Annotated in this window: 43 protein-coding genes (2 of these 43 running past the window's edge); 21 read left to right on the top strand and 22 right to left on the bottom strand. The window is 47.6% G+C overall.

Annotated features, from left to right (window positions below):
- Positions 1–507, top strand: partial view of a hypothetical protein gene (locus L3Q72_RS09175; RefSeq protein WP_275129648.1) — the 3' portion only. Its footprint begins 414 nt before the window's first position; 507 of the gene's 921 nt are visible here — the last part of the coding sequence; its start codon lies off the left edge, out of view; the stop codon is at positions 505–507.
- Positions 508–821: 314 nt separating this feature from the next.
- Entirely contained in the window at positions 822–1541 is a 720-nt protein-coding gene (locus L3Q72_RS09170; RefSeq protein WP_275129647.1) for a phosphotransferase, read from the top strand.
- Here L3Q72_RS09170 and L3Q72_RS09165 read toward each other — a convergent pair.
- From L3Q72_RS09165 to L3Q72_RS09150, 4 genes are read right to left on the bottom strand one after another with little or no spacing between them, the layout of a single operon-like run.
- A complete protein-coding gene (locus L3Q72_RS09165; RefSeq protein ID WP_275129646.1) occupies positions 1538–2083 on the bottom strand; it encodes a GNAT family protein in 546 nt (181 codons plus the stop codon). The genes L3Q72_RS09170 and L3Q72_RS09165 overlap by 4 nt on opposite strands.
- Before the next feature lie 56 nt (positions 2084–2139).
- A complete protein-coding gene (locus tag L3Q72_RS09160) occupies positions 2140–2961 on the bottom strand; it encodes a peptidoglycan binding protein CsiV (RefSeq protein ID WP_275129645.1) in 822 nt (273 codons plus the stop codon).
- Between the two features lie 36 nt (positions 2962–2997).
- Positions 2998–6456, bottom strand: coding sequence for a transcription-repair coupling factor (mfd, locus tag L3Q72_RS09155; protein WP_275129644.1), 3459 nt, complete (start codon positions 6454–6456; stop codon positions 2998–3000).
- 5 nt (positions 6457–6461) lie between these two features.
- Entirely contained in the window at positions 6462–7031 is a 570-nt protein-coding gene (locus L3Q72_RS09150; RefSeq protein WP_275129643.1) for a PilZ domain-containing protein, read from the bottom strand.
- 187 nt (positions 7032–7218) lie between these two features.
- Here L3Q72_RS09150 and lolC point away from each other — a divergent pair, with 187 nt between their 5' ends.
- From lolC to lolE, 3 genes are read left to right on the top strand one after another with little or no spacing between them, the layout of a single operon-like run.
- Positions 7219–8427, top strand: a complete 1209-nt coding sequence (gene lolC / locus L3Q72_RS09145; RefSeq protein WP_275129642.1) for a lipoprotein-releasing ABC transporter permease subunit LolC — start codon at positions 7219–7221, stop codon at positions 8425–8427.
- Complete coding sequence (gene lolD / locus L3Q72_RS09140) at positions 8420–9115, top strand: lipoprotein-releasing ABC transporter ATP-binding protein LolD (RefSeq protein ID WP_275129641.1); 696 nt, start codon at positions 8420–8422, stop codon at positions 9113–9115. The genes lolC and lolD overlap by 8 nt, the downstream gene beginning before the upstream one ends.
- Before the next feature lies 1 nt (position 9116).
- Positions 9117–10364, top strand: coding sequence for a lipoprotein-releasing ABC transporter permease subunit LolE (gene lolE / locus L3Q72_RS09135; protein ID WP_275129640.1), 1248 nt, complete (start codon positions 9117–9119; stop codon positions 10362–10364).
- A gap of 80 nt (positions 10365–10444) precedes the next feature.
- Here the strand turns inward: lolE and L3Q72_RS09130 are convergent, their stop codons facing one another.
- Positions 10445–10954, bottom strand: coding sequence for a DUF2062 domain-containing protein (locus L3Q72_RS09130; protein ID WP_275129639.1), 510 nt, complete (start codon positions 10952–10954; stop codon positions 10445–10447).
- A gap of 8 nt (positions 10955–10962) precedes the next feature.
- Here L3Q72_RS09130 and L3Q72_RS09125 point away from each other — a divergent pair, with 8 nt between their 5' ends.
- From L3Q72_RS09125 to kdsB, 5 genes are read left to right on the top strand one after another with little or no spacing between them, the layout of a single operon-like run.
- Positions 10963–13206 carry a DNA internalization-related competence protein ComEC/Rec2 gene (locus tag L3Q72_RS09125; protein WP_275129638.1) on the top strand — a complete coding sequence of 748 codons (2244 nt, stop codon included), beginning with the start codon at positions 10963–10965 and terminating at the stop codon, positions 13204–13206.
- Positions 13207–13236: 30 nt separating this feature from the next.
- Positions 13237–14988, top strand: coding sequence for a lipid A ABC transporter ATP-binding protein/permease MsbA (msbA, locus tag L3Q72_RS09120; RefSeq protein WP_275129637.1), 1752 nt, complete (start codon positions 13237–13239; stop codon positions 14986–14988).
- 5 nt (positions 14989–14993) lie between these two features.
- A complete protein-coding gene (lpxK, locus tag L3Q72_RS09115) occupies positions 14994–16007 on the top strand; it encodes a tetraacyldisaccharide 4'-kinase (RefSeq protein WP_275129636.1) in 1014 nt (337 codons plus the stop codon).
- A complete protein-coding gene (locus L3Q72_RS09110; RefSeq protein ID WP_275129635.1) occupies positions 15988–16167 on the top strand; it encodes a Trm112 family protein in 180 nt (59 codons plus the stop codon). Before lpxK ends, L3Q72_RS09110 begins: the two co-directional genes overlap by 20 nt.
- Complete coding sequence (gene kdsB / locus L3Q72_RS09105; RefSeq protein WP_275129634.1) at positions 16167–16925, top strand: 3-deoxy-manno-octulosonate cytidylyltransferase; 759 nt, start codon at positions 16167–16169, stop codon at positions 16923–16925. The genes L3Q72_RS09110 and kdsB overlap by 1 nt, the downstream gene beginning before the upstream one ends.
- A gap of 454 nt (positions 16926–17379) precedes the next feature.
- Here kdsB and L3Q72_RS09100 read toward each other — a convergent pair whose 3' ends face one another.
- The 3 genes from L3Q72_RS09100 to L3Q72_RS09090 form a co-directional block, all read right to left on the bottom strand.
- The gene (locus tag L3Q72_RS09100; RefSeq protein WP_275129633.1) at positions 17380–17874 is read right to left on the bottom strand and encodes a glycine zipper 2TM domain-containing protein; all 495 of its coding nucleotides are present in this window, start codon (positions 17872–17874) and stop codon (positions 17380–17382) included.
- 48 nt (positions 17875–17922) lie between these two features.
- On the bottom strand, positions 17923–19113 hold the full coding sequence (locus L3Q72_RS09095) for an EAL domain-containing response regulator (protein WP_275129632.1): 1191 nt from the start codon (positions 19111–19113) through the stop codon (positions 17923–17925).
- Positions 19114–19194: 81 nt separating this feature from the next.
- Positions 19195–19659, bottom strand: coding sequence for a histidine kinase dimerization/phospho-acceptor domain-containing protein (locus L3Q72_RS09090; protein WP_275129631.1), 465 nt, complete (start codon positions 19657–19659; stop codon positions 19195–19197).
- A 78-nt stretch (positions 19660–19737) separates the two neighbouring features.
- Between L3Q72_RS09090 and L3Q72_RS09085 the strand changes: the two genes are divergently transcribed.
- Together L3Q72_RS09085 and L3Q72_RS09080 are read left to right on the top strand one after the other, a co-directional pair.
- Entirely contained in the window at positions 19738–22467 is a 2730-nt protein-coding gene (locus L3Q72_RS09085) for a response regulator (RefSeq protein WP_275129630.1), read from the top strand.
- A gap of 138 nt (positions 22468–22605) precedes the next feature.
- Positions 22606–24702, top strand: coding sequence for a TonB-dependent receptor plug domain-containing protein (locus L3Q72_RS09080; RefSeq protein WP_275129629.1), 2097 nt, complete (start codon positions 22606–22608; stop codon positions 24700–24702).
- On the opposite strand, the gene L3Q72_RS09075 is transcribed toward L3Q72_RS09080, so the two are convergent.
- The 9 genes from L3Q72_RS09075 to L3Q72_RS09035 form a co-directional block, all read right to left on the bottom strand.
- Entirely contained in the window at positions 24699–25145 is a 447-nt protein-coding gene (locus L3Q72_RS09075) for a response regulator (protein ID WP_275129628.1), read from the bottom strand. The genes L3Q72_RS09080 and L3Q72_RS09075 overlap by 4 nt on opposite strands.
- Before the next feature lie 16 nt (positions 25146–25161).
- Complete coding sequence (locus tag L3Q72_RS09070; protein WP_275129627.1) at positions 25162–27921, bottom strand: YfiR/HmsC family protein; 2760 nt, start codon at positions 27919–27921, stop codon at positions 25162–25164.
- A 94-nt stretch (positions 27922–28015) separates the two neighbouring features.
- Complete coding sequence (locus L3Q72_RS09065) at positions 28016–29542, bottom strand: SpoVR family protein (protein WP_275129626.1); 1527 nt, start codon at positions 29540–29542, stop codon at positions 28016–28018.
- Between the two features lie 10 nt (positions 29543–29552).
- A complete protein-coding gene (locus L3Q72_RS09060) occupies positions 29553–30827 on the bottom strand; it encodes a YeaH/YhbH family protein (protein ID WP_275129625.1) in 1275 nt (424 codons plus the stop codon).
- A gap of 88 nt (positions 30828–30915) precedes the next feature.
- Positions 30916–32850 (bottom strand): PrkA family serine protein kinase, encoded by a 1935-nt coding sequence (locus tag L3Q72_RS09055; RefSeq protein WP_275129624.1) that lies wholly within the window; start codon positions 32848–32850, stop codon positions 30916–30918.
- A gap of 216 nt (positions 32851–33066) precedes the next feature.
- Positions 33067–33567 carry a YfbU family protein gene (locus L3Q72_RS09050; protein ID WP_275129623.1) on the bottom strand — a complete coding sequence of 167 codons (501 nt, stop codon included), beginning with the start codon at positions 33565–33567 and terminating at the stop codon, positions 33067–33069.
- Between the two features lie 270 nt (positions 33568–33837).
- The gene (gene pflA / locus L3Q72_RS09045) at positions 33838–34578 is read right to left on the bottom strand and encodes a pyruvate formate lyase 1-activating protein (protein WP_275129622.1); all 741 of its coding nucleotides are present in this window, start codon (positions 34576–34578) and stop codon (positions 33838–33840) included.
- Positions 34579–34715: 137 nt separating this feature from the next.
- On the bottom strand, positions 34716–36992 hold the full coding sequence (gene pflB, locus L3Q72_RS09040) for a formate C-acetyltransferase (RefSeq protein ID WP_275129621.1): 2277 nt from the start codon (positions 36990–36992) through the stop codon (positions 34716–34718).
- Between the two features lie 261 nt (positions 36993–37253).
- A complete protein-coding gene (locus L3Q72_RS09035) occupies positions 37254–38798 on the bottom strand; it encodes a DUF3360 family protein (RefSeq protein WP_275129620.1) in 1545 nt (514 codons plus the stop codon).
- Positions 38799–39672: 874 nt separating this feature from the next.
- On the opposite strand from L3Q72_RS09035, the gene L3Q72_RS09030 reads away from it, so the two are divergent.
- The 4 genes from L3Q72_RS09030 (at position 39673) to L3Q72_RS09015 (ending at position 42926) form a co-directional block, all read left to right on the top strand.
- A complete protein-coding gene (locus L3Q72_RS09030) occupies positions 39673–40443 on the top strand; it encodes an ABC transporter ATP-binding protein (RefSeq protein WP_275129619.1) in 771 nt (256 codons plus the stop codon).
- A gap of 220 nt (positions 40444–40663) precedes the next feature.
- Complete coding sequence (locus L3Q72_RS09025) at positions 40664–41440, top strand: ABC transporter substrate-binding protein (protein ID WP_342752123.1); 777 nt, start codon at positions 40664–40666, stop codon at positions 41438–41440.
- Positions 41441–41505: 65 nt separating this feature from the next.
- A complete protein-coding gene (locus L3Q72_RS09020; RefSeq protein WP_275129617.1) occupies positions 41506–42246 on the top strand; it encodes an ABC transporter permease in 741 nt (246 codons plus the stop codon).
- Positions 42247–42248: 2 nt separating this feature from the next.
- The gene (locus tag L3Q72_RS09015) at positions 42249–42926 is read left to right on the top strand and encodes an ABC transporter permease (protein ID WP_275129615.1); all 678 of its coding nucleotides are present in this window, start codon (positions 42249–42251) and stop codon (positions 42924–42926) included.
- 39 nt (positions 42927–42965) lie between these two features.
- On the opposite strand, the gene L3Q72_RS09010 is transcribed toward L3Q72_RS09015, so the two are convergent.
- Together L3Q72_RS09010 and xthA are read right to left on the bottom strand one after the other, a co-directional pair.
- On the bottom strand, positions 42966–44930 hold the full coding sequence (locus tag L3Q72_RS09010; RefSeq protein WP_275129614.1) for a methyl-accepting chemotaxis protein: 1965 nt from the start codon (positions 44928–44930) through the stop codon (positions 42966–42968).
- 371 nt (positions 44931–45301) lie between these two features.
- Positions 45302–46108, bottom strand: a complete 807-nt coding sequence (gene xthA / locus L3Q72_RS09005; RefSeq protein ID WP_275132092.1) for an exodeoxyribonuclease III — start codon at positions 46106–46108, stop codon at positions 45302–45304.
- Between the two features lie 295 nt (positions 46109–46403).
- On the opposite strand from xthA, the gene L3Q72_RS09000 reads away from it, so the two are divergent.
- The 4 genes from L3Q72_RS09000 to L3Q72_RS08985 all read left to right on the top strand — a co-directional run bounded on the left by L3Q72_RS09000 (position 46404) and on the right by L3Q72_RS08985 (position 52995).
- Positions 46404–48521: a methyl-accepting chemotaxis protein gene (locus tag L3Q72_RS09000; RefSeq protein WP_275129613.1), complete on the top strand. Its 2118-nt coding sequence runs from the start codon at positions 46404–46406 to the stop codon at positions 48519–48521.
- 66 nt (positions 48522–48587) lie between these two features.
- Positions 48588–49787 carry an MFS transporter gene (locus L3Q72_RS08995; RefSeq protein ID WP_275129612.1) on the top strand — a complete coding sequence of 400 codons (1200 nt, stop codon included), beginning with the start codon at positions 48588–48590 and terminating at the stop codon, positions 49785–49787.
- A 114-nt stretch (positions 49788–49901) separates the two neighbouring features.
- Positions 49902–51134, top strand: a complete 1233-nt coding sequence (locus tag L3Q72_RS08990) for an ABC transporter substrate-binding protein (RefSeq protein ID WP_275129611.1) — start codon at positions 49902–49904, stop codon at positions 51132–51134.
- A gap of 22 nt (positions 51135–51156) precedes the next feature.
- The gene (locus tag L3Q72_RS08985; RefSeq protein WP_275129610.1) at positions 51157–52995 is read left to right on the top strand and encodes an ATP-binding protein; all 1839 of its coding nucleotides are present in this window, start codon (positions 51157–51159) and stop codon (positions 52993–52995) included.
- Positions 52996–53007: 12 nt separating this feature from the next.
- Here L3Q72_RS08985 and L3Q72_RS08980 read toward each other — a convergent pair whose 3' ends face one another.
- The 3 genes from L3Q72_RS08980 to L3Q72_RS08970 form a co-directional block, all read right to left on the bottom strand.
- The gene (locus L3Q72_RS08980) at positions 53008–54324 is read right to left on the bottom strand and encodes an HD domain-containing phosphohydrolase (RefSeq protein ID WP_275129609.1); all 1317 of its coding nucleotides are present in this window, start codon (positions 54322–54324) and stop codon (positions 53008–53010) included.
- Between the two features lie 12 nt (positions 54325–54336).
- The gene (locus L3Q72_RS08975; RefSeq protein WP_275129608.1) at positions 54337–55599 is read right to left on the bottom strand and encodes an ATP-binding protein; all 1263 of its coding nucleotides are present in this window, start codon (positions 55597–55599) and stop codon (positions 54337–54339) included.
- A 323-nt stretch (positions 55600–55922) separates the two neighbouring features.
- Positions 55923–56600, bottom strand: a complete 678-nt coding sequence (locus tag L3Q72_RS08970) for a pseudouridine synthase (protein ID WP_275129607.1) — start codon at positions 56598–56600, stop codon at positions 55923–55925.
- A 340-nt stretch (positions 56601–56940) separates the two neighbouring features.
- Between L3Q72_RS08970 and L3Q72_RS08965 the strand changes: the two genes are divergently transcribed.
- On the top strand, positions 56941–57671 hold the start of the coding sequence (locus tag L3Q72_RS08965; protein WP_275129606.1) for an NADP-dependent isocitrate dehydrogenase. The gene runs 1498 nt beyond the window's last position; only the first 731 of its 2229 coding nucleotides appear in the window; its start codon is at positions 56941–56943; its stop codon lies off the right edge, out of view.

Here is a 57671-nt window from a genome sequence, read left to right as displayed (position 1 = left end):
ATGGCTTACCTAGGCAATAGTAAGTACCTGATTGCGGATGCTATCAATGGAAAAATCTACCAGTTCGACATGAAAACCAACCAATTGACGACCTGGCTTGATAACGTGATATTGCAACCGGAGCAGGATCGTCCCGGGTTGCCAGGTGTTAATGGTATTCAGCTATATAAGGGATCGCTCTATTTCACGAATTCTGCGAAACAGTTACTCGGGAAAGTAAACCTGCAGGATCAAAAAGCAGGTGCTATCGAGATTATAGAATCCGGTATTCAGGCTGATGATTTTGTTATCGATGGTGACGGTACCTGGTTTATTACCACCCATCATCACGAAATCATTAAATTGACCGCTGGAAAAGAGAAATCTGTGGTGTTGAATCATGGTATTGCGGGCAATACCGCTATCCAGATGAGCAGAAAAGAAGCCGGGATCTTTTATATCACTAACGATGGTGGCCTGCTGTTTGGTGGCAAGGACAATGCAGGCTTGCACAAAGTGAAATTTTAATGTTCTTTGATGGCGAAATATCTACGCCTTACGTTCACCTCATCGGCCAAATCCAATTGGTGTCGCGGTGTTACCAATGGACAAGTTGTCGTTAAACTTCTGTTGCTCTATTTCTGCCTGACAAAATGTGAAGTCACTCGAATTAATAGTTTGGCCTTATTAACAGTTTGCATACTTTTGACATGATTTTTTTGCTTGTTGGCAAGGTTAATGCACATAAATCAGTATGCAAAGTCTTTGAGGCAAAGGTAATCATGGAAATAAGTAATAGAAGAATTTCTATTAACAGGGAGCTCAAAAGAGTGGACAGGCCTATGGAAAAATGGTCAGAATCAGTGCACCTGTTGCTTAACTATATTGAACAGAAGGGATTTATTGGTGCCCCTAAGTTAATAGGTACGGACAACAACCGGGAGCAGTTGAGCTATGTCGAGGGTGAGACCTATGACTCCCATCTGATTGGGGCCATTGCTTCAGAGGAGGCGCTTACCTCGGCTGCTGCTTTACTGCGCCAATACCATGACGCAACGGAAGGCTTTCTTGACGCCAACAAAGGCAAAAAGCTGCACTGGATGCTGGCATCGCGTGGCCCCGAGGAAGTGATTTGCCACGGTGACTTTGCTCCCTATAACGTTGCGCTTGATGGCAATAAAGTGGTCGGCGTATACGACTTTGATGCAGCGCACCCGGCTCCGCGTATGTGGGATATCGCTTACTCTGTGTATTGCTGGGCACCGTTAAAAGCCTGTAATTATGAGTCTCACGGCAGCCTTCCGGTTCAGGTCAGCCGCGCTAAGCTATTTTGCGAGTCCTATGGGGTGGATGCACGAAACTATACTCATTTGGTCGACTGGGTAATTCTCAGAATTCAGGCTCTGGTCTATTTTATGGTGTCCCAGGCGGATCAGGGGGAGCCAAAATACAAGCAGGACATTCAGGAAGGCCATCACCTGAGTTATTTGAGAGATATTGAGTATCTTAAGCAGAATAAAGATGAAATTACGGGCATTCTGCTGGAGTCTATGCACCATTAAACGCTTTCCGGTACAACAGAAAAAACCAGTCCGTCTTTGGGCTTTCCGTTATAAATAAAGCGGTTCCTGACCAGGCCTTCTTCTACAGCGCCACACTTTAACGCAATAATGTGGCCCGGAATATTTTCCGGGTCACAAACAATTTCCAGGCGTGTCAGTTCAAGCTTGGCGAAACAGAATTCTATCAGGGCGTTGAGGGCTTCAATTCCGAACCCTTTGCGCTGATATCTGTCCCCAATCCAGTAGCCTACCTGGGCCATGTTAGAGGTTCGCTGAAACTCTGTGATTGCCACCATGCCAATCATCTCCCCCGATGCCTTGAGGTAGACGCCAAACCCGTAGGAGGAGCCTTTTGCCCAGTTTAAGCGGTTGGCGAGAATAAACTCTTCAGCTTCAGCCTGATTAAAATCTTTATGGGTCCAGTCCATCCAGCGGTGAAGAGAGTAGGATTGTGCAACCAGAGAGGCGAACGAGTTTAGCTCGGAAGTATTGGTAAGCCTGAGTATCAGCTTTTGGGTAACTATGGTGAAGTCGGTATGCATAAACGGCAGGGGCCTGAATGTATCCCCCTCCGACGGAAGGGGATACCGGTATAGGCTTAAGATGCTGGCGGTACAGGCGCTTTACGAACCTGAATAATGATGCCCATCAGAGGATGGTCAAGATAGTGGATCTCACCACTTCTCATCCTGCGTTTTTGCGACAGGCGGTAGCTTCTGAGGAACTCCTCCACTTTTACAACCGGCTTGATTGCCTCCATACGCCCGATCTCCACTGTGCTGGACTCCTCGATAAACAGTGGTTCGTTGTTGAAGTCAGTCTCTACAGCCATTGCGTCTTCTGTTGCAACAGGCTGGCTGGATTCAATCATGATCTCCCTTTTACCCGGTGATCTCAGGTCCAGATCAGACTCCAGGAACAGGTAGTGCTGAACATAGACCTGGAACTTGCCTTCCAGCTCGTAGATAGGCTGGTCTATGCTGGTTTCCTGAGTGATATCGTCGGCGACAACCGGCTGTTCAATCTTTACGCTACCGTCGGAGTTAAAGGATTTAGAGAAGTCACGGCCTGCGCGGATATGGAAAACCGGTGAGCTGCCTTTTGGCTGATCGCCCTGACGCCATGCTTTATGCATCAGCACGGTAAAGCCAGCATGTTTATCCAGTTTCTGTTTCTGGTTGGTAAGCTGGTAATCTTCGTACGGCAGCATCTCTACGCCTTTTTTCTCCAGATAGAGGCTGTTGTTTAGCGTAGCGGCTTTGGTCAGGTCGATGGCAGGTAGCTGATCAGGCCAGGACTCACTGACATTTTCAGGGCTTACCGCTCTTTTAAATAAAATGACTTCAACGTCGAACTCACGCTCTGCTGCGAAGGTGCAGAAGGTTGCCAGCGAGAGCAGAAGAGTTATCAGCTTTTTCATTTTTACTCCAGTTGTTAGTAAATCTTTAACTGCCTTTTAAGGCATCTTGTTATTATGGAACTTCTCAATCAGTTCAGAGACAAATCGGACTCTTTCTCTTCTATCGGCCAGTGGCAGCATAAACTTCAGCTTAGTCGGGCCATCCATCCCATATTTTTTTGGTTCGCCTTGTAATAGTTTAACCAAAAATGCCGGATTTATATCTGCATTTGGTGAAAATTCGATATAGCCGCCTTTATCATGCGCTTCAATCTTAGTAGCACTCACCTTAGCAGCGTTGAGTTTCACTTCGCTGACAGATAAAAGGTTTTTCGTCGCGTCAGGAAGCGGGCCAAAGCGGTCAATCAGTTCCACCTTCATTTCTGCCAGCTCATTTTCATTTTTTACACTGGCGACTCTTTTGTACATAGAAAGCCGGGTGTTGATATCCGGGATATAGTCATCCGGCAGCAGTGCAGGCAGTCTTAGCTCAACTTCCGTCTGCTCCCTTAGTAGTTCATCAAGGGAAGGCTCTTTGCCTTCCTTAAGTGCTTCTACAGCCTGCTCAAGCATCTCCATATAAAGTGTAAAGCCAACGGACTGAATTTGCCCGCTCTGCTCGTCACCCAGCAGTTCACCGGCACCGCGAATCTCAAGGTCATGGGTGGCCAGGGTAAAGCCGGCACCAAGATCTTCCAGTGACGCTATTGCATCAAGACGCTTAATGGCATCTTTAGTCATGGCTTTCGGATGCGGTGTCAGAAGATACGCATACGCCTGGTGGTGCGAACGTCCCACACGTCCTCGTAACTGGTGCAGTTGGGCCAGACCCAGATTATCAGCCCTGTCCATGATAATGGTGTTTGCAGTTGGAACATCAATACCGGTTTCTATAATGGTGGTACACACCAGCAGATTAAAGCGCTGATGATAGAAATCGTTCATGATGCGTTCCAGTTCACGTTCACGCATCTGACCATGGGCAACCGTCACCCTGGCTTCAGGGATCAGTTTTTCCAGCTCGGCAGCCACTTTTTCTATGGTTTCAACCTGATTGTGCAGGAAGTAGACCTGACCACCACGCATAATTTCACGCAGAACCGCTTCGCGGACTACGGCATCATCGCTCTGGCGGACAAAGGTTTTTATCGCCAGTCGTCTTGCCGGTGGGGTGGCAATAATAGAAAGATCGCGCATGCCGCTCATGGCCATATTCAGGGTTCGCGGTATTGGCGTTGCGGTGAGCGTCAGGATGTCTACATCGGCACGCATGGCCTTCACTTTTTCTTTCTGGCGAACACCAAACCTGTGCTCTTCATCCACAATCAGCAGGCCAAGGTCTTTAAATTTTATGTCGCTCTGCAGCAGTTTGTGGGTGCCGACCACAATGTCTACCTTGCCGTCGGCCACATCAGCCAGTACCTGCTTTTGCTCTTTGGCCGATTTAAAGCGTGACAGAACCTCTACCCGGATAGGCAGGTTCGCGAATCTGTCTCTGAAGTTTTCAAAGTGCTGCTGAGCAAGCAGGGTAGTGGGAACCAGAACCGCAACCTGTTTGCCATTATCGGTGGAAACAAAGGAGGCGCGCATCGCCACTTCGGTCTTACCAAAGCCCACATCACCACAGACAAGCCGGTCCATCGCCTTTGGCTGGCACATATCGGAAAGCACCGCATTGATAGCCATGGCCTGATCGTCGGTTTCCTCAAATGGGAAGCCTGATTTAAATGTGGCGTACTGGCCCCGGTCCAGTTCAAACTTATAGCCAGGTTTGAGCTCACGCTTGGCATAAACATCCAGAAGCTCTGCTGCCACATCGCGGACTTTTTCCGCCGCTCTGCGCCTTGCTTTCGTCCAGGCTTCACCGCCCAGTTTGTGTATTGGAGCCGAATCTTCAGCGCCGCCGGAGTAACGACTGATCAGGTTTAATGACGAAACCGGAACATAAAGTTTGGCGCCGTCCTGATATTCTAAAGTGACATATTCCGTTGTCAGGCCACCGGCTTCCAGCGTCTGCAGGCCGATATAGCGCCCGATACCGTGGTCAAGGTGCACCACAGGCTGGCCCGGTTTAAGTTCGGCCAGATGGCGGATAACCGTATCGCTGTTAACCGCGCGTTTGTCTTTTTTCCTGCGCTGAATAACACGGTCACCCAGCAAATCGCTTTCGCAGATCAGGGCAAAATCCGGCGCGTTATGGATAAAGCCGTGTTCGGCAGAACCAAGGATCAGCGCGTGTTTTAAATTGCTTTCGATAGCTTCGTGCAGAGAACCGATTTCGCTCGGCTTTAATTTGATGCCTTGCAGCAGTTCAAGCAGGGCTTCACGACGGCCTTCGGATTCCACAGAGAAAATAATCTTACCGGTAAAGTTTTCGGTGAAGCGTCTTAGTTCTGCCAGAGGTTCTTTTGACTGAGCTTTTGTATCCAGCGCCGGAAGCGCTTCAATAGCCGGATTGACACGTCCGGCTTTTTCAGCAACCGGTTCAATGGACAATTGAACCTGAGGATAATTTTTCAGGTTGGAGTAGAGTTCATCCTTTCTCTGCCACAGGGTTTCCGGTGCCAGCAGCGGTCTTAGCGGATCGACTTTTCTCTGCTCGTAGCGGTAATCCACATCGCCCAGGAAATGATCTATGGAAGCTTCAATATCACCGACAGTCAGAATCTGAGTACTTTCAGACAGGTAATCAAACAGGGTTTCGGTTGTGTCAAAAAACAGCGGCTGCCAGTATTCAATACCCGCAGGCCAGGTGCCTTTAGTGACCTGCATATAGACAGATTCAGGCTCACGTCTGGCTTCAAACTGCTGTCTCCAGCGCGAGCGGAACTCTTCGATAGCCTCTTTGCTGGTCGGGAACTCATGAGCCGGCAGCAGGCGGATCTCTTTAATTTCTTCAATGGTGCGCTGACTTTCCGGATCAAAGGTGCGGATAGAGTCTATCTCATCATCGAAGAAATCGATTCGGAACGGATCAGAGCTGCCCATTGGGTAAAGGTCGATAATCGAGCCACGGCTGGCATATTCACCCGGACCGAAGACCTGATCCACATGGCGGTAACCCGACTTTTCCAGCTGGTTTCGCAGGCTTTCGATTGAGTACAGATCGCCGGATTTCACCATCAGGGTATGCTGCATCAGGTAGTCACGCGGTGACTGTCTTTGCAGTAAAGTGCCTATCGGAACTATGGTGATGCCGGTGGTCTGCGTTGGAAGCTGATACAATTTAGCGATACGCTCGGAAATAATATCCTGATGGGGCGAAAAGTTATCGTAGGGAAGTGTTTCCCAGTCCGGAAACAGACTGACTTCCGCAGTGGTAAATTGTTCAGCTTCACTTTGCAGTTTTAATGCTACCTGAGGATCGGGCACAACCAGCAGGGTATGGCCTTTATGCTGCTCAGACAGTTCTGCAATAGCAAGGGGCAGTGCGGCTCCCTTTAGGTTACCGGCGTATTTTTTGTCTCCCGCTTTGGAAGGGGAGACTAAAGAGAAAATGGATGAGAGTTTAGACATCTTACTTATTTTTGTTCACGTTCCTTAGAACGTTGTCGTAACAGTTTTTGTTGCTGGTATAGAGCGGCCTTGATAAGCAGATCCTGATCCACTTCGCGCAATCGCTGATAGGCCATCACGACCTCATGGCCCAGCTCATGTTCTTTGCTTTCAGCAACTTTGGCGTAACAGTAGATTGCTGCCGGAGGATGATCAAGGAAAAGCTTCACTCTTGCAAGCGTTCCGGGGATCATTTCCTTATCCGAGATATAGGAAAACTGACTGGCACCGAAGCTGGTGGTGTATTTGCGAAAAGACTCTTCATCCTGCTGTGCCAGCATAAAAGTCAGCAGCAGATTCAGCTTACCGTTCTGGTGGTCGATCAGGTGCACCAGATTTTTGAAATCGCTGTTTTTCAGCTCAGCCATAGCGCCGTCCATCAGGCTGTCTAGCTGGCTGAACTCGCTGGCGACAATAAAAGGTGCCGGAATCTCAGAGGTAAACAGAGTTTCATCAGGCAGGGTATAACCGTCTTCAAGAGGTTCTATGTTCACGGTCAGCTTGTGATTTACGGTAAAAAATTCTTGTTGGTCCATACCTTTGGCCTTATATTGCGTCTTCAGCGTTAACCCTTTGATTATCGCTAACTAAGCCAACTAATCAAGGAATGTTAATGTTTCATTATCCGTTTCGTAAGATTTTCTGGAAAACTGATAAATAAACCTACAATCACAGCGCATTAACCGTTACATTACTCTCATAATTTACCTTGGTTTTTCTACTATGTTTCATCCCGTTTCGGCTTATATTGGACTTCGTTATCTGAGAGGACGCTCAGGTGACCGCTTTAGCCGGTTTGTTTCCTATATGTCCACCGCCGGAATTACCATAGGTGTTCTGTCTCTTGTTACCGTTATTTCGGTGATGAATGGCTTTGAGGCTCAACTGAAGGGCAGGATACTGGGCGTATTACCTCAGGCTGTTGTCCATCAGGACAGAGAAAAAACAGAACTCAGCTCTGAGCCTCCCGCATTTATTTCCGCTATAAACAAGGTAGAGAAAGTCACGCCACTGGTTCGCAGTGAAGCCGTTATTCAGAGCTCAAGCCAGTTAACGGCCGGGTTAATGATTGGCATTGAGCCGGAAAGTGATGAGCCGGTAGCGAATTATCTGATTTCCGGTCGCCTGTCTAATCTTGAAGCAGGTAAATACAGAGTCTTCCTTGGACATACGCTGGCACGTACCCTTAAGGTGAACCTGGGCGATAAAGTGCGCCTGCTGGTAACCAGTGCCAGTCAGTTTACCCCGCTGGGCCGGATCCCGAGCCAGAGAAATTTTACGGTTGCCGGGATATTTAACACTGGCTCAGATATTGATGCGCAACTGATGGTGACCAATATTACCGATGCCGGGAAGTTACTAAAGCTGAAGAACGGCCAGATATCCGGCTGGCGTCTTTTCTTTGATGACCCATTTGTTGTTGCCGATATCGATAAATCACAACTTTCTGAAGGCTGGCACTGGAGTGACTGGCGCGAGCAGCGTGGTGAGCTGTTCCAGGCGGTAAGCATGGAGAAGAACATGATGGCGCTGATGCTTGGTCTGATTGTCGGTGTTGCGGCATTTAACATTATTTCCGCGCTTATTATGGTGGTAATGGAAAAGCAGTCAGAAGTGGCTATCTTAAAAACCCAGGGCATGGCCAGTAGCCAGATCCTGACCATCTTTATGGTGCAGGGAGCCAGCAGCGGCGTAATAGGCGCAGTGCTTGGCGGCGCACTTGGTGTCCTGATTGCCTCCAACCTGAATCAAATTATGGAAGCTATGGGCGTTTCACTGCTTGGCGTTGGCGGCAGACTGCCCGTGGTTATTGAACCTGCTCAGATAGCCATGGTCATTGTGCTGGCTATACTGCTTAGCCTGTTGGCGACACTTTATCCTTCTTACCGTGCATCTTCTGTTAATCCTGCTGAGGCTTTGAGATATGAATAACCTTTTACAATGTCGTTCTGTTTGTAAAACATACCGCGAAGGCTCCATGGAGACCGAGGTGCTAAAAGGGGTCAGCTTTGATCTGGAAAAGGGCGAGCTGGTTTCTATTATCGGCAGCTCTGGTTCCGGTAAGAGTACTCTGTTGCATATTCTTGGAGCGCTTGATGATGCATCAGTGGGGGACGTGGAGTTTCTGGGTGAGAACTTAACGGCTTTGTCTTCAAATAAGCAGGCGAAGATCCGCAATCGTCACATCGGGTTTGTTTATCAGTTTCACCATCTTCTGTCGGATTTTTCTGCGCTGGAAAATGTGGCAATGCCCTTGCTGATTGGAGGTGAAAATACCGCTTCTGCTAAACAGCGAGCGGCGGCTCTGCTGGAGAAAGTGGGCCTTAGCCATCGTATGGAGCACAGACCATCGGAGCTTTCCGGAGGCGAAAGGCAGCGGGTTGCCATTGCCCGAGCTCTGGTTAACCAGCCTGACCTGGTTCTGGCCGATGAACCCACAGGTAACCTTGACCATAAAACCGCTCTGGCGATTTACGACCTGATGCGTGAGCTGAATCAGCAGTACGGCACGGCTTTTCTTGTGGTAACGCACGATGGTGAACTTGCCGCGAAAATGGACAGGCAGATGCATATGCAAGATGGTTTGCTGACGGACTCTTCTGCGGAAAAGGAAGGGTAAGGTGTTTTCTTCATTATCATTTTTTATCGGTAGCCGTTTTAGCCGGGGCAAACAGAGAAACAAGATGGTTTCTTTTATCTCCATCTCTTCCACCATAGGAATTGCGGTTGGTGTTGCGGTGATCATTATCGGCCTTTCTGCCATGAACGGCTTTGAGCGTGAGTTGCAAAGCAGGGTGCTGTCAGTGATTCCTCACGGAGAGTTTGAGGCAGTGAACGGGAAACTGGAACAGTGGCAGCAGGTTATTTCGGCTGTGGAGGCCGATGAGAAGGTCGTTGCTGCTGCGCCCTATGTTCGCTTTACCGCGCTCGCAGAGCGGGGAACGCAACTCAAAGCCATTGAGGTTCGGGGAATTGATTCTGATTATGAGAAAAAGGTATCCACCCTGCCAGAATTTATTAAAGGATTTGACTGGGACAGTTTTGAGCCAGGACAGAAGCAGGCGATTCTTGGTAAAGGCATTGCTGATAGTCTGGGAGTTACCCTGGGTGACAATGTCACGCTAATGATTCCAACCACCAATTCAGGTGTGAATAAGGTACAGGCGCCAAGGCGGGTTCGTGTGACGGTTAAGGCTCTGATAGAGCTGGGCGGGCAACTGGACCATTCTCTGGCACTGATCCCGCTTGAAGATGCTCAGTCTTATGCCCGTATGGGAGAAGCCATATCCGGTGTTTCAATTAAGACTAGTGATGTGCTCAATGCGCAGTTTATTGTGCGCAGTCTGGGAAAAAGTATCCCTGCTTACGTTTATCTGAGGAGCTGGAAACAGAAATACGGCTTTTTATACCGGGATATTCAGATGGTACGAACCATTATGTATCTGGTTATGGTTCTGGTGATCGGTGTGGCCTGCTTTAATATCGTATCTACTCTGATGATGGCGGTAAAAGACAGGGCGTCTGAGATTGCGATTTTACGAACCATGGGCGCAACGGACGGTTTGATCCGGCGGGTATTTATCTGGCTTGGTGTATTGTCAGGCGTGCTGGGAAGTATTGCCGGAAGTATCATTGGGGTGCTGATTGCGCTTAATCTTACTCCTCTGATTAAGGGCCTTGAAGGTATGCTGGGACACCAGTTCTTGTCCGGTGATATTTACTTTGTCGATTTTCTGCCTTCACAGGTAAGCCTGTTTGACGTGGCTTTAGTTTCCGGCACCGCGATTATTCTGAGCCTGCTGGCGACCTGGTACCCGGCAACAAAAGCGAGCCAGATGAATCCGGCAACCGTGTTAAGTTCTAAGTAAAAGAATGAAATTTAGACTGATTTAGTCAGAGACAGTACGAGTGATAAAAACCGGCCAGATGTTTATCTGGCCGGTTTTTTTTATCTTGTCTGGCGTTTTTGCCAACTGCGGACGACGGAATAGCGCCACAGGCCCCGGATACCAAAATAGCCGAAAGCCGCGCAAGCAGTGCCGCACAGAAAGCAGCCCAGAAGGAATGGAGGCCCGATAGTACTCATCTGCTCAGTAATAAAGCTCCAGGAGAGCTCAAAATGAAATGACTGAGAAGGGGTGCTCATAACCCAGGCACCTATTTTATAGGCACCGTAGAACATAATAGGCATGGTAACAGGATTGCTGATCCAGACCAGAGCGACAGAAAGAGGCAGGTTAACGCTGAAAAGGATTGCAAGCCCGGCAGCCATAATCATCTGACTTGGCAGCGGAACAAATGCCATAAATAACCCCAGAGCAAAAGCACCTGAGGCCGATTTCCGGTTAAGGATCCACAGGTTAGGGTTATAAAGTACGTTGCCAAAAATTTTTAACGCTTTCTGACGCTTTATCAGATCGTGGTCGGGCATAAAACGCTGTATAAACTTTTTGGGCATAGCTGAATATGACTCTCTTATGTTACTGCTGGAATCTGGTTGTTTTTATTCTTGTAAGCGTTTCCGTCCAGTTTTGGCCTGCTATTCCGAACTGCTACTGGTTGGTAGTCTTACTCCTGTTATCCGTTGTTATCTTCCGATTAACCACTTATAGATGGTTGATTGGTGCGCTCCTTGCCCTGGTCTCTGCTTTTGTACATTTACAAGCATATCAGCAGAAAGTTGAAGCATTATTTCATGCCGGTGCGAATATTACCATAACCGGACGAATTGAGAGTTTTTTTAAGCAAATTAGTCATGGTTATGAGTACTCGTTCAAAGTCGGTGAAATTAACGGAAAAGCAGTGGGTTATCTTCTCCATCCAACGGTTCGTCTGATTGTCGCCGAAGGGGAGGTGATGCATCCGGGAACAAAGTGGCAATACAGCGTAAAACTAAAGCCTGTTTACGGAAGGCTGAACGAAGCCGGGTTTGACTTAGAACGTTATTACGCGAGTCAGGGCTGGGCGGGCAGAGCTGTGGCAACGGATGCAGGTAAAATGCTCAGTTCAACCCAGTCTCTGCGCAGTAGAATTTACAACCGGGTAGAAGCTACGGCTGGTAGCTTGGAATACTACGGCATCATTAAGGCACTGAGTTTTGGTATTCGTCATGACATTTCTTCCACGCAGTGGCAGCTTTTTAAAAATAGCGGCTTAAGCCATCTTATCGCGATTTCCGGGTTACATATCGGTATCGCCTTTTCTCTGGGCTGGATGAGCGGGCGGGGTCTTCGTCTGGTGTTTTTCAGGCTAACTGCCTTGCCCGTTTTCTGTGGCCTGGCACTGGCCTTCACTTATGCCTATTTAGCCGGATTTAGTGTGACGACGCAGCGTGCTTTTTTAATGTGTCTGTTGCTTGCGGTTATGGAACTGAGCCGGATAAACCAGAGTCACTGGCTAAAGCTGTTAACCGCTCTGGCTGGCTTGCTTCTGTTTGATCCCATGTCGGCAATGACATCCAGTTTCTGGCTCTCTTTTAGCGCGGTCGCAGCGGTATATCTGATTATGTTCCATCCCCGGATAGCAGAGTTGCCTGTGCTGCTTAAAATTGTGGTGATTCAGATTGCGCTGAATATCCTGATGCTGCCGGTATCGTTACTGGTGTTTGGTGGCTTTAGCGCTATGTCTCCGCTGTTTAATATCTGGTGCGTGCCTTATTTTAGTCTGGTGGTGATCCCGGCTATTTTTCTGTCTCTGTTTGTCACCCTGATAATGCCCGGCCCGGCAGAGTTACTCTGGGCTGGAGTGAACCTGAGTCTGAAGCCAGTGCTCCACGCTATAGGTTATTCGGTCAGTGGCTGGGTCTCATTGCCTGATGGTTTTTACATCACGATTATCGCTTTGCTTCTCACCGTTATTTTAAGGCCTTTGCTGCGCTCTTCTCAGATCTGGCTTATCTGGGTTTTGAGTATTGTCTGGCTGATGTCACAGGAAAAGAGACATATCTGGCAGCTTGATGTACTGGATGTTGGTCAGGGGTTGGCAATACTTATCAGTAAAGATGAAAAGGCCATCTTGTATGACACGGGAAACCGCTGGGAAACGGGGAGTATGGCTCAGTCTATTATTGCCCCGGTTTTGCGGCGCAGAGGGATCGGTCAATTGGATGGGTTGATTTTAAGTCATATGGACTCAGACCATGCCGGCGGAAAGGCATTTATAGAGTCTGAGTTTACTCCGGGGCTGAAGTGGTCCAGCCAGATAACAGAGGGTTATCTGCCTTGTGTTGAAGGGATAAAGTGGCACTGGAATGATCTGAAGTTTCATGTTCTCTGGCCTCCTCAGCTAGTTGAGCGTTCTTATAATCCTCACTCATGCGTGATCCGGATTTCGGACCCTTTTAACTCTGTGTTGCTCACCGGAGATATCGAAAAGGTGAGTGAGTATTTACTGATAAAGCGGCAAGCCGGTCTTGAGTCTGATCTGATGTTAGCTCCGCATCACGGTAGTAACAGTTCATCATCAGAAAGTTTTATTCAACAGGTAAAACCAGAGCTTGCGATAGCGTCTCTGGCAAAGGGTAATCAGTGGAATATGCCGGACGGGCGCGTTGTTCAACGATACCGGGATGCAGGCAGTGCCTGGCTAGATACCGGAAATAGTGGTCAGATTTCAGTCTATTTCAGTGCAAAAGGGTGGCGGATTAAGAAAATGAGACAAAATCAAACCGATGCATGGTATAGGCAGATGCTGCGTAAGACGGTAGAATAGAAAGATTAAATTACTCAATATTGCATTTCTATGTCTACAAATCATGACGACGCCTCAACCTGGCAATCATTTCAGCGACTCTGGCAAATTATCCGTCTGTACAAAAGCGGATTAATTGTCGCTATCATTGCGCTGGTCATCAACGCAGCATCCGATACCTATATGATTTCCCTGCTTAAACCGCTTCTTGATGAAGGATTTGGCAGTGTGGATTCTGACTTTCTTAAATATCTGCCAGTGATCATTTTTGTCATGATGCTTATCCGTGGGATCAGTGGCTTTATTTCAACCTACTGCCTGAGCTGGGTTTCGGGTCAGGTTGTTATGATAATGCGACGCCGGATTTTTGCTCATTTTATGCATATGCCGGTGGCGTTTTTTGACAAAGAGTCAACGGGCGCACTCTTGTCCCGTATCACCTACGACTCTGAGCAGGTGGCTTCTGCAACCAGTGGTGCCTTGGTTAGCATAGTAAGAGAAGGCGCCAGTATTATTGGTCTTCTTATTCTGATGTTCTGGAACAGCTGGCAGCTCTCTCTGGTTCTGTTTGCTGTTGCTCCGGTTGTTGCCTGGGGTATCACCTTTGTCTCTAAGCGTTTCAGAAAAATCTCGAAAAACATGCAGACAGCAATGGGAAGCGTATCTTCTTCTGCTGAGCAGATGCTGAAAGGGCACAAAGTCGTGCTCAGTTACGGCGGTCAGGAAGTGGAACGCGAAAGGTTCGACAACGTCAGTAACCGTATGCGTCAGCAGTCCATGAAGCTGGTTTCAGCGCAGGCTGCAGCTAACCCTATTATTCAGCTGATTGCCTCTATTGCGATTGTTGTTGTGCTTTATCTTGCCAGCATTGATTCCATCCGAAGTGAACTGACTCCGGGGACATTTACCGTAGTATTCTCTGCTATGTTTGGTCTGATGCGCCCACTGCGTGCTCTGACAAACGTGACTTCTCAGTTCCAGAGAGGTATGGCTGCAAGCCAGACTCTGTTCTCACTAATGGATCTGGAGACAGAAGAGAACAAGGGAACATACTCAGCCGAACGTGCTAAGGGTGAAATTAAGGTTCAGGATGTCACCTTTACTTATCAGGGCAAAGACAAACCCGCTCTGAACGAGGTGAGCTTTGATATTCCGGTTGGCAAGACGGTTGCTCTGGTTGGACGCTCCGGCTCTGGTAAAAGTACCATCGCCAACCTGTTTACCCGTTTCTATGATGTGGACAGCGGTTCAATTTGCCTGGACGGGCACGATATTAAAGAGTACCAGTTGGAGAATCTGCGAACGCATTTCGCTCTGGTTTCGCAAAACGTTCATCTGTTTAATGACACTATCGCGAATAATATTGCCTATGCCGCAACAGAAGATTACAGCCGAGAACAGATAGAAGAGGCTGCACGCCTTGCCTACGCCATGGACTTTATTGAAAACATGGATGACGGGCTTGATACCATCATCGGCGAAAATGGCGCGAATCTTTCTGGTGGTCAGAGACAGCGTATCGCGATTGCTCGTGCGCTGCTGCGTGATGCGCCGGTACTTATTCTGGATGAGGCTACATCGGCTCTGGATACTGAATCGGAAAGAGCGATTCAGGCGGCTCTGGACGAGTTGCAGAAAGATAAAACCGTGCTTGTTATCGCGCACCGTCTGTCAACGATTGAGCAGGCTGATCAAATCCTTGTGGTGGATGAGGGCGAAATCATCGAACGTGGCTCCCATAAAGAGCTGATTGAAAGAGATGGCGCTTATGCACAGCTGCACAGAATCCAGTTTGGTGAATAGTCTGAATGGTTGAGAAAATCTGGTTTCAGAACCATATTCTTGGAAAACTTATGTGGCCACTGTTGTGGCCGCTCAGTCTTATCTATAAGTCCGTTAGCCGGTCAAAGCGCAGTAAATATCTGAGCGGGGACAAGAAGAGCTACCGGGCTCCGGTTCCCGTTATTGTCGTTGGCAATATTACCGCAGGCGGCAATGGAAAAACTCCGGTAGTTATCTGGCTGGTGGAGAAGCTGCAGCAGATGGGCTACAAGCCCGGAGTCGTTTCACGCGGTTACGGTGGTAAAGCAGAGAGCTATCCGCTGGTTCTTGATTCCGATACCTCAGTAAAACAGTGTGGTGATGAACCAAAGCTGATTTTCCTCCGGACCAATGCGCCGGTTGCGGTGGATCCCGTTCGCTCAAATGCGGTGAAAGCCTTGCTTGATGCTGATGTCGGTGTGGATATTATTGTGACTGACGACGGACTTCAGCATTATGCCCTGCAAAGGGATATAGAGTTTATCGTTGTGGATGGCCAGAGACGTTTTGGCAATCAGAGTTATATTCCCCTTGGGCCTTTAAGAGAAGGGCTTGAGCGTTTAAACCAGGTGGACTTTATTATTACCAATGGCGGTGAAGCGCACCAGGGAGAGTTCCCGATGCGGCTTGAACCGGCAATGGCGGTTAATCTGCTTACGGGTGAAAAAAAGCTGGTGACTGAGCTGGGAAGAGTGGTTGCTTTTGCAGGAATTGGTCACCCGCCTCGTTTTTTCAAAACACTGGAGTCACTGGGTGCCGATCTGGTTAAAACTCAGGGATTTGCCGACCACAAAGATTTTAATCAGGCTGAGCTTGAGCAATTGCAAAAGCTTGGCGACAACGTCATTATGACGGAAAAGGATGCGGTGAAGTGCGACAGGTTTGCGGAAGAAAACTGGTGGCACTTACCTGTCACTGCCTGCTTTAATCCAGAGGATGAGCAGCAGATTATCAAAAGAATAAATGAAGTTAGGAAAGATTATGGATCACCGTCTGCTTGAAATCGTAGCTTGTCCTGTCTGTAAGGGAAAGCTTACTTATGACAGAGAGAAACAGGAACTTATCTGTAAACTGGATCGACTGGCGTATCCTATCCGCGAGGGGATTCCTGTACTGCTGGAGTCAGAGGCCAGAAGCATATCAATGGATGAGGGAAGATAATGTCATTTACCGTTGTAATACCAGCCCGTTATCAGTCAACCCGTCTGCCTGCAAAACCTCTGGCGATGATTGGTGATAAGCCGATGATTCAGTGGGTTTACGAGCAGTCACTGAAATCAGGCGCTGATCAGGTGATTGTCGCGACTGATGATGAAAGAGTGGAGCAGGCTGTACTTGCCTTTGGCGGCGAAGTTTGCATGACTTCGCCAGACCACCAGTCAGGCACTGAGCGTCTGGCTGAAGTGGTTGAAAAGCTTGGTCTGTCCGATGAACATATTATTGTCAATGTTCAGGGTGACGAGCCTTTGATCCCGCCGTCGATTATCCGCCAGGTAGCTGACAATATTGCAAACAGCAGCGCGCCAATGGCGACACTGGCGGTTGAGATTCACGACGAAGCAGAAGCCTTTAACCCGAATGCGGTTAAGGTGGTTACCGATAAAGATGGTTACGCGCTTTACTTTAGCCGTGCCACGATTCCATGGGATCGCGACAACTTTGCAGCGGAAGAGAAAACCATCGCACAGCCACTGATGCGTCATATCGGCATCTATGCATACCGCGCCGGTTTTATCAATACCTATGTAAACTGGCAGCCTAGCGTGCTGGAAAAAATTGAGTCTTTAGAGCAGCTACGCGTGCTTTGGTATGGCGAGAAAATCCATGTCGAAGTAGCAAAAGAAGCCCCGGCAGCTGGCGTGGATACACCGGAAGATCTGGAGCTGGTGCGTAAGGTTGTTGCTGACAAAGGGCTTTAACTTTATACACAAGTTTAATGGGACAAAGAATACCCCTCCCCTTAACCTCATAAGGTCGGATTTGTGAGGAAGCAACATCGAAGGGGAGGCAGGGAGGGTTTCTACCTTTCCCCAAATAGCAAAATGGCGCCACTTTAAGTGATGCCGTTCGTGAACGAAAGTGGACAAAGCGAGCGTTACCATTTGAAATAATATGCTTTCTTTATGCAATAAAAACGTCAAATTACTCACCACACCCTCGTTCCCATGCTCCAGCGTGGGAATGCATACCGCGGCTGAATATGTCCACGCAATATACTAAAAGCAAAGAAAATAAGTTCTGAGAAAGTTTATACCCGGCTGGTGATTTTGAGTCTGATATGCATTCCCACGGAGGACCATGGGAACGAGAGTTTTGCGTAATTATTCAGGTGTGCGATAAGTCTGGGAAAAAATATCTTTCAGTCCTGAAGCATTACATAGCAATATCCACACGAACATACCCGGTTGCCAGGTATACAACACGCACCTCATCACCCGCAGTTAAAGGCATACGTGGGTCAATATCCTGAAGGACCATTATCTGGCTGCCATCATTTAAATTGATCAGCATTTCAATAAGCTGGTATTGCTGAATGTGTGTTGAGTTCCCGTGTTTACTGGCTGCGGCACCACCCAGTAAAGCTCCAAGGACGGTTGCGATATCCTGACCAGAACCTCCGCCAAACTGATGTCCGATAACGCCTCCCGCAACGGCACCACCAAAGGTTTTCCAGCCCCTATTTCGGTCTTCTATCAACTGCTTCCGGGTTATATACCGGATGGACTCTACCTGGCCATAGACGACCTTTTCTACCGGGACGGCTTTGTTTCGTTCATAGGCCGCAACCGTTGAAAAACTGGTCATCAAGAAGAGTAGTGACAGTAGTCCGCTAACAAATTTAGTTAAATATCGGGTAGACGCAAACATGAGTTACTTCCTTTGGTCTTGCGTGGTATTTGTTAAGTATACACTGATTCACCGTTGTTTAAGCCAGCTGGTGATATCTTCGGCTGAGGCTGGTCTGGCAATAAAATACCCCTGAACTAAATCACATCCGGTTGAGGCCACATGGTCCCAGTCTGCCTGATCTTCTACACCTTCCGCTACCGTGGTCATATTCAGCTTTTTAGCCAGTTGAATACTGGTTTCTAAAATGGCGCTGGTCGCCGGGTTATCCGCCGCCTTATGAACAAATTCCCGGTCAATTTTCAGTTCAGTAAAAGGAATATTGTTGAGCTGAGCCATATTCGAGTAGTGAGTGCCGAAATCATCGATGGAGAGTTTAAAGCCCTTCAGGCGTAACCGGGTCAGAACATCTAACGATGTGATCTGACTATGAATTACCCGTCCTTCGGTGATCTCCAGCACCAGAGATTCACAGGGCACCTCGTGTTCTTCGCACATTGCGGCGATTTTTTCAGGAAGGTCCATTATATCCAGGCTGTCCGCCGACAGGTTCATTCCCATTGTGAAATCATAACCCGCTTTTCGCCACTGGCTGTATACCGCAAGCGCCTGCTTTAATACCTGTTCGGTTAGCAGATCAATAATGCCGTGCTCTTCGGCAATAGGAATAAAAATTCCCGGAGGAACCAGGCCGGATTCCGGATGCATCCAGCGGGCAAGAATTTCCACCGATGCAACGGATTTATCTGAGACTCTGACCTGGGGCTGAAAGTAAGGAATAATTTCCTGCTGCTCCAGACCTATGCTCAGTTCGTCATAGGTATCGGGGAAATCGGTTTTTCTGCTGGAGAATGTTTGTGGAGGCCGGTACGCCTTAAGCTGGTTTTGCAACGATTCAAGACAGAGTGGTTTGGCGATGGCTCCGATGACTTTGAGTTTATGCGCATTGGCCAGATTCTGGGCAGTACGCAGAATGCGTTCATCCTCCCCGCTAAGCAGAATAATTGCGCCGGAGTAATCCCTTTCGGCCAGGTTTCTTAACACTTCGATGCCATCCATAACCGGCATGTTCAGATCAATGATGGCGATATCGAAAGTCATTTCTGAATCAATATGACTTAGAGCCTGCTCGCCGTCTATGCACCCGGTTACCTCTTTAATCCCGAGCTGTTTCAGAATAACGGCGGTCTGCTGCAAGATAAAATCATCGTCATCAATGACGATAGCTGTCAGAGGTAGCTGAGCTATGTTGTCTGGCATTCTGTATCTCCTTGTACTAAAACAAGGCCAACTTCCGTTTTTATTAGAGTGTAGCAGTACACGCTTTGCTTAACTTAGTTTTTATTTGAACAGCTCCAGAAGCCTGGCTTGATCGTACTGTTCGGCCAGTGTGTTAAGGGTGTGTGCTATTTGCTGATGTTTGGTATCCAGCTGATCAATTAATGTCCGGAGATGAGAGAAATCCCCGATGACGATGGCCTCGTGAATTTCCTTGCGTATGTCTGAAGGTATTTCTGATACTGAGTCTGTAGGGGGCTGAATTACGTCGCTATTGTCAGAGGTGCCTTCCTGCAGGGGGGCTTCATTACTGCCCTTGCCTGCTAGTTGGTCGATTAGCTTGAGCAGATTATTACCGGCCAACTGAATGGCCTCAAGGTGGCGAAGTTTCTCGTCATCCTGTTCTTTTAGCATCAGCATCTGAGAAAAGCCGAGGATAGTATTCAGCGGATTACGTAAATCATGCGCCGTTTTTCTGGTTAACCGGCTGGTATCCTGAGCCATTTCTTTGGGGTGTTCAGATTTCATAGCAAGCCTGCACATTTCAGGTTGGACCTTGGGTTAATTATAGACGTCTATAATTAAGCAAAAGGCATGGAGGCGAAGATGTTAATTGAACATGACCTCAGAGGTGCGTCGATTCTGGCGGCGGATGATGACCCCTCTAACTTAAAGGTGCTGGAGTCAATGCTACAAGAACTTGGCTGTGAAGTCCGGCTGGCAAGGGATGGCGAAATGCTGCTGCAGAGTGTAGCACTCAAACTTCCAGACCTTATTCTTCTTGATGTGCATATGCCGGGCATTGATGGCTACCAGGCCTGTGAGCGTCTTAAATCCAGCGATAAATCCAAAGATATTCCGGTGATTTTCCTCTCTGCTATGAATGAACAGTTCAGTAAGGTGAAAGCCTTTGAACTGGGCGCGGTGGATTACATTACCAAGCCATTTCAGCTGGAAGAGTTAAAAGCGCGTATCGGTGTTCACCTTAAGCTGGCCCATCAGGCAAGAGAGCTGCGTAATTTGCAGGCTGCTGTGGAGCAGAGCCGTACCTCAATCTTTACTACCGATCTGGACGGGTATATTCAGTATGCCAACCAGTCCACCGCGGAAGTCAGCGGCTATCCCATGCTGGAGATTATCGGCGAAAGGCCGAGCCTGTTTAAAAGTGGTGAGCATCAGAATGAATTCTATGCTGAACTCTGGCAGACAATCAGCTCGGGAAATGTCTGGCGGGGTGAGCTTTGTAACAAGAAAAAGAACGGGGAGCTTTACTGGGTGCTGGCGGTTATCTCTCCGGTAAGGGGAACAGAAGGCGCATTTACCCGTTATGTTGCCATTGAAGAAGATGTCACCGAGCAGCGTAAGCTCCGCGAGCAGCTAATCAAAGCGAAGGAGCAGGCAGAATCGGCAAACAAAGCCAAATCATCATTTCTTGCCATGATGAGTCATGAGATCAGAACGCCGATGAACGGGGTAGTGGGCATTATTGATCTTCTTAATCAGACCAATCTGGATCGCGAACAGGTAAGGCTGGCGCATATTGCCAAAATGTCTTCTATGTCTCTGCTAAATATCATCAATGACATCTTGGATTTTTCTAAGATAGAAGCCGGACGGATGAAACTGGAATCCATCCCGGTAGCCTGGCGCAGTGTCATTGATGGTGCGGCAGAGATGGTTTCCGGCGAATTGAAAAGCCGGGATCTCAGGCTCTATTGTCTGGTCGACCCGGCGGTTCCGGAGCGGGTGCATGGTGACCAGGAAAGACTTCGCCAGCTTTTGCTTAATTTACTCAGCAATGCGATTAAATTTACTGAATCAACCGGTGAGAAGGAAGGCGTAATTGTTATCCGCCTTAACTTTAAAGCCGACAGTCTGCGGCAACTGGTTTTGGAGGTGGAAGACAATGGCATTGGGATCAGTCCGGAGCAGTTAAAAACGCTGTTCCAGCCGTTTGTACAGGCTGACAGCAGCACCCACAGACGCTACGGGGGAACCGGATTAGGGCTTTCTATCTGTGTGCGCCTTATCGGGATGATGGGCGGTGAAATAAGTTGTGTCAGTGAAGAGGGAAGTGGCTCCCGGTTTATTGTTAATCTTCCCTGTGAACAGGTGGCTTACTTGCCGGATACCGAACTGTTGCTGGATGGCTGTAACCTGCTGCTGGATAGTACAGATTTGAACCTGAAAGATTTCTTAGCTGATGATCTCAGCGCGCTGGGAGCCAGAGTGATTTTCGCAGATGATTTGCCGGAAAACGTTGAAGATCCAGAGCAGGCTATTGAGCTGGTTCTAATTACTGATTACCGGAGCACGGATGAAAAAATTGTCTTAGTGAAAAAATATCAGACGCGCTATCCCGCCAGCCGGTGTGTGGTTTTAGCTTCGGCAGCGGAGCAGATGGATAAGGAAAAATTCCCTGCCTGCGTTCTGGTGGATGCAAATCCGTTCAGGCCAGAGGAGCTTCATAAAGCACTGGCCATTGCAACCGGACGAATCGCTTCGGCCACTGAGAAAGAAAAACTGCTGATTGATCCGACGCGGACGATTCCGGAAATCAGCCAAGCGGAATCCGAAGGCTGCCTGATCCTGATTGCAGAAGACAATCTGGTTAATCAGGAAGTGATCAAACGCCAGCTGAACTTTCTTGGCTATGCCGCTGAGGTTGCAGACGATGGTGAAATGGCACTGGAGATGATGAAAAAACGCCACTATGGCCTGTTGTTGACCGATTGCCATATGCCCCGGATAGATGGATTTCAGCTCACCGCTGCCATAAGAGAGCGGGAGCTGCACGGCGCATCAAGAACCCCGATTGTTGCCATTACCGCCAATGCCATGCAGGGGGAAGCAGAGCGCTGCCTGCTGGCGGGAATGGACGGATATCTGGCAAAACCGGTAGAGCTTGCCAAACTGAAGGAGTCCATCGACAGATGGCTGCCGATAGAAAAATGTTGCACCTTGAGTGGTTGTACTGAGCCGGAAAAACCGTCAGAGAGCAAAAGTGATATTATCGATTTTGAGCTTCTGGCGCGGTTTTTAGGCGATGACAAAGAGACCCAGCATTACTTTCTCAATAAGTTTGCCAATGACAGTAAAGACACCTTTGAAGCTGCAAAAAGCGCAGCCGAAGAAGAGGATATGGTTAAAGTGGTACAATTGATGCACAAGCTGAAATCTTCCAGCAAAGCCGTAGGCGCAGAAAATCTGTCAGGACTGTGCCTGCAGCTTGAACTGGTGGCAAAGAGCAGGGATGTCGGTAAAGCGGCTATTTTGACTGGAGATGTTCTGGATGAGTTTAGCCGGGTTTGTAGCTATGTTGCCACTTTGGATTAGGTAGAACTAATTTGATGAAATATAACAAATTCAGCTAACTATAATGTGGTAAATTATCAATAAAATCCCGTTTAGAGTTGAAGGATGCATGGGGGTGCACTTTACTTACAGTATGATTTTTAGTCAGGATGTAAGGGAATGCGTTTCCGGACTTATGCTGCGCTTTGTTTCGCATTATCTATTCACAATACCTATGCTGCTGATATTGAGCAGCTGTTAGGGATGAGCCTTGAAGAGCTGACTAAGCTTAGGGTAGTCTCATCAGCCACGCTGACCTCAACGGAAAAGCAAAAAGTGCCCGCCAGTGTCACCCGTATTTCAAAAGAGATGATTGAGCTTTCCGGAGCCCGCAGCCTGGATGAGCTGCTGGAATATTATGTGCCGAACCTGGCTGTATTAGAGCACCATGGCGCCGGGCAGCATATGGGGATACGCGGTATTATTTCTGATCTGGATAACAAGATGATACTGCTGGTAAACGGAAGGGTGATGAACCACAGGGCAGTGTATGGCGTGATTACCGAGCGCTATATCTCTATGCTGGGGGATATAGAGTATATTGATGTAATACGCGGACCTGGCTCGGCATTATATGGCTCCGGTGCCATTGCCGGTGTGATTGACATACGTACTCAGAGTGCCAGAACCTTTGATGGTACCAGCGTTGCCGTGCGTAAAGGCGTGGTGGAAGATTTCAGTTCAATGGAGCTGAAAGTGGGCCGTCAGGCCGATGGAAACCGGGGCTGGTTTTTCTATTACGGGCTGGACGATTATCGCGGCGCATCCGGAAGTGAAGCCCCCGGTTATATCAGTAATGAGTTTGACCGGTTTAGTATTCAGCCCGGTTATGTTTACGATCTTCCGGCGCAACACGGCTCGAAAGATCTGCGGCATAAACTCCATCTGGAATACAGCAGCGATAAACTCGATGCCTATCTCAGGTATACCTATGGCGGCATAGAATTCCGCAATCCTTACTTTTTTAAGATGGATTATTTCCAGACTTATACCCAGCTAACAACCCACCTGTTCTATAAACATGCCTACAGCGATACGCTCAGCCTTGAGCTGTCTGGTGGTCTGGATTACACAGAGGTGAAACGCTATCGCTATACCGATGACTCGGACGATGTGGATTACTATTTTCCCGAAGAAGAAGCCAATATAAGAGCCCTGATGAAGTGGACGCCCTCGGTTGAACACAGCTTTGCCTTTGGTGGCGAGTTTTCCCGTGAGATTTTTGGCGAGGACCACCTCGGTATCGGGGACTACCGGTTAACCACCTATGTTGGCAGTCCGGAAAGGGAGCCCTGGGCAACCAATACCTACAGTTTGTTGGGCGAGTATCAGTGGCGCTTAAATGACAGCTGGGTATTCTTTGCCGGTGGCCGTCTGGATAAGCATACTCATACCGACTGGATGTCCTCACCGAAACTGGCCATGGTCTGGACTCCTTCCGATGAGCAGAGAATCAAGCTTATTTATAACGGCTCGGTGAGAAAAACCGATGATGAACCTTTGCAGCAAATTATTTCACAAAATCTGACAAACGCTGCGGAAGTGGAAGAGCTGGATCAGATAGAGCTACAGCATGAAATCACCCACAGCGATGCTCTGGAGTACGCTTACACTCTGTTTTACTACGACTGGGAAGCGCTGGGCTACTCCACCTCGCTTGCACGGGAGGGGCCGATAGGGGTTGCCAATGCTGCCGGTATCGAGCTGGAGTTGCAGTACCACTATCAGGCTCACGAGCTGAATCTTTCTCATTCCTATACCCAACTGCTGGATCTGAAGCTGACTGATTCCAGTCAAACCGACCAGAACATCAGTAGCGAGCCCTATGGCTATGGCAATGATTTTCTCAACTGGTCCCCCCATATCACCAAGCTGAACTGGCGCTGGTATATAAAGCCAGAGCTGACAATGAACTCGTCTCTACAGGTATTCTGGGGATTTCCCGGTGCTTCCGATTACGCCAGATATAATCTGGAGAACCTGCAGATTAACGGCCGTACCATCAGTGACGGCAGGCAAAAAGCATTCAGAGAATCGGTTTACCTGAACACCGGCCTGAACTATCAGGTGAATGACAAACTAAAAGCGGGCCTGCACTTTTATAACGTCCTGGGCTGGCTGGATGAGGACCTGAATAAACGCAACCGCTTTATCCAGATGGGACAATACAGAAATGAAGCGGCAGCGGCGGCTTTGAGTGTGCGGTATGAGTTTTAACAAGCACGCAGCTTAGCTATCTCAGCATTTTTCTGCTCAATCAGCTTATTGGCATGTGCCAGCTCAAGATGAACACCAATCCGGCTACGCAGCTCTTCAAGCAGCATGGGTTTGGTGATGTAATCAACCGCGCCCATCTCAAAGCAGGTTGATTTATTGAAGCCTTCGGAGACGGCGGTGGCGAAGATAATGGGGATGTGGCGGGTTTGCGGGTTCTCCTTTAACGCCTTACAAACTTCGTAGCCGTTGAGTTTTGGCATATGAATATCCAGCAGGATAAGATCCGGTGCTTTTAGCTCTATGCTTTTCAGTGCCGCTTCACCGTCAATGGCGACTCTGACCTGCCATCCGCACTCTGTCAGCATGGAGGAGGCAACCTGCAGGTTTTGCGGGTTGTCATCGGCAACCAGTACGACGGCGGTGCTTTTATCATCTATGCTCATATCCCTGTTTCCTAAATTACTTTTGAGGCTTATCAAGCAGTTCCTGAATATGGTTCAGGTCAAAATGGTCCACCAGTGTCCGCAGCGCTTCACCGGTTGTTGAGTTGTGCTCTGAAACCCTGGTGCAGAGCGCTTTCAGCTCTTCGATATCACCTACTGTCAGCGCATCCGAAAGTGCTTTTAGTAGTGACTCCGGCAACTCCTGAAGCTCTGCCCGGCTCAGTTTATCCTGGTGTGGCTCTTCAGGGTGTTCTCTGTACAGATATTCAATTCCCAGTTGCTGACGGATCTCGGTAAACAGCAGGTTTTCTCTCACCGGTTTTCGCAAAAAGGCATTGGCGCCCAGTTCCAGTAACTGGGTTTTCTGCTCTTCAAACACGCTGGCAGAAACAATGATGATGACCGTCTCTTTGCCTGTTTCCATTGCGCGGATCCGGCGGGTCACTTCGGCACCGTCCATCACCGGCATTCTCACATCAAGCAGCAGAAAATCGGGTTGCCACTGGCTGAATATATCCATGGCCACTTTGCCGTTCTCCGCTTCGCGCACTTTAAACCCGGTACTGCTGAGAATCTTGCTCAGAAGCAGGCGGTTGCTGTCGTTGTCATCCACCACAAGAGCGCGCACTTCTTCCTGGTTGGGTGCCAGTGAAACAACCGTTGGCAGAACCGGACGGCTCTCTTCATCTTCACTTTTTCCCTGAACAGCATTAATTTCAAAATAGAAGCTGGATCCTTTACCGGGCTCGCTTTCAAAGGTAAGGTCGCCACCCATCAACTGGGCATAGCGTCTGCTGATAGAAAGTCCGAGCCCTGTGCTGCCTTCTTTGCGGGCACCGTCTTCTGCCTGTTCAAAGGGGGCAAATATCTTGTCGTAATCGTTTTGGGCAATACCAACACCCGTGTCAGTGACTTCAAAGCCAAGGCGCAGCTTGGTTTCATTTTCCTGTGAATGCTCAATACCCTGCATGCTGGCTTTTAGTGTGATGCTTCCTTTGCTGGTAAATTTAACCGCGTTACCTAACAGGTTGATCAGTACCTGCCTGACTTTACTCTGATCTGTGGTGATGTAGTGGGGAAGGTCATCATCTTCCTCAAAGATAAGCTGCACATCCTTATCTTCCAACCGGCCCTTAAAAATGGCTTCGATGCCGGTTAACAGAGCGTGCAGGTCAAAGGTGCCTGAACTCAGGGTGATTCTTCCGGCCTCTATTTTGGATACTTCCAGTACATCATTGATCAGACCAAGCAGGTGTTCGCCGCTGCTGTTGATGATATGCAGCTTCTCTTTCTGAGAAGCCGGCATGGCGGGATCGCGCTGCATTAACTGGGAAAAACCCAGTATGGCATTCAGTGGCGTTCTCAGCTCGTGGGACATGGTAGTCAGAAAGGCGGTTTTGGCCCGGTTGGCTTTTTCTGCGGCTTTTTTTGCTGTAAAGAGCTGGCTAGTGGTCTCTTCCAGCTTGGTATTTTGCTCAGTTAGCCGTGTATTGATCCGTTTCTTAGCGCGGATATTGAGCAGAATCACTATGACCAGCAGAGCGCCGAATAAAAATGCCAGCCCCATCGCCTGAAGGTAGTCCTTTTGTGTACCTATTACATCACTTTGCTGATCTAAAAGCAGAAGCTGCCTGGCTATGGTTTCATCCTGCTCGCGGATGGTTGATGCTCTCTCCTGTATCTTGCTTTGCTGACTGACAAGCGCCAGCTCCTGCTGCTCAACTTTTTGGTTCAGCTCTTCATATTTCGCCAGTTTAGCTTCAACCTGCTGTTTCTGATTCATAATGAAGACTTTCAGCGCCTGAGTCTGTTTCTCTGCAGCTTTAATGCGTGTCTGCTCTTTTAATATGGTGCTATTTTGCTGTGTGATTAACTGCTCCTGACTGACCAGCTTTTGTTGCTGTTGCTGGTATTGCACCTGTGCTTTTTCCAGCGAAGCGCGAACCTTGTCCACCGCACTTTTCTGCTCAGCGATTAGCTTTCTTTGTTGTACCAGCTCAGCCTGGTGTGCTTTGGTCTGGCTTTCTGCCTGCTTTAATTTCTGCTGTTCGGCTTGCAGGGCTTTTTTCTGGCTTTTCAGCTCGCGGGCAAGCGCGGCGGCTTCCCGTTCTGACTTTACTGCGCTTTCCTGAAACTTCTGCCTTCTTGAGTCCAGCTCTCTTACCTGTCTTTCCAGGCTTCTTAACTGATTTTGTCCTTCACGGTATAGCTTAGCGACATCGATCTCTGTTCCTCCGAGCAGAATGATATCCGGGTTAACCCCCAGGTTCTGATTGAGGATATTGGCTTTATTGATTTCAAATTTAAGTCTGCTGCTGCCGGACTCAAACAGATTAATCATGATTTGGCGCTGATTGCTGATATGGTCTGAGATCAGCAATATGTTTTTTCCTTCTGTCTGCCGGAGTATCTGGTTAAATTCGCTGGCTTTGGAGCGGGCGAGATAAACAATATGTACGCCTTTTGGTATGTCAGAAGTTCGTGAATGTGTAACAGTGAAAGATTTACCATGCAGTTTGCTTTTTCGGGCAATCTGCTTCAGTGACTGAGAGATATCTTTGCTGCTATCGATAAGATGGAAGCGATAGCGGGAGATATCAGCAGCGTGATACCACTGAATATTTTCGGACAGACGGAAAATATACGCAGCAGTCAGGTCGCTCCGGCTGACCTTGGCGATCGCGACAGAGCTGACGGCCAGTAATGCAAGTGTCAGAACTATTTTCAGAAATGGTGCATATCGCGCAGGATGTTGAGTACAGCTGATAAACGGCACACGCTGCCCCTCTTATCATCTAATTACTTAATAGCGTAGATGATAATGAGAAATCCTTCAAAATATAGCGCCTCCCTGAACGGAGGCGCAGGTTTTAGTTTTCCGGCGTTGTTACGCCACGTTTTGGACAGGTGCCCAGAATATTTCTTCTGCCGGTATCTGTGATCTCCTCCAGAATCACTTCAAAGCCCCACAGACGATGAAGGTGTTTTAACACTTCGTGATAACTGTCATCTAAAGGAATCCGGTTGTGTGGAACATACTGAAGGGTTATTGAGCGATCACCCCGCACATCCACACTCCAGACCTGGATATTGGGCTCCAGATTACTCAGGTTATACTGAGAAGCCAGAGTTTCTCTTATCTTCCGATAACCCGGGTCATCGTGGATGGCATTCACTTCAATGTAGTTTTTCCGGTCGTCATCCAGAACAGAGAATAGTTTAAAGTCCCGGATCAGCTTTGGAGAAAGGTACTGAGAGATAAAGCTTTCGTCCTTAAAGTTATTCATGGCAAAGTGCAGGGCATCCAGCCAGTCGCTTCCCGCAAGATCCGGGAACCACTCTTTATCCTCATCGGTGGGCTCTTCACAGATACGGCGGATATCCTGAAACATAGCAAAGCCCAGCGCATAGGGGTTGATACCGCTGTAGTAAGGGCTGTTATACGGAGGCTGAGCCACCACATTGGTATGGCTGTGCAGAAATTCCAGAATAAACTTGTCGGTCACCAGACCTTCATCGTAAAGATGGTTGAGAATGGTGTAGTGCCAGAATGTTGCCCAGCCTTCGTTCATCACCTGAGTCTGCTTTTGCGGATAGAAGTACTGACTGACTTTACGTACGATTCTGACAATCTCGCGTTGCCATGGCTCCAGAAGCGGGGCGTTTTTTTCAATAAAGTAGAGCAGGTTTTCCTGAGGCTCCTGAGGAAAACGCATTTTCTCTTCTTCGGTCTTTTCCTTAGACTTAGGAACGGTTCTCCATAAATCGTTTACCTGAGATTGCAGGTAGTTTTCGCGCTCCTCCTGACGAATCTTCTCTTCGGCAATGGAAATCTTTTCCGGGCGTTTATATCTGTCCACACCAAAATTCATTAGTGCATGACAGGAGTCCAGGATCTGTTCTACCTCCTCTTCGCCATGTTTCTCTTCGCACTCAGAGATATAGTTACGGGCAAAAATCAGGTAGTCGATGATAGAGCTGGCGTCCGTCCAGGTCTGGAACAGATAGTTGCCTTTGAAGAAGGAGTTATGCCCGTACGAGGCGTGAGCAATAACCAGCGCCTGCATAGTGACGCTGTTTTCTTCCATCAGATAAGCGATACAGGGATCGGAGTTAATGACGATTTCATACGCCAGTCCCATCTGGCCCTGTTTATAGTTCTGCTCTGTCTGAATAAATTTCTTACCGAATGACCAGTGATGGTAATTGATCGGCATACCGATGCTTGAGTAGGCATCCATCATCTGTTCGGAAGTAATCACTTCTATCTGGTTCTGATAAGTATCCAGACGGTAGTGCTCCGCCACTCGGCGTATTTCCCGGTGGTAGTCTTCCAGCATACTGAAAGTCCAGTCAGGCCCGTCCGGCAAAGCTTTGCTTTTGGTCTCAGTTGCCATGCAGTTCTCCCTAATCTGACTCTTTGTGGAACAGTTCCCGGAATACAGGGAAAATATCGTCCACTCCACGTATGTGTTTCATGGCGAAGTTATCGTATTGGGACTGAAGCTTTTCATACTCATGCCACAGGGTCTGATGTGTCCGGCGGGTGATTTCGATGTAAGAGTAATACTGGCAGCTCGGCAGCAGGTTTTCCTGCAGCAGATCCCGGCATTTTGGTGAATCGTCTGCCCAGTTATCGCCATCGGATGCCTGAGCGGCGTAGATATTCCATTCCGCCTGAGGGTACCTGTCGGCGACAATATCTTTCATCAGTTTAAGCGCACTGGATACTATGGTTCCCCCGGTCTCCTGTGAGTAGAAGAACTCCTGCTCATCCACCTCTTTGGCCTGAGTGTGGTGGCGGATAAAGACCACATCGACATTTTCATAGGTTCGGTTAAGGAACATATAAAGCAGGACGTAGAAACGCTTGGCAATATCTTTGGTTGCCTGATCCATGGAGCCGGAAACGTCCATCAGACAGAACATCACTGCCTGGCTGGATGGGACAGGGCGTTTTTCATAGTTCTTAAACCGCATATCAAAGCTGTCGATAAAGGGCACTTTCTGAATCTTTTCTCGAAGCTCTGCGATTTCAGCTTTGATTCGGTTCTCTTCCAGAGGCTGTGCCGGTTCGCCTTCTTTGATGCGCTCCAGTTCTTGCTCCAGCTCTTTCAGGGCTCTGCGTTTTCCGGCTGTCATTGCGGTGCGGCGGGCAAGAGATTGCTGAAGTGAGCGGACAATGGCGATATTGGCAGGAATACCGGCAGTCTGGTATCCGGCGCGGGTGGTTTTCCACTCGGTGATTTTATTGATCTGGTTTTTACGCAGATTAGGAAGCTCAAGGTCTTCAAACAGAATATCCAGATATTCATCTTTTGAAATCTGGAATACAAACTCGTCCTGACCTTCGCCGTCCGGGCTGGCTTCCCCTTCACCTGAGCCACCACCGCCTCCGCCGCCACCTTTCGGGCGTTCCATTTTGTCACCGGTGATAAACTGATCGTTACCCGGATGCACGCGCTCGCGGTTACCGCCCTGACCCTGATGAAATGACGGCTCTTTGATGTCTTTATGCGGGATAGCGATATCTTCGCCCGAATCCGTATCTGTGATCGAGCGTCGGTTAACGGCATCTGCCACCGATTCTTTGATGGCTTCTTTATGGCGTCTTAAAAAGCGCTGCCGGTTGACGGTGCTTTTGTTTTTACCGTTCAGCCTTCTGTCGATAAATTGTGCCATGAGTTACTCCTTGTAAACACCTCAGAGTTAACGCTAGCTGCCACGGGTGTGGCCGCTAGCGTCCTGCTCTCACAAAAAGTTTCATGTGTTAAGAGGATTTACGTACGCGTAAATACCACTCAGACAACAATCTGACTTGTTTCTTGGTGTAGCCTTTCTCCATCATACGGGCGACAAAGTCGTCGTGCTTCTTCTGGTCGTCAGTGGAAGTCTTCGCATTAAATGAGATAACAGGAAGCAGCTCTTCAGTGTTGGAGAACATTTTCTTCTCGATCACAGTGCGAAGTTTTTCGTAACTGGTCCAGACAGGGTTAGTACCGTTGTTGCTGGCTTTAGCACGCAGCACGAAGTTGACAATCTCATTACGGAAGTCTTTCGGGTTGCTGATACCGGCTGGCTTTTCAATTTTTTCCAGCTCTGCATTCAATGCGGAGCGGTCAAACAGCTGGCCGGTTTCAGGGTCGCGGTATTCCTGATCCTGAATCCAGAAGTCAGCGTAGGTGACATAGCGGTCAAAGATATTCTGACCATACTCAGAGTAGGACTCTAAGTAAGCGGTCTGGATTTCTTTACCGATAAACTCTATGTATTTAGGTACCAGGTAGCCTTTCAGGAATTCCAGATAGCGTTCTGCCATTTCCGGCGGGAACTGCTCACGCTCTACCTGCTGCTCAATCACGTAGAACAGATGAACCGGGTTGGCCGCCACTTCGGTCTGGTCAAAGTTAAATACGCGGGACAGAATCTTAAACGCAAAGCGGGTGGACAGACCGGACATACCTTCGTCTACACCGGCAAAGTCGCGGTATTCCTGATAGCTTTTCGCTTTCGGATCGGTATCTTTTAGTGTTTCACCATCGTAAACCCGCATCTTGGAGAAGATGGAGGAGTTTTCAGGATCTTTAATCCGTGAAAGCACACTAAACTGAGCCAGCATATCCAGAGTACTTGGCGCGCAAGGAGACTTAGACAGCTCACTGTGTTCAAGCAGTTTTTTGTAGATCCGGACTTCTTCAGAAACGCGCAGACAGTAAGGTACTTTTACAATATAAACACGGTCTAAAAAGGCTTCGTTGTTTTTATTGTTGCGGAATGTCTGCCACTCGGATTCGTTGGAGTGGGCCAGAATCATGCCGTCAAACGGCAATGCGGAAAGACCTTCAGTACCGTTGTAGTTGCCTTCCTGGGTTGCAGTCAGCAGTGGGTGCAGCACCTTGATTGGCGCTTTAAACATTTCCACAAACTCCATCATGCCCTGGTTGGCTTTACACAGAGCGCCTGAATAGGCGTAAGCGTCCGGATCGTCCTGAGAGAAATGCTCAAGCTGACGGATATCCACTTTACCTACCAGTGAGGAAATATCCTGGTTGTTCTCGTCACCCGGCTCTGTTTTCGCCACAGCGACCTGATCAAGAATCGACGGACGAACTTTCACCACTTTAAATTTGGTGATATCACCACCGAATTCATGCAGACGTTTCGCTGCCCACGGGGACATAATAGAGCGAAGGTAGCGCCGTTCAATACCGTACTCTTTTTTCAGTAATTCAGCGTCTTCCGTTGCGTCAAAAAGACAGAATGGATGGTCGTTAACCGGGCTCCGCTCGCCGTTTGCAGAGAGTACGAAAATAGGCATTTTTTCCATCAGAGCTTTCAGTTTCTCTGCCAGTGACGATTTACCGCCACCCACAGGGCCAAGTAAGTAAAGGATCTGCTTACGTTCTTCCAGTCCTTGTGCTGCATGTTTCAGGTAAGAAACTATCTGTTCGATGGAGTCTTCCATGCCATAAAAGTCTTCAAAGGTTTTATACCTTGAGATGACACGGTTAGAGAATATACGGCTTAATCGTGGATCCTGGGCCGTGTCGATGGTTTCAGGTTCGCCAATGGCAAGTAGTAGCCTTTCTGCTGCATTTGCGTATGCACTCTTATCTTTCTGACATAAAGTTAAGAACTCCTGCAAAGAAAGTTCTTCATCCTTGGCTGCTTCGTAGCGTGCCTGATAATGGTCAAAAATACTCATCGCGAAACCCCTCTAATCCTTCACATTGATCACGGCGAAAAAATACTTATCATTCACTCTTAAGCCTAGATCGTTATTCAGGTTTTGCTTAAAAAATATGGATTTATTTCGTGGAATCTATGCTTGCAGAGAAGTAAAACAGGGAAGGTCAGGGGGTTGTGTGATTTGATTTATATCAAGAAAAGAGCCTGCATTTGCAGGCTCTGAGAAAGAGGGTTATGCATTAAATATTTGCACAAACTCGGCTGCCGATAAGTGATACTGTCTAGGGCAATTCCGCCAGGTTGTCAGCATACGGCGGTATTTATCCAGCATAGGCATTTGTGAGTTGAAGTGGTGATCTGCCTTGTCAAATTGCGGATACAAACCTTCAGAATCAACCAAAAATCTTACATAGTGAACAAGCTGCGATTCGCTGGCGATATCAAAACCAAGGAACTGCAGGCGGCGCTGGTCTACCTTGCTTCGCTCTTCATCAGAAAGCATACGGTTAGATTCCTGCATGGCATGAAACATCTCCATGATATTGATGATTTCGCGGCACTCGTCTTCAGTGATTTCACCAAACTGTTTGTCCAGTTCACGCATCTGCAGCCCGTAGCCACGTTCAACAATGGTTTGCAGTCTTCTGTACTTAGCCGCATTTTCAGGGTTCATTTGCGACATCAGATAGTACTGGTTTGAAAGGATAAGGCGTTGAGCGTTTGTCATTTCCATTTTTTGACCTCAAAGATGGGTTTGTTTTATTTTCCTTTAGATTAACAGCATTTGGGAGAGCGGCAACATATTCTCAACATTTATGGATTCAAATGAGAGTCCGCTGTGCTATCGGAGGTCAGTTAGGAGGAGTTGAGGGAGAGGCAGTTGTCAGATATCGATAAGCAGACCGTCCTTGCCATGGAAGGCAAGGTCGAACCCCATGGATGGGTTTATGTGTGTCTGTGTTCGATATCTGACAACTGCCTCGGTTCTCAGGAGTTAATTCAATTAGTACTTCACATTATCAACATACTGCTTAAGCACATTAACAATTTTATCCATGGTCTCTTTTGAAGGTGGCTCGATATCTTCCAACGGATAATCATGCCCCAGAGCTTCCCACTTGTGAGCGCCAAGCTTGTGATATGGAAGCAGTTCTACTTTTTCTACATTGTCCATATCTTTGATGAACTCGCCCAGAAGATGAGCATCTTCTTCGCTGTCGGTATAGCCAGGCACAACAACGTAACGAATCCAGGTGGTTTTGCCGATTTTTTGCAGGTAGCGGGCAAAGTCCAGTACGCGGGTATTGGATACGCCGATAAAATCTTTGTGGATTTCATCGCGCATATGCTTTAGATCCAGCATAACCAGATCAGATACTTCCAGCACTTCATCAATCACATCTGTGTGCTTACGGATATAGCCGTTGGTATCCAGGCAGGTATGCATGCCTTCTGCTTTGGCTGCACGGAAAAAATCACGCACAAATTCAGGCTGAAGCATAGCTTCACCACCGGAGCAGGTTACACCGCCGCCTGATGCATTCATAAAATGCTTGTATGACTTCGCGTCATTAATGATCTCATCAACGGTTACCACCTTACCGTCATGCATATCCCAGGTATCGCGGTTATGGCAATAGGCGCAGCGCATCATGCAGCCCTGAAGAAAGACGATAAAGCGGATACCCGGCCCGTCGACGGTTCCGCAGGATTCAAATGAATGAATACGACCAGTTGTAGACATATACTTCTCTCGTAATAGTTTTTCTACCTCTGATTTTATTACAAATATGCGTTATTAAATAGAGGGGGAAGGGGGGGAGACATAAAAAAAGCCCGGCGACTGCCGGGCTTAGTATTTCTACTTTACTAACCTATGAATTACATAGACTCAGTGAAAGTACGTGCGATTACGTCTGCTTGCTGCTCTGGAGTCAGAGAGTTGAAGCGTACTGCGTAACCAGATACACGGATAGTTAGCTGAGGGTACTTCTCAGGGTTCTTAACTGCGTCTTCAAGAGTTTCACGGTTTAGAACGTTAACGTTCAGGTGCTGACCGCCTTCGATACCAGCTTCGTGGTGGAAGTAACCATCCATCAGACCAGCCAGGTTCGCTTTCTGAGCAGCGTCATCTTTACCAAGTGCGTTAGGTACGATAGAGAATGTGTAAGAGATACCATCCTTCGCGTCAGCAAACGGTAGTTTACCAACAGAAGTCAGAGATGCTACAGCACCTTTCTCATCACGACCGTGCATTGGGTTTGCACCTGGAGCAAATGGAGCACCAGCCTGACGACCATCAGGAGTGTTACCAGTCTTCTTACCGTATACCACGTTTGAAGTGATAGTAAGGATAGACTGAGTTGGGATAGCGTCACGGTAAGTCTTAAGTTCACGAATCTTGTTCATGAATGTAGTAACAAGTTCACATGCGATGTCATCAACGCGTGGGTCGTTGTTACCAAACTTAGGATATTCGCCTTCAACTTCAAAGTCAGTTGCAATGCCGTCTTCGTCACGAACTGGTTTAACAGTTGCGTACTTGATTGCAGACAGTGAGTCAGCTGCAACAGACAGACCAGCGATACCACAAGCCATTGTACGACGTACGTCACGGTCATGCAGAGCCATCAGAGATGCTTCGTAGCTGTACTTGTCGTGCATGAAGTGGATAGAGTTAAGTGCAGTAACGTACTGCTTAGCCAGCCAGTCCATGAAGTGGTCAAGACGATCCATTACGTCAGCGTAATCAAGAACGTCAGCTGTGATCGCGTCAGTCTTAGGACCAACCTGGATCTTCAGCTTCTCATCCACACCGCCGTTGATTGCGTAAAGCATAGTCTTAGCAAGGTTTGCACGAGCACCGAAGAACTGCATGTGCTTACCGATAACCATTGGAGATACACAACATGCGATTGCGTAGTCATCAGACTCGAAGTCTGGGCGCATCAGGTCGTCGTTTTCGTACTGGATAGAAGAAGTATCGATAGATACTTTAGCACAGAAACGCTTGAAGCCGTCTGGAAGACCTTCAGACCAAAGAACAGTGATGTTCGGCTCTGGAGAAGGACCCATAGTGTACAGGCTGTTTAGGAAACGGAAGTTTGTACGAGTTACAAGAGTACGTCCGTCAAGACCCATACCACCCATAGATTCTGTTGCCCAGATTGGGTCGCCAGAGAATAGCTCATCGTACTCAGGAGTACGTAGGAAACGAACCATACGTAGTTTCATTACGAAGTGGTCGATCATTTCCTGTGCTTGTTCTTCAGTGATCTTGCCAGCAGCGATATCACGCTCGATGAAGATATCCAGGAAAGTAGAAGTACGGCCAAGAGACATTGCAGCACCGTTCTGAGACTTAACAGCCGCTAGGTAACCGAAGTATGTCCACTGGATAGCTTCTTGTGCAGTTTCTGCAGGACGACCGATGTCACAACCATATTTAGCAGCCATCTCTTTGATCTGGCCTAGTGCACGGTGCTGCTCAGCGATTTCTTCACGAAGCTGCATAGTCATCTGTAGGTCTTCGCCGTTCAGGAATTTTTCTTCTAGAGAAGAGAACTGAGCGAACTTGTCCTTCATCAGGAAGTCGATACCGTATAGAGCAACACGACGGTAGTCACCGATGATACGACCACGGCCGTAAGCATCTGGAAGACCAGTCAGAACGCCAGACTTACGACACTTCATGATATCTGGAGTGTAGATGTCGAATACGCCCTGGTTGTGAGTTTTACGGTACTCAGAGTAGATCTTGCTTACCATTGGGTCTAGTTCGCGATCGTACGCTTTACAAGAACCCTCAACCATACGGATACCACCGTTAGGGATGATAGCACGCTTAAGTGGAGCGTCAGTCTGTAGACCAACGATAGTTTCTAGATCTTTGTTGATGTAACCAGCATCGTGTGCAGTGATGGTAGAGATAAGAGAAGTATCGAAATCAACAGGAGCGTGAGTGCTGTTTTCCTGCTTGATGCCTTCCATTACCTGTGCCCAAAGCTTGTTAGTTGCTTCAGTACCTTCAGAAACTAGGAAAGATTCGTCACCTTCATATGGTGCATAGTTCTTTTGAATAAAGTCACGAACGTTAACTTCGTTTTGCCATTCACCTTCAGCAAAACCTTCCCAAGCTTTAGCAAATTGCTCTGCCATGATATACCTACCTTTTTAGTAGAAAAAATTACGCACTGTCTTCACTGACCTCTCAGCTAGTTACCCGGGGAAGGGCAACACAGTACACTCTTTATAAAGTTTAAATAACGATATGTATGTTCACTTTTACCAGCCAACTCGAACATACATATTGTCACTTTTTTTGAGCTATTTATTTCGCCGCTCAAATAATACTGCAAGTTTTAAAAAAAATACATAAAAAAATGGGCAGTACTCAAGTACTACCCATTTTTGTGATGTTTATAGCAGTGGAGGGATGCCGAATTTGCCTTCCAGCATACCTACCGCCAGCATCGCAGCCAGACAGATAACTAGTACAACACTTGGGATGATGATACGGTCAAGCTTGCTCAGCTTAGTTGGGCGCTCTTTGTCACCGATCAGACCGTTGTTGTCCAGAAGCATGCTCAGTGCCCATGCAAGAACCGGGTTAGTTACCATAGCTGCGAATACACAGATACCAGCAGACTGAGAGTCTTTTGCATCTTTGATCATCTGCATACCTGCTTCAAGAAGAGGTAGCGCAACACCAACCAGTAGTGCAACACGCATTACAGGAGGCCATACCGCCGCATCCATTGGGTAACCAACGATAGCGATAAGGATAACCAGAGAACCAAGCAGGATAGAACCGCCAGGGATAGGACGCTTAGCGATAGCTGCCGGGATCATGTAAGTACCCCATGAAGAAGTGATGTTACCACCACCTACAGCTGTACCAACCATTTGACGGATAGAACACATAGTCATAGTGTCATCAACGTCCATCAGTACTTTGTCAGTGCCTTTAGGGTAGTTCAGCTCCTGGAAGATACGGTGACCAAGGAAGTCTGGAGACCACATCGCAACAGCAAGAATCGCAAAAGGAAGAGACGCGATGAAATGCTGAACATTTGGCAGACCTAGTTGCCAGCCTGTCTCAGTAGAACCCCACCAGTAAACCGGGTTCAGGTTTGGAAGGCCTGGTTCTGTAGTAAATACAAGGTCAAAACCAGCGCCTGATAGCATTGCTACAACAAAACCGGTAACAGCACACAGAGGAATCGCCAGCCAGCGCTTACCGTATTTAGCCAGAACGGCGTAAGTGATTACAGTAATAGCCAGAACGATCAGAGCAACATAACCCATATCACCAGCAGCCACACCTTCAGCTTCGCTGCTAAGGCCATTCGCCCAGCTGATTAGCGAGTTGATCTGACTCATTGAGCCGGTGAAGCCAAGGAATACGAGCAGGCCGCCTGCCACCCCTTCACTGGTCAGGTTTACCAGTCGGGAGCCGCCTTTAACCGCACTAAGAATAAGGCCGAATACACCAATCAGGATTGCCAGAGCAAGAGGGTGAGCACCCGCCATAGCGATGACGAAGATCATCGGAATCATCGGACCGTGGTTACCCGCAAGGTTTGCCCTTGGGTTAATAAAGCCGGATGCCAGAACACAGAACAGCAGAGCAGGGATAAGCATTTCTACGCGAGATACTTCGATTGCCCATGCAACGTCCAGGTTTACATGATCCCATTTTTCAGTCAGGCCTGCAGCCCAAGCCATCATTACCGCAGAGTACATCGCGATAATACCGATAGTACCGGCAATTGCAGGTACGAAATCTTCAAGTTCAAAGCGGAAATCACGGCCTGGCAGGTTAAGCGCATAGCGGCGTGGTTTCATGATTTGAAGTTCGTGGTCCAGATACTCAGAGCGGCTAGCAAACTCAGAAGCCGGACGGTGAAGCTCTGAATAGCTTTTCGTCTCGATATCCGAGCGGCCAGTTTTTACTTCTGACATAGATTCCTCGTTAATATGTAAAAGTTAGAAATTAATAAGATTAATTCTGTTTAGCGCCTGCCAATCCTGGGGCTAAAGTCCGGGCCGAAAATGTAACACATTAATATTGTGTTTTAACGAAAATTTTATGACTTTATTGGCGCAAAATGACCTGTATAAATCTTGGCGCAAAAGTGTAGCAAGCTACCCCTATAGGATGATTGATCAAGATCACCTTATAAATATTTGTGAAAGAAAACTACAAGAAACAAGAGATTGTTTCGCCACTAATCGCGTGTTTTGTAACCATCTTTCAGTAAATTTACGCCGATAGAATTCATGACTTCCACTTTTCTTAATATGATCTTTGTCAGAAAAACTGTTGTTTAGTGCACATTGTGTCCAAATTCTGCATTCCTGAGACGCGTTATACCAATACCAGTGATTAGCTATTAGCGATTTTGACAAGGTAAGGATGAACAGATAATTGCCGGGATTGGTATTATGTGACCTTTTGGACAAGAAAACAGCATTCAGTCCATTGCTGTTAGTTTTGTTTGTAATACTGGCGCTGGGCAGAAGCTTTGCTTATGGAGTGCTGCGCAGATTAATCTTTGTGTAATTTTATTAAACTCAGGCCATTATGTCGCAACAAAAGAATGTGCTAGATGAATGTGATAATTCTGTCACATGGCGGAAACTGAAATAAATTGCCGTATGCTATTTTATTCAGTGCGAGTTAGATATATAGTCTGAATCTGAATATAAATGCAGTACTATCGGTTAAATATCGTTTGTGTTCTGGTTAATAATTTGTTGCATGTTTCTTTTGGGGATGCTAGCTTGTACCGAATTGGTCGGAGAGCCTGAAAGAAAATACAAGGAGTAATGGCGCATGAATGATGTTGCAGCGCTAGACATCAAAGATCTTCATAAAACTTTCGGTGAGAACGAAGTACTGAAAGGTATCTCTTTAGAAGCCCATAAGGGTGACGTTATCTCTATTATCGGATCTTCTGGTTCCGGTAAGAGTACATTTCTCCGTTGTATCAACCTGCTTGAAACTCCGACTGCCGGTGAAATTTGGGTAAACGGTGAGCTTATCAAGATGAAGAACAACCGTCAGGGTGAACCCGTTCCTGTAAACGAGAAGCAGGTACAGCGTATCCGCTCCCGTTTAGCCATGGTATTCCAGAGCTTTAACCTCTGGTCTCATATGACGGTTCTTGAAAATGTTATTGAGGCTCCGGTACATGTACTTGGCGTTCCTAAAGCGCAGGCAATAGAAAATGCAGAAATGCTGCTGAAAAAAGTAGGCCTGTATGAACGTAAAGATTATTACCCGGGGCATCTGTCCGGTGGTCAGCAGCAGCGTGCTGCAATTGCAAGGGCGTTGGCGGTAGACCCGGAAGTGATGCTATTTGATGAGCCTACCTCAGCACTTGACCCTGAGTTGGTTGGTGAGGTACTTGGTGTAATGCGTGACCTTGCCAGCGAAGGCCGTACCATGCTGGTAGTAACGCATGAAATGGCATTTGCCCGTGATGTTTCTAACCATGTTATGTTCCTGCATCAGGGGCGGGTGGAAGAGCAGGGGGCGCCGGGTAAATTGTTTACTAATCCGGAGTCGGAGAGGCTTCAGCAGTTTATATCGTCGATTTACTAAAATAGGGCCCTGGGCTATGGGACGGGCTTTGCCCTACAGGGCCCTGGGTTAAAAGCAAACACAACAAACACGTAAATTAAGGGAAGAATAATTTCCCAGGGCCCAGGGCCTAACAACCCAGGGCCCAATAAACACAACAAAAACTCAACTAATAAGGACGAAAAGTCCTAGGGCCGAGGGCCTAGAAACCCAGGGCCAAAATTAACACAGGAGTATGGATATGAAAAAGTGGTTACTTGCAGCGACGCTTGCTGCGACAGCGGTATCAGGTGTAGCTCAGGCTAAGGACTGGAAAGTGGTACGTTTCGGTATCGAAGGTGCTTACCCTCCGTTCAGCAAAACTGAAGCAGACGGCTCACTTAGCGGTTTTGATGTTGATATGGCAAACGCGCTTTGTGAAGAGATGCAGGTGAAATGTAAGCTTGTTGCTCAGGACTGGGATGGTATTATTCCTTCTCTTCTGGCTCGTAAATACGATGCAATCATCGCAGCGATGGATATCACTGAAGAGCGTAAGAAGAAAGTAGACTTCTCTGAAAAATACGCTCAGATCCCAAGTAAGTTCATCACTAAGAAAGGCTCTGGCCTGGAAATCACTGACGCTGGTCTTAAAGGTCAGAAAGTAGGTGTTCAGCGCGCGACAACTCACGATAAATTCCTGACAGCAACTTACGGTGACGACGTAGAAATCGTTCGTTACGGCTCTTTTGATGAAGCATACCTTGACCTTGCAAACGGCCGTATCGTTGCAGTAATGGGTGACGTATCTGCACTGGAAGAAGGTGTTATCAATCAGGCTGGTGGTGACGCGTATGAGTTTGTTGGTCCGGCATTCAGCGACCCTAAGTTCTTCGGTGAAGGTATGGGTATCGCTGTTCGTAAGCAGGACAAAGACCTTAAAGCTAAGCTTTCTCAGGCTATCAAGTCTCTTCGTAAGAGCGGTAAATATCAGGAAATCTCTGCTAAATACTTCACATTTGACGTATACGGCGAGTAATTGCTGAAAATGATGGCGGTGACAGCCGCCATCATTATTTGCTGCCATTTAACGGATCTTTATCAATGCTTGATTTAAAAGGGTATGAATTTGCCATACTCGAGGGGGCTTTAGTAACCATAGAGGTTGCGGTCCTTTCTCTTTTTCTGGCTACCTTGCTGGGAATGCTGGGTGCACTGGCTAAACTGGCTCCTTACCGTGCTGCCAGAGCTGTTGCCACTCTCTACACCACTATTATCAGGGGCATACCTGATCTGGTGCTGATGATGCTGATTTTCTTCGGCGGCCAGATGCTTCTGAACAATTCACTTTATGCCATCAACGAATGGATAAACGAGTGGATGACCTCGTCTGACCCAAATCATGAATGGACCTCTTATCTGCCGGACTATGTGGATGTCAGCCCTTTCGTTGCAGGTATTCTGACAATCGGTTTTATTTTCGGCGCTTATATGGCTGAGACCTTCCGCGGAGCGATTCTTGCGGTAGACAGCGGCGAAATGGAAGCGGCAAAAGCTTATGGTATGAGTGGCCCTCTGGCATTCAGACGCATTCTTCTGCCTCAGATGATTCGTCATGCGCTTCCCGGCTTTGGTAATAACTGGCTGGTTCTGCTGAAAACAACGGCGCTGGTTTCTATTATCGGCCTTGAAGATATGGTGCGTATCGGTTCACTTGCTGCCGGTTCAACCAAGATGCCATTTACCTTTTACATGACAGTTTCACTTATCTTTCTGTTTTTCACTTTCGTTTCTACCAGTATTCTGAAAGTTGTGGAACGTAAATACAGTATTCATACGGGGTAGATATGGACTTTTCTATTATTATTGAAAGCCTTCCTATCTATCTGGAAGGGCTGTGGACCACAGTCTGGCTTGTGGGTTTGTCACTGATACTGGGCCTTTGCCTGGCAATTCCGCTGGCGATCGCACGCAACAGCCATAACCCGATTTTCAGGCTCCCGACCTGGGCTTTTATCTATTTCTTCCGTGGCACCCCGTTGCTGGTACAGCTTTACCTGATTTACTACGGGATGGATCAGTTTATTACGGTTAAAGGTACCCTGTGGGAACACGCCTGGTTCTGTGCTCTGATCTCTTTCTTTCTGAACACTGGCGCATACACAGCGGAAATTATCCGCGGCGCAATCAACGGTCTTCCAAAGGGCGAAGTGGAAGCGGCAAAAGCCTACGGCATGAGCACCTGGAAAACCTACCGCCGCATTATCCTGCCAAGCGCACTGCGCCGCGCACTACCGGCATACAGTAACGAAGTTATCTTTATGCTTCACGGTTCTGCGGTAGCGGGTATTGTCACTATCCTTGACCTGACAGGCGCAGCCCGCCTGGTAAACTCAAGATACTACGCACCGTTCGAGTCTTTCCTGACAGCAGGGCTGTTTTATATGATGCTTTGCTTTGTGATTCTTTGGGTGTTTAAGCAGGCGGAGAAAAAGTTTTTGGCTTATTTGAGGCCGCTTAGCTAAAGAGGTTCCGGGCCCCAGGGAAAACCAGGGCCCGGTTTCTTAGGCTACTGACTTCGTCAATTCGTTCTGAAGCCCCCCCTTGTCCGCTCCCTGTTCCCGTTCAATATTTACATTAATCTCTTCAAGAAGTTCTACAACCTGTTCTGAGGTTTTCATCAGTTCCTTAAATATTTTTTCTGCTTCGTCTAATTTGCCGCTCTCTTTGGCTCTTTTCAGCTCTGCAATTTTGGCATGGAAGGCCTGGTGTGGCTTATCCAATTCATTAACGCCGCCGATATGTCTAAGCTCTACCAGGGCTTCTTTGTTATACCATTGACCCAACTGGCAGGAATGATGACATGAGCCTTCACCTTCATGCAGGTGTTCTTTACCAGCGAGGTAATTGTTTATTCTGCCCAACCAGAGCTGGTGAGCCATTTTTGCCAGACTGAGGTGATAAACCGGATCCGAGATTTTAACTGTATTGACTTCCTGATAAACCTGAGTCACCAGCTCATGGATTTCTCTTGACGCTCTGTCGCTGTTTTTTACAAGGTTATGGGTTTCAGAGGCAATATCATTAATGACGGTGATATTTTTGCTCATCTCTTCACTGACTGCGCTCTGTTCTTCAGAAGCGGTGGCAATCTGAGCCGTCATGTCTGCAAGACCGTCCAGTAAAGCGGTAATAGCGGACATTTTTTGCTGGGATTCGTTGGCAACACCGACACTGGCCTTAGCATTATTGATGCTGCTGGCAATATTTTCTACGACTTCGGAAACCCGTTCCTGAAGATGCTCTATCATGGTGCGGATTTCTGAGGTTGAGTGGGTGGTCTTTTGTGCCAGTTCCCTGACCTCATCGGCAACAACGGCAAAGCCCCGGCCCTGTTCTCCGGCTCGTGCGGCTTCTATTGCGGCATTCAACGCAAGGAGGTTAGTCTGATCAGCAATATCGCTGATAACATCAACCACGGATTCTATCTGTTTGCTGTCTTTTTCAAGTTGCTCTATGACGTTGCCTGAAACGGCCAGTTCAGATGATAGGTTTGTGATAGAACCTGCGGTTTTTTGCATACTGCTTTCTCCGCCCTGAGCCAGCTCTTTTACTCGTGAAATTTCATCCGCTGCCGTATTTGAGTTGTTTGCGACTTCTGAAACCGTAGCCGCCATTTCATTCATTGCCGTGGCGAACTCTTCTATTTCACGTTTCTGATCCGACATCCCGCTGGTTGCACTTTTACTCATTATTTGCTGTTGAGCCGCTGCCGCTGCTACGCGTGAGGTGCTGTCTCCCAGAACATTGATGACACGGTTAAAGGTGGTGAAAAGTACATTAACACCGGTTTCCAGTTGTGCTATCTCATTGGTGTTTTCGGTATCAGCCACGCTGTCGCCAAATTTGCTCTCAAGTCCCCGCTGTATCCAGCCAATTTTGTTTTTAAAGAATCTGGAAATGATAATTATCAGGAAAATCACACAAACAATCAGGGCTAAAATTCCCATGATTACCTGCTTGAGCACTTGCATAAAGGCATGTTCAGCTCTGGATACATAAACACCACTGGAGAGTACCCAGTTACGCTGCTTTAAAGGGGCGATGTAAGTCGCTTTTTCTTCAACTTTACCTGTGGCCGGGTTATTAAACTCATAGTGAACCATTCTGGCCTGCTGAGCTCTGACCACTTCCTGCATTGTCTGCTCAAGCGTTCCTCCGCTTAGTAATGTGATGGCGACGGTTGGTTGTCCGTTTAGCTCCGGTTTCACAACATGATGCACCTGGGTATTGGAAAGAGTTTCATTGATGAACAGATAGCCGCTGCCACCATCCCAGCGGAAGCTGTTCATAAAATCGACAATCTGCGGTTTTGCTTTTGTAATATTATGGTCAGAGCGGATTATGATTTCGTCAATTGCAGCAGCGGCAGCATCGACCTGATCCCGCAACCCCAGCTCAATTTCCTCTCTGACCTGTTGCTGCGCACTACTTGCAATAAACCAGCCATTGACGATGATTAATAACATTATAATTATGCTAAATAGCGTCATTATCCCCGATATAGTAAAGCGGCTTAGAACTCTATCCATGTTGTTATCCATTCAATTACGAAGCAGTTATAAACATAAATAAACTCAGCGTACATCCGTGCTGAGTAATCTTGTAACTATAAGAGTTTGTTCCTGTTATTAGGTATATAACATATGCAATGGGCTGCAAGTGCGAATCACGAAATATACATGTTGTTAATGATGTTTTAACATGTAGAGTGATTACTTACTCGTAAATATGAGATGTGTTGCTTTTGTTACATGTATGAGTGTGATGAAAGTAGTAACTTCATATGAAGTTACTACAAGTTTCTGATAAGAACGGATGTGAATGTGAAGCAGATGATTTAGCTGAATACTGCCCAGATCGGAGCATGATCAGAGGGCTTTTCAATTCCCCTCAGTTTATAGTCGATATCTGATTCAGAGCATTTCGCCGCCAGTTTTTCTGTTGCCAGAATAACATCAATTCGCAGGCCACGGTTGTCAACAAAGCCTTTTGAGCGGTAGTCGAACCAGGAGAATTTATCGTCGGCGTCCGGATGCAGGTTGCGGAAAGTGTCTTCCAGGCCCCAGTCGGTCAGCGTTTTTAGCATTTCTCTCTCTTCCGGCTGGAACGAGCACTTGCCTGTTTTCAGCCAGCGTTTGCGGTTTGGCTCGCCAATGCCGATATCTGCATCAATCGGACTGATATTGATATCGCCCATAACAATCAGCTGCTCGTCATTGGAATGGTGGTCATTCAGATAAGTCATCAGATCTTTATAAAACTGACGCTTATACGGGAACTTGGTCTCATGTTCGATGTTTTCGCCCTGAGGGAAGTAGCCGTTGAGGATAGTGGTTTTCTCACCGCTCTCATCCTCAAAGGTGGCCATAATCATGCGCTTCTGATGTTCTTCATTATCAGTAGGGAAACCTTTCTGAACGCTGACGGGCTCCTGTTTGCACAGCATAGCAACGCCGTAGTGTGCTTTCTGACCATGGAAATAGACTTTGTATCCCATAGCCTCAACGTCTTCTACCGGGAAGGCGTCGTCATGCACTTTAATTTCCTGCAGGCCGATGACGTCTGGCTGGTGTTTATCAATTAGAGCCTGTAGTTGATGAAGACGGGCGCGAAGTCCGTTTATATTGAAGGAAATTACTTTCATTATTTGTCCTTTTTTACTGAAGGCGTTTTCTGCTTTTCCATATAAGTTAAATGAATGCGGATAAATGTCCAGCTTTGAATGTTTCATAAAAAGCTCATCCATTGTCAATCAGATAGCGCGAGATCATGTTATTCGTTGGAATTGTGATAATGATTAGCATTTTTGGTGTAAACCTTTCCACTAAGCGGGCGCTCAATAGCGAACTTCATATATAATCGTATTTTTCTGAATCGACTGCTATTTTTATAATTGCTGGGATTGGTATAACAAGCAATTAGTTTTAAAAGGTATTGAAATGCGCTCTCTTTCTGTCCAATGGAAAATTACGCTGCTGTCTGGCCTGTGTCTGCTTTTGACTTCTATGCTGCTGATTGGATTCTCTGTGTACAGTGCACTGAGTAACCAGGCGACTATCAAAGAACATAGCTCAAATTCAGTTATCAATAAGTCTCAGCAGCTTTTGGAAAGTCAGGCTCTTTTGAATGTGACCGAGTCGGTTCAGTACCTGGAGGAAGCCTTTTACCGCGGACAGATGATGGTGGAAACCGCCCATTTCCTGAAAGCTAATGCTGAGTTCAATGAAACGCCGGCTGAAGATTTGCGTACCGCATTAGATGAGTCTGTGCGCATTATGGTTGAGCAGTTTGAGATTATACAGGGCGCCTACCTGGTTTATGGCAAAGACAAACTAGACGGAGAAGATATTCAGTTTCAGGGGTCGGATTATTTAGGCTCAAATGAGGCTGGCCGCTTTGCCACTTACTGGGCGGTATCGCTTCAGGGTGACGAAGTTCTGTCAAATGTGGTTTATGAAGCCGTTTTGCAGGATCCTATAAATAAAGAGCGCTTCCTCTGCCCCTTTGAGACTGGTCAAAGCTGTATGTCCACGCCTAAATTTAGCGACTTTGGCGAAACCACTAAGCTCACCACTTCCATTACTTTCCCAGTGTTGTATGAAAAAGAGGTAATTGGCGTGCTGGGAATTGATATCAAGCTGGATAAGCTGGACAGCATTGTTGCAACCACGGATGCTAAGCTGTTTGACTCAAAGGGAAGCGTATCCATCGTCACTGAAGACGGAATGCTTATCGCCTCTGATAGTGCCGATATAAAAGTCGGTGAAGCCTACGTAAGCCCCAATGTTAACGCCAATGAGCTTAGCGCCTTGATTGGCAGCCAGGACCTGACAGCCAGATGGAGTGAGGATGGGCAGTGGCTGCTGGTTTATACTCCGGCGAAGATATCCAGTCAGACATGGGGTGTGCTGCTTGAGATGCCCCGCGCTGAGGTGCTAAGGGATGCGGTGACTCTGGACAGTATTATTAACCGGCAGATTGATAAAGGCGTTATCACAGAAATTACCGCAGGCTCTGTTTTTGTTCTGCTTGGCCTGATTGTTATCTGGCTTTCTTCATTAAATCTGGTGAAACCTATCCGGGTTGTGGCCGCGCGTTTAGACGATATAGCTTCTGGAGAGGGAGACCTGACCCAAAGACTGGAAGTAAAGTCTGAAGATGAAATCGGACAACTGGCAGGCGCTTTTAACCTGTTTCTTGATAAGTTGCAGAACACCATCAAAAAGATTGTTACCACAACAGAGCAGGTGGCACATACAGCCGAAAAAGCGGAGGAGTCGGCTATCGCCACAAGAAGCAGCAGTGAAGCGCAGTTCAGAGAAGTGGATTTGGTTGCAACAGCCTCTGAGCAGATGACACAAACCTCAGGGCTGGTACACCAAAATGCTGACCTTGCTGTGAGTGCGGCAAGCCGTGCCAATGATGCGGCAACCGAAGGCCAGACGGTTATTGAGCAGTCTTCGGTGCAGATGAATGACCTGGTTGAGAAAATGACCGAAGCGGTTCCTGTCGTCAATGAACTTGCGGAAAACAATGCTGCCATTACCGATATTCTGGAAGTTATTGAGGGCATTTCCGAGCAGACTAACCTGCTGGCACTTAATGCGGCTATTGAGGCTGCCAGAGCCGGAGAGCAGGGCAGAGGTTTTGCAGTGGTTGCTGATGAAGTAAGAAACCTGGCAAGCCGCACACGGGACTCTGTTGATGAAATCAAAGAGGTGATAACCAGTGTACAGTCGGGAACCGACGATGTGGTGAAGGTTATCGATGAAGGAAACCTGCTTGCCAATAAAACTTCCGCTCAGGTGCAGCAGGCGGTTCAGAAACTAAATAGTGTATTTGAATCCATTGCTGAAATCAGCGATATGAACAGTGAGATCGCCCGCGCAGCCGAGGAGCAGAAGTCAGCGTCTGCGGAAGTTAACCAGAGTGTGGTGAATATCCGTGAGCTGAGTAGTCAGATACTGAATCAGGCAGAAGCCTCCGAGACTGTGGGTAAAGAAATTGCCGGGCTTTCTTCTGAGCAGCAGAAGCTGGTGAATCAGTTTAAGGTGTAGAGGTTAAATTCGATAAATAGCGGATTTTGGTTATACTGACCGCCTCTGTATCTTTCGGAATATCAAATGAGTAACTCCAAACGAGCTGGCATTATTGCGCTTCTCGGTATCCTGTTTCTGGCTCTGAACTTAAGAGGGCCTTTTACCAGCTTAGCTCCGGTACTGGGGCAGATAATGCAGGATCTATCGCTTTCAGCCTCGGCAGCCGGCTTTCTTACTGCTTTGCCTCTGCTTTCCTTTGCTGTTTTTTCCCCTGTGGCTGCCTGGCTCTCCGGCAGGCTGGGCCTGTATCCAAGTTTATTGTTAGCGCTTATCTCCATCGCCGGAGGGGTTGTACTCCGCTCCTGGGGAATTGAGGTGTTTCTCTACCTGGGAACCGTGTTGATAGGCGCAGGTATAGCTGCGGGCAATGTACTCTTGCCTGTTGTGGTTAAAATCAGTTTCCCTGCCCGGATTTCCGCGATGACCTCTCTGTATGTTTTCACCATGGGAATAGGTTCCACATTAAGCTCAAGCCTGATGGTGCCGATTTCAAATATGGGTTTGGGCAGCATTTCCGGCTGGCAGTTGGCTCTGCTGTTTAATCTGGTTTTTCCTGTGTTGGCTCTGGTTCTCTGGCTTCCTGAGGTGGTAAGAGGTAAGCAGGGTGTCCAGAGGAAAAAACAGACCCGGCAGGAAACCAAAATGCGGGACCTGCTCCGGTGTCCCATCGCATGGCAGGTGACTCTGGGCATAGGGCTCAACTCATTTACTTTTTATTCCTTTGCCGGCTGGTTACCCAAAATGCTCAGCGATCTCCACTTTAGTGAGATAGATGCCGGGTATATCTACGGCTTTCTGCAGTTTTCCACTATGGTTCCCGGACTTTTACTGCTGCCGGTTCTGTCCAGAACCAACAATCAGAGAGCGCTGATCTCTCTGTGCGCTCTGTCCGTTTTTGTGGCGGTTCTGGGGCTGATTACTTTCCCGGAATATGCCATTTTCTGGGTAGGTCTGTTTGGTCTGACAAACTGCTCGACTTTTATTATCGGAATGTCTTTTGTTGGTCTTAGGACGGATAATCCTGGGCAAGCAGCTGCGCTGTCGGGTTTATCCCAGAGCATAGGTTATGCACTGGCAGCAACCGGCCCTACGCTTGTTGGTTATCTGCACACTGCAACAGACTCATGGGACATACCACTTCTTTCCATTGCCGCCATCGCCCTGCTTTGTGCTTTCTTTGCAAATCTTGCCGCGCGGGATAAGAAAGTACTGTCGTACTGCTAAGACAGGATAGAGGTCACACCGTTAAAGCAAAATCTTACTAACATTCGGATAGTTACAGAAAAAATGTGTGGGTAACCTATAATTCTAAGGTTGGTATTAGGGAAGGAGTATGCCATGCGGACTATGCGGAGTGTTTTCGCTGCATTTATTATTTTGTTTTGCTTTCAGGCCAAGGGATTTGCTTCAGAGCCAATACATATTTATGTGGATGCAGACCGGACCGCAGCCCGGACTTCAGGTGTCGCCATTGAAAGGGGTATTCGCGTTGCCCTCGATGAAGTGGGCAATCAAATTGCGGGCAGGCCGGTAAAGGTGCTGACTCGTGACCATCATGGCAGTGCCGTAAGAAGCAAACTACATCTGAAGGAATACCTGTCGGACGAGAATGCTCTGGCAGTGTTCAGTGGTTTGCATTCCCCTCCTTTGCTGGAAAACCTGCGCTTTATTCATGACCACCAGATTCTGGTTTTAGATCCGTGGGCCGCTGCCGGTCCTATTACCCGCTATCCTTCAGAGCAAAACTGGGTTTTCCGTCTGTCAGTAGATGATACAAAAGCCGGCCGGGTAATAGTTAATCACGCCCTTGCGGAAGGGTTTACAAAGCCTTACCTACTGCTTGAAGATACCGGCTGGGGTAAGTCGAACTATAAAACTATGTCACAGGCGCTTGCCGAACAGGGTATCAGCCCTATAGGCGTGAAGTGGTTTAACTGGAATCTGGGCAGCACCGGAGCCAAGATGTCTCTGCGTGATATCTATGCATCGGGTGCCGATGTGATACTTATGGTTGCTAATGCATCTGAAGGCAAAACTTTTGCACGCGCTTTGCTAAAAGTTTCCAGAGAATTTGAAAGCAAAAAAGCCCTTCCGATCCGCAGTCATTGGGGCATTACCGGCGGGGATTTTCCTCAGGTAATTAATCCTCAGATGAGAAAGGAGATGGATATTAAGTTCCTGCAGACCAGGTTTTCTTTTATCTCGTCACCTCCTACGCCTCTTTCTGAGTCAGTGCTGGCAAGAGCGAAGAGGCTCTATCCGGAAGAGATCCGTGATGCGTCAGATATTACCGCGCCCACAGGCTTCATACATGCGTATGATTTGACTAAGCTTATGTTAGCAGCCATTAACCGTCAGGGGCTTTCCGGGGACATTCAGGCGGATCGCCTTGCTTTGCGCAGTGCACTTGAGCAGATAGACGGCCCGGTAGAGGGGTTAATCAAAACTTACCGTCAGCCGTTTTCACCTTATAGCGAGTCCAGGCCGGACGCTCATGAAGCTCTGGGGCATGCTGAACTTGTGATGGGGGAATATGATATGGAGAACAGGATTGTCATTGTTCAGGAGTGACACAGAAAAAAGAAACGGGCGAATGCGATTTAAGATTGCGTTTGCTTTTATGTCTTTCGTTCTGACAATTATCGCGGTGCTGGGTATCAGCCTCGGTTCCGTTCTGTTGCTGAAAATTGACTCTTTGATTAAACACGACAGACAAGCTCTGATTTATCAGCAAATGCAGGGCATTGCGGATGATATCAGCAGCTATTTCTACCTTCGTCACCTGGTGCTAAAAGATTATGCCGCTTTTCCTGTATTGCTGCAGGGTGTGATGCAACCTTCTGCCGGACTGGCGAATACCAGTGACTTTATTGATGATCTGAGCCTGTTTGGCGAGTACGTACCGCTGCACCTGTTTGATATTTCAGGTGATCTTGTCTATACCACAAACCCGGCGTCAGCCTGTCTGGTGAAGCCGGGTTTGGTTCAGAAACTCATTACAGAATCATCTGTGCCGGGTGTTACCGTCGAGGCCTGTCACAATAAGTATGACAATACAGTCAACTGGATGATGGTAACGCCCATTATGTACCACGATATGGCGGAAGGTTACCTGGTTGCAGAGTTAGACAACAACGTCATGGTCAGTGATATCGGTCTGACCAAATTCTTATACGAGCACAGGATAGAGGTACTCAAGGGCGAAGAGTCTATTTTTGCTATGGGTAAACAACTGCAGACCGAGCCGCGTGAAGTTCATATTCCGCTGCTGGGGTTTGTACTGAAATACCGAAGTGATGGTGCTCAGGTTGCGGAAGCTCGCATGGAGGTTATCTACAACTTTGCCTTAATTCTTCTGATGATCATGCTTGCGGTGATTTTAATTACCCGGCTTCTTGGCTATACCTATCTGGTCAGGCCGTTGCAAAATCTCAGAGAGCAGGCTCAGAAGGTAGCGGAAGGGGAACATCATGATGAGCATATTAATGATGAACGGATAGAAGAGATTCAGGAGCTGTCGGAACACTTCGAGCAGATGGCAGGTAAGGTTGAAAGGCGGGAGCAGGCACTCAAGTCAGCAAATCAGTCACTACAGACCCTGAATGAAAAAACCTTGCAACAGCAGCAGTTGCTGGTTCAGTCTGAAAAACTGGCGTCGGTTGGTCAACTGGCCGCCGGGGTGGCGCATGAAATCAATAACCCTACCGCTTATATCAAAAGTAATCTTGAACAGCTGGGTTGCTACGCCCATGCTATGGAGCAGTTTGCAGCCGAATACAGAAAGCTTGAAGGTCAGTTGCGTGATGCCGGTATGGCTGAGTATCTGGAGGAGATTGATAAAATCCGCTCCCAGTATGATCTGAAAACGGTTGTTGAAGATATCGTAGATATTTCCGATGACTCCATAAAAGGCATTCAGAAAATTCAGGATATTGTTAATGATCTTCGAAGCTTTTCCAGAGTAGATGATCAGGACATGCAGGAAGTTAATATCAATAAGGATGTGGTTGAACCTGCGTTGCGCCTGGTGACCAATGAACTTAGTTATAAGTGCAAAATCAAAAAAACACTGGAAGAGTTGCCAATGGTTCAGTGCCGGGCCGGTGAGATAGGCCAGGTGGTGATGAACCTGCTGCTCAACGCAATGGAGGCCATTGACAAGACAGGGGTGATTAAAGTTTCCAGCTATCTTTCTGACGGCTTTGTCTGTCTTGACGTGACGGATAACGGCAGAGGCATTGATGAGCATATAATGTTAAAACTGTTTGACCCTTTCTATACCACTAAGCCGGTAGGCAAGGGGCCGGGTCTTGGCCTTGCGGTTTCTCAGGCGATTTTGAAAAAGCATGGTGGCAAGATCAGCGTTCAGAGCGACCCCGGGAAAGGAACGACATTTACCGTCTCTTTGCCGGTAGCAGAAGCGAAAAGTTAGAAGCGGAAAGGTTCAGATAAAAATCGCGATTGGCAGGTCTAACTCTTCTTCGATGGCTTTGAGCTTTTTCAGCATATGAGCGTTCACTTCCTGCCCGGCGGTGACCATACAGACGCCATTGGGAAGGTAGATGTCCTGCTTGACGATAGCACCAACTCTGAGCTCGTCCAGGCCTATGCACATATCGGTATCCAGCTCTTCGGCTTCCTTTTCAATCAGATCCAGAAAGACCTTCGCGATTTCTTTGTCATACAGAGAGCCTGAGTGATCCTTGATAAAGGCTCTGGCACTGGACGGTGTCATCCGCGTCTCATTACTTAAGTCTGAAACCAGATAGTCGTAGTTTTTCACGATACGTAAAATTCTGGCTCCGACGGGAATTTCATCCTCAGCCAGATGATCCGGGACACCGGTTCCGTTGTAGTTTTCATCCTGAGAGCGGATGATGGGAACAAGAGGTTCAAACCGTTTTATCTGGCTGATTATTTCAGCACCCAGTTCACCGTTTGCCAACGGAGTATAGGTAATGGTGGACGAGAAAGCATCACCCACAATGGTGGGGGAAAGCTGCGGTCCTGCGTTGAGCAGGCCGATTTCGTGGATAAGGCTGCACAGATAGATCTCAGTAACCTCTGACTCCTCTAAGCCCATCTTCAGGGCCACTGCCTTTGATAAAGCCGCAATGCGCTCTGTATGCGAACCGGAAGAGCCGGTGGAGAACTGAATGATGGCTTTTAGGGTGGCGAGAATATCGTTAAACGTCTGGCTGCGGTTTTTCACCAGAAGCTGCAATTTGCGGTTAGATTTACGCAGCTCAAATGTGCGGGTGAGCACCGTATCTTCCAGACTCTGATTTAACTCCAGAAGTTCGCGGTTTTTCTCTTCTAACTGCTTTGTCAGGCGCTGTTTGTCTTTTTTCAGGTTATACAGCTCGACACCTTTCGCAATAGTCAGCTTAAGCGCCTCATTGTCCCATGGTTTGGCGATATAGGAGTGGATTCCGCCTTCATTGATGGCTCTGACTGTGGAGTTAAAATCACTGTATCCGCTAAGAAGGTAGCGGACTGAGTCCGGACAGAGCTCTCTGGCTCTGGAGAGCAGTTCAGCACCGTCCATCTCCGGCATCCGCATATCTGAGATAATCACTGAAACTTCGTTATCTTTCAGATAATCCAGCGCTTCGCTGCCACTGGTAAATGAAACAACGTCGTATTCGTGTCGCAGTACTCTGGTCAGTGACTTTAAAATATCAGGTTCGTCATCCACCAACATCAGAGAGTGATTAGCGGCCTCAACAACTTCAAACTGGTCGGATAAATCGCTGCTCATAACAGACCTCCGTTAGCTGACGACCTGATTGACCGGCAGGGTTAGAGTAAAGGTGGTGCCTTTGTCTGGCTCACTTTCCACTTCGATTTTGCCATGATGGGCCCGCACGATTTCGTCGGATACGGAAAGTCCCAGACCGGTTCCCGCGCCCTGCGGTTTTGTGGTGAAGAAGGGCTCAAAAATATGGGCAATATTTTTTTCATCAATGCCGCAGCCGTCATCGCTGATTTTTATCTGAACCTGCTCAGTGTCAAGCGGAGCGATAGATATCTCAATATGACCCTGCTCACCAACCGCCTGAGAGGCATTGACCAGCAGATTCATAAATACCTGGCTGATCTTCATCATCTGGCAATACACTTTTGGTGTATCCGACTCATAGTTTTTCACCAGATTGATGTTGTATTTAATCTGGTTGTTCACGATTTTTAGCGTATCGTCCATACCCTGAGTGATATCACTGTAGGACCACTGAGTGTGATCAGAGTGAGAGTAGTCCTTCAGGTTATTTATTATCGACATGATTCGGTTGGAACCATCCAGAGTTTCATTCACCAGCGCTTTTACATCATCAAGCACAAACAGAATCTGGCTTTTATCCAGAATGTTGCTCTTCTGGGAAATGAGAAATGGATCGTCAGTCGCCTCAATAATGGAATCCAGCTCAGTGATGGCTTCCCCGATTTTAAGGTAGTAGCTATCCAGTGACTGAATATTGGATGCAATAAACCCCATAGGGCTGTTAATTTCATGAGCGATACCGGCTGTTAGCTGACCGATAGAGGCCATTTTTTCTGCCTGAAGCACCTGTTCCCTGGTTTTTTGTAGCTTCTGCTGTGTTTGCTCCAGTTGACCGGTTAACTCCTGAATGGTGTTTTTCTGCGTTTTGTTGGCAGAGCGGTCATAAAAGCAAAGACAGATTAAGCCAGGCTCTCCTCTGGCGTGGTTTAGTTTGGCGATTTCCACGTCCACCGGAAGGCTCTCGGGGACCTTGGTATCAGATTTTGCGGTTACCGGAAAAAGCAGCGGGATCTCTTCATAAGTCAGGTACAGTGAGGGGATGCCATTAATCACCGAATGGATGGATTCCTCAAGTTGCGTTTCAGATTGACGGAAAAACGGCGGCAGCGGACGACCAATCAGTTGTTTTCGGTTTAGTCCGCTGTACTCAAGAAAACAGTCATTCACGGATACGATGTTCAGATCCGATCTGACAATACATACCGCAAAAGAGAGCTTGTTGATGAGCTCTGTGAGTAACCACTTGGTCGCCATTTTGTCCCCTACGCATCAGTGATGCATGAAAAGATAAATTATATTAAAATAACAGCTTGATTTTATTTGATTACCGTCTTTTTATTGTAGCTGCTTATCAGCAGCCTGACGGCAATTTTCAGGCATTTTTTCACCGGCTTATGAAGTGACGCATGAAAATATCAAGCCATATTTATAATTTTAGCTATAGTCACCTTTATTCTTATCTTAGGGAAGGAATCAATATCACAAAATGACATGTAATGTGTGAAATTTGTAAAATATGTGAGAATAATGTTTCTGCCACCTGCCACCTGCCACCTGCCACCTGCCACCTGCCACCTCTAAATTCGAATTTCCTTCCATTCCCCCGGAGCCAACCCACCAAGCGTCTGCCCCCCCATCGCATACCGGATCAGCCTTAAAGTAGGATAACCAATATTTGCCGTCATCCGCCTGACCTGACGGTTTCTCCCTTCGATAATTGTGATGGACAGCCAGCAAGTGGGAATAGATGCCCGGAATCTGACAGGAGGGTTCCGCTCCCATACCTCCGGCTCTTCTATCCGTTCAACCTTTGCCGGAAGCGTTATGCCATCTTTAAGTTCCACCCCTTTTCGCAGCTTATCCAGATCGGCTTCTGAAGGTTCACCTTCTACCTGCACCCAGTAGGTTTTGGGAGATTTTGATTTAGGCTGGGTGAGTCTGGCCTGAAGGATGCCGTCATTAGTAAGGATCATCAGACCTTCACTGTCGCGGTCCAGTCGTCCGGCAGCGTATATATCCTTAACCGGGATGTAGTCTGCCAGCGTTTTGCGTCCGGATTCATCGGTGAACTGGCTCAGGGTATCAAAAGGTTTATTGAAGATAATGACTTTACGATCTTCGGGTCTTACCGGCTTTTTCGCCGCAGAGGGTTTGGTCTTACGGGGGCCTTTTCGCGCGGTGGAAGGACGTTTGCTGTGTGAGGGTTTTGAGCCGAAAGTTCGTTTTCTGGATGTGCCTTTTGAAGCCGCTGGCATGTTAACTATCCTGCAGATATGTGATAAAAATGTATAAGAAAGTTTTATAAAATATGGTTTTAAGCTATGATTTTGGCGCTTAAGAACCGGATTATGCACAGAATGATAGACTAATACACGGAGTTTGTTTAACAATATATAGACCTAAGTGATCTCAGGAGACAGGATTCAGAGATTATTTAGGGAAAAGGAACTGCGCCTGATTTATGTAAAAGCCGGATTTTTTACACTCGTTGGGCGCGCACCGGCGTATACATTTGGATGTATCAGTAATTTGCCGGTGTTCAACTTATACAGGCTTTTCATTCAGAAACGGCCTGTAAATTAATAGGGAAATTTCATGCCTAAGAAAACACCAACTATTATTTATACCATTACTGACGAAGCACCAGCGCTGGCGACGCATTCACTGTTGCCGATTATCCGCGCCTTCACGTCTTCTTCTGGTATCAATGTAGACACCCGGGACATTTCACTTGCCGGACGTATTATCGCTAACTTCCCTGAATACCTGAGCGAAGAACAGCGTATAGGTGATGCGTTAGCTGAACTCGGGGAAATGGCTAAGACTCCGGAAGCAAACATTATCAAGCTTCCAAATATTTCCGCTTCTATTCCTCAGCTTAAAGCTGCAATTAAAGAACTGCAGGCCAAGGGCTACGCTCTGCCGGATTACCCGGAAGAGCCGGCAAACAGCGAAGAAAAGAAAGTTAAAGCGGTATATGACAAGATTAAAGGCAGTGCTGTAAACCCTGTATTGCGTGAAGGTAACTCTGACCGCCGTGCGCCAGCTTCTGTTAAAAACTATGCAAAGAAAAATCCTCATTCCATGGGGGCATGGTCTGCTGACTCTAAGTCTCATGTCTCAAGCATGGACGACAGTGATTTCTTTGGTAGTGAAAAATCGGTCACCATCGATGGTGCTACCGAGGTGAGTATCGAATTTGCTGATGCCAATGGCGGTGTTGAGGTTCTTAAGGACGGGCTTGCACTGCAGGACAAAGAGATCATCGATGCATCTGTCATGAACAAAGCGGCACTGGTTGCCTTCTTTGAGAAAGAGATTGCTGA

This window comes from Vibrio sp. JC009 (assembly GCF_029016485.1).
In the GTDB taxonomy this organism is placed as follows: Bacteria; Pseudomonadota; Gammaproteobacteria; order Enterobacterales; family Vibrionaceae; genus Vibrio.
The sequence above is the reverse complement of the archived record's forward strand: the minus strand, read 5'-3'. Positions and strand labels throughout refer to the sequence as shown.

Coding starts and splice junctions, on each gene's coding strand:
- L3Q72_RS09170 (WP_275129647.1), top strand. CDS start 822: ATGGAAAAATGGTCAGAATCAGTGCACCTGTTGCTTAACTATATTGAA.
- L3Q72_RS09165 (WP_275129646.1), bottom strand. CDS start 2,083: ATGCATACCGACTTCACCATAGTTACCCAAAAGCTGATACTCAGGCTT.
- L3Q72_RS09160 (WP_275129645.1), bottom strand. CDS start 2,961: ATGAAAAAGCTGATAACTCTTCTGCTCTCGCTGGCAACCTTCTGCACC.
- mfd (WP_275129644.1), bottom strand. CDS start 6,456: ATGTCTAAACTCTCATCCATTTTCTCTTTAGTCTCCCCTTCCAAAGCG.
- L3Q72_RS09150 (WP_275129643.1), bottom strand. CDS start 7,031: ATGGACCAACAAGAATTTTTTACCGTAAATCACAAGCTGACCGTGAAC.
- lolC (WP_275129642.1), top strand. CDS start 7,219: ATGTTTCATCCCGTTTCGGCTTATATTGGACTTCGTTATCTGAGAGGA.
- lolD (WP_275129641.1), top strand. CDS start 8,420: ATGAATAACCTTTTACAATGTCGTTCTGTTTGTAAAACATACCGCGAA.
- L3Q72_RS09130 (WP_275129639.1), bottom strand. CDS start 10,954: ATGCCCAAAAAGTTTATACAGCGTTTTATGCCCGACCACGATCTGATA.
- L3Q72_RS09125 (WP_275129638.1), top strand. CDS start 10,963: ATGACTCTCTTATGTTACTGCTGGAATCTGGTTGTTTTTATTCTTGTA.
- msbA (WP_275129637.1), top strand. CDS start 13,237: ATGTCTACAAATCATGACGACGCCTCAACCTGGCAATCATTTCAGCGA.
- lpxK (WP_275129636.1), top strand. CDS start 14,994: ATGGTTGAGAAAATCTGGTTTCAGAACCATATTCTTGGAAAACTTATG.
- L3Q72_RS09110 (WP_275129635.1), top strand. CDS start 15,988: ATGGATCACCGTCTGCTTGAAATCGTAGCTTGTCCTGTCTGTAAGGGA.
- kdsB (WP_275129634.1), top strand. CDS start 16,167: ATGTCATTTACCGTTGTAATACCAGCCCGTTATCAGTCAACCCGTCTG.
- L3Q72_RS09100 (WP_275129633.1), bottom strand. CDS start 17,874: ATGTTTGCGTCTACCCGATATTTAACTAAATTTGTTAGCGGACTACTG.
- L3Q72_RS09095 (WP_275129632.1), bottom strand. CDS start 19,113: ATGCCAGACAACATAGCTCAGCTACCTCTGACAGCTATCGTCATTGAT.
- L3Q72_RS09090 (WP_275129631.1), bottom strand. CDS start 19,659: ATGAAATCTGAACACCCCAAAGAAATGGCTCAGGATACCAGCCGGTTA.
- L3Q72_RS09085 (WP_275129630.1), top strand. CDS start 19,738: ATGTTAATTGAACATGACCTCAGAGGTGCGTCGATTCTGGCGGCGGAT.
- L3Q72_RS09080 (WP_275129629.1), top strand. CDS start 22,606: ATGCGTTTCCGGACTTATGCTGCGCTTTGTTTCGCATTATCTATTCAC.
- L3Q72_RS09075 (WP_275129628.1), bottom strand. CDS start 25,145: ATGAGCATAGATGATAAAAGCACCGCCGTCGTACTGGTTGCCGATGAC.
- L3Q72_RS09065 (WP_275129626.1), bottom strand. CDS start 29,542: ATGGCAACTGAGACCAAAAGCAAAGCTTTGCCGGACGGGCCTGACTGG.
- L3Q72_RS09060 (WP_275129625.1), bottom strand. CDS start 30,827: ATGGCACAATTTATCGACAGAAGGCTGAACGGTAAAAACAAAAGCACC.
- L3Q72_RS09055 (WP_275129624.1), bottom strand. CDS start 32,850: ATGAGTATTTTTGACCATTATCAGGCACGCTACGAAGCAGCCAAGGAT.
- L3Q72_RS09050 (WP_275129623.1), bottom strand. CDS start 33,567: ATGGAAATGACAAACGCTCAACGCCTTATCCTTTCAAACCAGTACTAT.
- pflA (WP_275129622.1), bottom strand. CDS start 34,578: ATGTCTACAACTGGTCGTATTCATTCATTTGAATCCTGCGGAACCGTC.
- pflB (WP_275129621.1), bottom strand. CDS start 36,992: ATGGCAGAGCAATTTGCTAAAGCTTGGGAAGGTTTTGCTGAAGGTGAA.
- L3Q72_RS09035 (WP_275129620.1), bottom strand. CDS start 38,798: ATGTCAGAAGTAAAAACTGGCCGCTCGGATATCGAGACGAAAAGCTAT.
- L3Q72_RS09030 (WP_275129619.1), top strand. CDS start 39,673: ATGAATGATGTTGCAGCGCTAGACATCAAAGATCTTCATAAAACTTTC.
- L3Q72_RS09025 (WP_342752123.1), top strand. CDS start 40,664: ATGAAAAAGTGGTTACTTGCAGCGACGCTTGCTGCGACAGCGGTATCA.
- L3Q72_RS09020 (WP_275129617.1), top strand. CDS start 41,506: ATGCTTGATTTAAAAGGGTATGAATTTGCCATACTCGAGGGGGCTTTA.
- L3Q72_RS09015 (WP_275129615.1), top strand. CDS start 42,249: ATGGACTTTTCTATTATTATTGAAAGCCTTCCTATCTATCTGGAAGGG.
- L3Q72_RS09010 (WP_275129614.1), bottom strand. CDS start 44,930: ATGTTATTAATCATCGTCAATGGCTGGTTTATTGCAAGTAGTGCGCAG.
- xthA (WP_275132092.1), bottom strand. CDS start 46,108: ATGAAAGTAATTTCCTTCAATATAAACGGACTTCGCGCCCGTCTTCAT.
- L3Q72_RS09000 (WP_275129613.1), top strand. CDS start 46,404: ATGCGCTCTCTTTCTGTCCAATGGAAAATTACGCTGCTGTCTGGCCTG.
- L3Q72_RS08995 (WP_275129612.1), top strand. CDS start 48,588: ATGAGTAACTCCAAACGAGCTGGCATTATTGCGCTTCTCGGTATCCTG.
- L3Q72_RS08990 (WP_275129611.1), top strand. CDS start 49,902: ATGCGGACTATGCGGAGTGTTTTCGCTGCATTTATTATTTTGTTTTGC.
- L3Q72_RS08985 (WP_275129610.1), top strand. CDS start 51,157: ATGCGATTTAAGATTGCGTTTGCTTTTATGTCTTTCGTTCTGACAATT.
- L3Q72_RS08980 (WP_275129609.1), bottom strand. CDS start 54,324: ATGAGCAGCGATTTATCCGACCAGTTTGAAGTTGTTGAGGCCGCTAAT.
- L3Q72_RS08975 (WP_275129608.1), bottom strand. CDS start 55,599: ATGGCGACCAAGTGGTTACTCACAGAGCTCATCAACAAGCTCTCTTTT.
- L3Q72_RS08970 (WP_275129607.1), bottom strand. CDS start 56,600: ATGCCAGCGGCTTCAAAAGGCACATCCAGAAAACGAACTTTCGGCTCA.